We start from the raw sequence: 56,478 nt of genomic DNA, 5'->3' as shown, positions 1-56,478 counted from the left end.
TTATACTCTTCCACCGTAACTCTGTCCGGATGGCTTAAATTCCACATAATGTAAATGGTATCCGGATCCCTTCTGTCCGGATAATATGCTTCCGGTCCCCGCAATGCAACTACAACATCCGCTGCACCTTCGTTTTCCCATTCATCTCTGGATTCTATAACTGTATATACGCCTGCTCTGTTCAGATATTTTTTTAATGTACAGGCAAAAAAATAGTCAGACCAGTTCTTCTTCGATGCATTATTCGGGAATCCGGCTTTGATGACCCATATTTCTTTTCCGTTTGCCAGTTTTCTTCTATCTTCCATATCTGATTTACCGCTTTCTCCTCTGGATTCTTATTTTAGACACAGTATCTCCATTTTCTATATCTTATTAATTATAGAGAACATTTTCCGGACCGTCTAATTGATTTTTTTTATTATAGGCATTATCTATATGTTGTATTCTTCACATAACTGTTCACAATACTCTTCATCTTCCGTTACTCGCTTTGCGTCATCATACTGTTTCTTTTCTAATAGTAATTTTATCAATTCTACTTGTCTTCGTCCTTCCTCTCTTCCCTCTTCTCTTCCCTCTTCTCTTCCTTTCTCCCTAATCAGTCTTTCGCGTTCCTCTGCTTTCATAAAACTCGCCTCCATCTCATCGCTGGCTTTTATTTGTTGAATTTTATGATGCAAGTCCTTCAGCCGATGGTCACTGTTTTCACGCAATCCTGTATCATTGCTTTCTGTAATATAATGCAAAAAATCCACTAGCTCCGGCTCTACTTCTTCGGCATTTGTTCCGTTCGTGTTAAGGAATATTTTTCTCCAACAAAGTCCATACGGATTCCTCGTTTTCCCGGCAGATTATGTATTACTTTCTGTCCTTCTTTCCAGCGCAGGCTTTTTAATCTTTTTCCTGTTGCAAACTCAATAATTGTCTTACATGTTTCCAAATCTTCTGTTGCAACATCAAACAGGAAATCGTCCATCAAGTTAAGATCTTTCAATGTACGACCTTTCTTCCCACCCTGATTCTTCTGAAGCATTGCATCATTTTCCATATTTATTTTTTCGTTTTTAATCATATGTTTCCTCCTTAAGTATAACGGATTAGTGAAAAATCGTCTACATCTACACAGTCCGCCCTTTTCTATTAATATGCTAGAAAGTAAATTTAGTTTGGATTCTCCTGTTCGACTCGAACCTTTTGAATATGTTTTGATATTCTTTTGATAATGGTTTTTGATTTTTTTGAAATTAAGTACTCTTAGATTTTTATGAATCAACATATGTTGTAGATGTATTTTATCACAGCGGTGCGAAAAAAGCTACAGAAAAATCCGGTGCTTCTCCATAACGCACCGGACTTTTCTGTTTATAATTGAGTAAGGGATCTATTCCATTCATTTATGTAGTTTTTCAGCTCTTATTTATACAGCGGATATTTTTCACAGATTTTGTTAACTTCTGCACGGATCTCATCTGCTTTTGTATCGAAATCTGTAACTGTCATCTTGATCAGTTTTGCAATTGTCTTCATATCTTCTTCTTTCAGTCCACGAGTTGTAACTGCAGGTGTTCCGATACGAACTCCGCTTGTTACAAACGGGCTTGCAGGATCATTCGGTACTGCATTTTTATTAACAGTAATATATACTTCATCCAGACGATTCTGTAATTCTTTTCCTGTAATGTTCATATTCTGAAGATCAACTAAGATCAGATGGTTATCTGTTCCACCACTTACAAGGTTAAATCCTTCTGCTACCATAGCATCTGCAAGTGCTTTTGCATTCTTAACAACCTGCTGCTGATACTCTTTGAATTCTGGTTTCAGAGCCTCTCCGAAGCATACAGCTTTTGCAGCGATGATGTGCTCAAGCGGTCCTCCCTGTGTTCCTGGGAAAATGGCTTTGTTAATTGCTTTTGCATGCTCTTCTTTGCAAAGGATCAGTCCACCTCTTGGTCCACGCAGTGTCTTATGTGTTGTTGTTGTTACAACATCTGCATACGGAACCGGGCTCTGGTGAAGTCCTGCTGCTACCAGTCCTGCAATGTGAGCCATATCAACCATCAGATATGCGCCAACTTCTTTTGCGATATCAGCGAAAACATCAAATTTGATCTCTCTTGGATAAGCAGATGCTCCTGCTACGATTAATTTGGGTTTGCATTCATGTGCAATCTTACGAATCTCGTCATAATCCAAAAATCCTTCATCATTTACATTGTAAGGTACAAAATTATATAAGAGTCCTGATAAGTTTACCGGTGAACCATGTGTCAGATGTCCGCCATGTGCCAGGTTCAGTCCCATAACTGTATCACCCGGTTTGATGAGTGCCTGATAAACTGCTGTATTAGCATTTGCTCCGCAATGTGGCTGTACATTTGCGTGCTCTGCGCCAAATAACTTCTTCGCACGTTCGATTGCAATGTTCTCCAGAATATCTACGTCTTCGCATCCACCATAGTAACGTTTTCCCGGATATCCTTCTGCATATTTGTTTGTTGGAACGGTTCCCATTGTGAGCATAACCGCAGGGCTTACGATATTCTCTGAAGCAATCAGTTCGAGATTTCTTCTCTGTCTTCCAAGTTCCAGCTCCAGTGCTTTTCCAACTTCGTCATCATACTCTTTGATATAATTTGTTACATCTTCAATTCTGTTCATCTTATTGTCCTCCTTCGATACGCCTGTTTCCCCCAATAAAAAACAGGCAAAAAACCTTTGCTTCATTTACTAAAGATCTTTTGTCTGCCTCTGTCCTTTTACCTGAAAGATTGCTGATCGTTTTTCCCCCATATAACTACCAGTTTACTTCTTCGGTACAATTAAAAATATTGTTCTCCAGAGTGTCGTCCGAATCCATTCCTTTTACCTGAGAGTTTCTGCCTACCCCTTCGGCTCCGTTTCGGATAAAGCCTAGCCCCTGTTCTTTATCCATACGGTATCTCACGAATTCATCTGCCGACTTATCAACTGCCCTTAGTATACACAATGCTTTTGTTTTCGTCAATAATTACAAAATAAGTTATTTTTTTATCATTTTTTTGTGTATTTATTATATCTATAGAGTTATCAATTTTATAGATAATCTATCTGAAAACTTCTTTGATACTGTCATAATGCAGGAAAATGCCTTCTCCGGCAAGATTTTCAATTTCTTTCTTTGTCGCGAAACGGTATCCCGCTGTTTCTTCTTCCTGTAAATGTATATCACTCTCGTCAATATCCAGAACAAAGCGATAAACATCTACAAAGTAATTATCTCCTTCTCCCGGGTTTTCTCTGTGATATGTGAAACAATATCCACCTTCCGCATTCCTTACATCCAGCCCTGTCTCTTCCTTCACTTCGCGTATAACAGCTTCTTCTGAAGTTTCTCCTGCCTGTGCTGCGCCTCCGGATACTTCCCACCATCCCGGTGCCCACGCTTTTGTCATTACACGTTTTGTGATAAGATACGTGTGATCTGATCTTGCAACTACTCCAAGTACTGTCAGATGATATTCATCATCCTTCAAGCACCAGTCATTTCTCTTCATCGTGCGACCGGTTGGATTTTTATCTTTGTCATAAATATCCCAAAGTTCCATTCTTCTGCCTCCTTTTTCTGTCTTGATATTTCTGTCTGCAGTTTATCTACCTCATTGCCCCTTGTTTATTATACTATAACTGTGCCTGAATTTTCTCTAACATTTCCCGCACTGTTTTTCCATATACCGGATGGCGTTTGTACGGTGCAATTTCGGCCAATGGTTCCAGTACAAAGCTTCTTTTGTGCATTTCAACATGTGGAATACAGAGATCATCTTCTTCCAGTACGATGTCATCATACAGCAGAATATCCAGATCCAGTGTTCTCGGTCCCCAGTGTATAATCCGCTCCCTGCCCGCTTCTTTCTCGATCCGGTTTAATTCTTTTAACAATTCTTCCGGATATAATAGCGTCCGCAGTTTCAGACATGCATTTAAAAAATCCGGCTGATCTGTCACTCCGTAAGGCTCTGTTACAAGATAAGAAGAAACTTTTTCAACTGTACAAGTAGGAATCTGTCCTATTTTTTCGACTGCTTCATTCAGATAAGTTTCACTGTCACCAATATTAGAGCCAAGTGCGATATATGTTGTATGCCATTTGCGCGAAATTTTCACACTGACTGTTTTCAACGGAAGTCCTACCGGTGCCCATGGCTTCTTGATCTCCAGATCGATCTTGCAAAGTCCCGATATGCTCTTAAGCATCTCTTCCGCAAGGGTTTCTGCCACCCGTTCTAGCAGATGGTAGGTATGTTCTTTCATATATTTTGTGATAAATGCACTGACTTCACCGTAATGGATAGATGCCGTCAGATCATCTGTCTTCCCGGCTTTTCTTGTATCTGTATAAAGCACTGCTGACACAAGAAATTTCTGTCCCAGTTTGTTTTCCTCCGGAAATACACCGTGATTGGCAAATACTTCCAGATCTGTAATTTTTATCTGGTCATAATCCTGACTTGTTTTTTTATTTATATATTTCATAATTATTATTCCTCACACCTGTCACTCTTTCTGCCAGTCTGCTTTCCTGTTTGCAAAACTTCATGAGTATTATTGTCCTAATCAGCTACCTGTTTCCCATATTTTACACTTCATGCTCACGCATAATTGCCTGCGTCATGCGGATTGCGCGAAGATTTTTCTGTACATCATGCACACGCACAAACGCACAACCCTTCTGTACACCATATACAGTTGTAACAAGCGTTCCTTCTTCTCTTTCTTCTACCGGAAGATCAAGAGTAAGTCCGATCACAGATTTGCGCGACGTACCGAGAAGTACCGGATAGCCGAGCTTATTCAGGCATTCCATTTTATCAATGATTTCCAGATTCATCTCATAAGTTTTTCCAAATCCTACACCCGGATCAAGAATAATCTTATCCTCTGAAATACCTGCTTTTTTTGCAAGTGTCACACACTCCTCCATATCTGTCATGAAATCCGTCAGAAAATCTGTATATTCTGCTTTTTCCCGGTTATGCATCAGGCAGCATGCCACATCATACTTTGCAATCACTCCTGCCATCTTCGGGTCGTATTTTAATCCCCAGATGTCATTCACCAGATCAGCACCCGCCTGAAGTGCCACTTCGGCAACTCTGCTCTTGTAAGTGTCGATGGAAACAGGAACAGCAAACTCCTGTTTCAGTCTTTCGATAACCGGTGTTACTCTTGCAATCTCTTCATCCTCCGTAATCTGTACATGCCCCGGTCTTGTCGATTCGCCCCCTACATCAATGATCGCAGCACCTTCGTCTATCATCTGTTTTGCATGTGCAAGTGCTCTATCCATACCGTTATATTTTCCTCCATCCGAAAATGAATCCGGCGTTACATTTAAAATTCCCATTACATACGTTTCATTTTTAATATCAAACTCTTTTTTCCCGATGATCATATCTGTATCTCCCTGTTTTTCTTTTCTTCACTCCAGTTACATTCTTTTTTCGCTGGGCAGGCAAAGCAATTTCTGGAACATTTATCACTTTCGTATAAAAGTCTTTCCAATTTTGTCATATCTTTTCGTTCCCTGCGATGCCCACGGATGGCTGTCAAAATTTCTTTTTTTTCTTCTTCCGTATAGGCGACTGCCTCTGGCAGTGAATCCAGAATTTTCTCTGCAATCTGCGCTCCGGCAATCTCGTGCGGAATTTTTTCTTTGTATTGCAATACTTTTCCGATATCATGTAAAATCGCTGTCGTATACAGCAATTCCTTCGAATATCCAAGATTGTTTTCTAAGTTCCGAATATATGCAATTCTTGCTACATCTAACAAATGTTCCATCTGATGACAGCAGAAGAGCCTGTCTCTTTCTTCTTCTCTCAGTTCTTCGTAATACTGCTGATATAACGGATGTCTGAGTACTGTATTTAGTCGTTCCATCTTCTGTTCTTTCTCTGCATGTTCCATTGACTTCATCTTCACCATTTCATCTATTTCCCAAGCATCCGGAAGAACCGCTCTTCCAGAGTCGGATCGGTTTCAAATACGCCTCTTCTTGCAATTGTCACGGTCTGACTTCCCGGCTTTTTAATGCCGCGCATTGTCATACACATATGCTCTGCTTCTACCATAACCATTGCGCCTTTCGGACACATATACTGCATCAGCGCATCGGCAATCTGTCCGGTCAGTTGTTCCTGTAACTGCAGCCTTCTTGCAAACACTTCTACTGTTCGTGCCAGTTTGCTAAGTCCTACAACTTTTCCGTCCGGAATATAAGCGATATGTGCTTTCCCATAAAATGGAAGCAGATGATGTTCACAGGTTGAATAAAATGTGATGTCTTTTTCGATAACCATCTCGCTGCTGTCTACGGTAAATGTTTTTGCCAGATGGACTCCTGCATCTTCGTCCATTCCGCCATAAATTTCCTCGTACATTCTGGCAATTCTGTCCGGTGTATCTTTAAGACCTTCCCTTGTTACATCCTCTCCCATACCTTCCAGTAATAAACGGACTGCCTGTTCTATTTTCTCATGATCGATCATGTTTCTCTCCCTCTATAGTTCTACTATCTGTTTTATTCTATCAAAAATGTTATTTTCTGCAAATATATCACTTTCATGCTTTATCCCATGTTTCCACAATCTGAATCACATCTCCCAGATAAGATAGAGAACCGCAGGCAATCACAACGGATTTCTGCTTCTCTTCTGTCTCTTTTTTTGCATTTCTATATGCAGTCTTCAATGCCTCTTCCAAATCACTATGTGCGTCTGCTTTTTCAAATGCAATTACGTTCTCACAATATTTCGCTGCGTCTTCCGCAAGCACTCCTGCCAATAATGTGCGTTCTTCATTCGGAAGATGAATCGCATATACACACTCTGCGTCCGGACACAACATTGCTGTGATCTTTTTATATTCTTTATCTTTAAAAACGCCCATGATCAGGTGGATCCTGTAATTCGGAAAATATCGTCTTATTGATATAGCGAGCTTTTTTGCTGCATCTTCATTGTGTGCGCCATCAACAATCAAAGGTGGATTCTCCCGCAGACTGGTAAATCTTCCCGGCCACTTTGTCTCTGCCACACCAATTTGCACAGCTTCTTCCGGTATTTTGTATCCTTCTTTTCGAAGCGCACAAACTATCTCCAGCGCTGTTGCCAGATTTTCTTTTTGATATTCACCTGTAAGTCCACTATGAAGATTTCCAAAATCCGGTGTTTCTACATCCATTCCTTTGTATGTTTCTTTTTGTATTATCAAAAGTTCCGGTTTTGCCTCCGTAAACGGACACCCTGTTCTTTCTGCCTTTTCTTCCAGTATCTTTTTCACTTGCGGCTTCTGTTTTGCAGACACAACTTTACATCCCGATTTAATAATCTCACATTTATCTGCTGCAATTTCTTCGATTGTATTTCCCAAAATCCCAATATGATCCATACTGATTGTTGCAAATGCCGCCAACACAGTTGTCTTTACAATATTCGTTGCATCCAGTCTTCCGCCGAGTCCGGATTCCAGCACAACCAGATCACAGCTTTTTTTCTTAAAATATAAAAAAGCCATTGCCGTCTCAACTTCAAACAGCGTCGGTATCGGTGCACCTGCTGTTTCTAATCCGGCAATCGCTTCTTTTATCTCTTCCGTCAACTCTGTAAGTTCGTTTTCGGAGATCCATTCTCCATCCACCTGAATCTTCTCACGATAGGAGAGCACTGTCGGTGAAACATATCGTCCTGTCCTGTATCCTGCTTTACTTAATATTGTTGAAGTATACGCAAGCACAGATCCTTTTCCGTTTGTTCCGGCAATATGAATGAACTTTAAATCCTCCTGTGGATTCCCCAGTTCCTCAAGCAGTCCCCGAATCGTATCCAAGCCAAGTACACTTCCGTATCTGGACATCGCATCCAGATATACCCTTGCTTCTTTATAAGTCACGTTTCTATTTCCTTTCTGAAATTGTTCTAACCTCTTCATAATAGCACTAACCTTTCATTCTCTCAAGAAAAATCATTGCCCTATAGTATCTTTTTTATTAATAAGCACTTTCTCTTTTATCTATAATTCATATATTTTATCCCGTTCCTGTCAGGAATAATCTTAAAAGTTAAGAGGTACAGCAACCATTTTTCATTGTTGCTGTACCTCTTAATATCTCTATGTTATATGTCTGCCTTAGCCCCAATTCATTCCTTTTCCTGCTTCCAAGTATATCCTTTTCTGAAATGATACCGTCCTTTATCGGAATCAATAAATCTCCGGTCTCAGAAAGCGCCGCCTCTTTGGAATCGCAGATGATTTTAGATGCTCTTGGAAGGATATCGTTGATGAGCGACAGGAGATGTTCTGCGCTCCGATACTGTGAAACCCTTTTTAACACGATCCCTGAACGAATACTTCGGCAGCAACTTAAAGATTTCTCCATTTGTCCGCACACCACTTTCATCCGGGAAACAGATCTCCCAGTGCGTGTAGGCATTTTCCGCACTGGATGCGTTCATAATCTTTAAGATCTCCTGCTGGTTCTTCTGATGCTCCGGGAGCAGATCTCTTAAAAATGCTATGGCAGTCTGAATATTTATCTATAGTTAGAGTCAGTATACCCTGTCAGACGCCGGTTCGCAAGAAGGCTTTATACTTTATCATTCACCTTTTCTTCCGTGCGCATTGCCTTTAAAACAGCATCTTTGATGCACTGCGCATAAGCTTCTGCCCCTTTCGGAAGCAAATGTGTATCGTCCTGGTCAAAATATTCCGGATGATCTGCACTTGCCGTATACCAGTCGATCAGATAGGTATGCTCGTGTTCTTTGACAAACTTGCGGATTTCTTCATTATTAGAACTCTCAAAATCTTCCTTCGGAGCATGGACAGTGGTCAGGAACAGTGGTTTGTCTCCGACTTTCTGTCTTATTCGTCCAAGTGTATCGTACATTGGACCATTTGTTCCAAGTGCAAAGATCACGCCATCGCCGTCCCATTTCTTCTGTGTCTGGTATTCGTCAAATACTTTCACTCCTGTCAGGGTAGAACGTCCGATCTTCGTATCGCTGATACTGTTTGGAAGTACTTTGTAAAAATAATCTGTTACATCTACAGTAATGGAATCACCGATCAGCAGCATCTGTACATTTTTCAGCAGTTCTTCATCCGTCATTGTACTCTTGCTGGTCTTTGCTGTCTTTTTTGCTTTCGCTTTCTGTTCTTTTAATTTCTGATTCGTCAGCTTTGTTACTTCGGTTGCTTTCTTTTCACGCTTTGCTACCGTATCCAGTGTTGTCTTCTTCGGAACAAATGCAATACATAAGCTTAATGCAAGTCCTGTGGCTAATACAGCTGCCATCGCCTTAAGACTTCTCCGTGCCACCTGGATCTGTCTGTGACGTTCTCTTCTGTTATGCGGTTTGCTGTTGATGATTCCGATATATTCTCCGATGATCCCATGACGGACCGGTGTCTCAATAAAACGATAGGAAAGTTCTGCAAACCCCACACTTAAGACTACTTCTAAAATCACAATCCACCATGCCGCTCTCTTTCCGCCGCTCATCAGCACAATAATCGGATAGTGCCACAGATAAATACTGTAAGAGCGGTCTCCGATCCATTTCAGTATGCTGGAGCCTAATATTATATTTAAAAGGCTTCTGCTTACTGTCACTGCATATACGACAAATGCCGCCAGGACAGATACGATTGCCTGACCTCCATAATATAAGAAACTGCTGTAGGAGCTGATGAGCATCATCATTCCGATCAGGATCAATACAGAAATACTTCCGATCACTGCCCATAGTTTTCCCCGCAGCTTTACCTTTATAATATGATATTCCTTCTGGATCGCAGCCAACGCTCCGATCAGAAGAGAAAATGCTCTTGTATCTGTTCCATAATATACGCGGCTCGGATCTCCGTCCGGGCTGTAGAGTACGCCCATCAATACTACTGAGATCATCGCAAGCACTGCTGTGACTGCCGCAAATACTTTTCCTCTGTTTCTTGCCTTCGATAACAGAATCAAAAGGATTGGATAAATCAAATAAAACTGTGTCTCAATCGCCAATGACCAGCAGTGGGTAAATGGAGAAGGCGCTCCTGCATTTTCAAAATAAGATACTTTTCTGAAAATCTGCCACCAGTTGTTATACCCAAACACTGCGGATAACAAATCATTACAACCTTTCGTAAATACAACTCGGTTCACGACTGCGCTGACGAAGATCATCACAACTGCCATGGAGAGTACTGCCGGCAGCAGTCTTCGGATTCGCCGCAGCCAGAAGTTTTTCAGATCTATGCCGCCGCTTTCTTCTATCTCATTTATTAGAATTCCTGTGATCAAGTAGCCGGATATTACAAAAAATACGGTTACTCCCAATAACCCGCTCTTCGCAAATGGCATCTTCAGATGATATGCCAGAACCATGATTACAGCAAGTGCCCTTAATCCGTCAATTTCTTTGATATACTTTCTCTTTTTCTGTATTTTCTTTTCCATTTTCTTTTCCTCATTCGTATGCTGTCTTTCGTATGTTGTCGTTTTATCTATTGATTATAACATATGCTCCTTCCTCTGCGCTTTCTTAAATAGTTAATATTTCTTTAAGTTTTCTTATTATAATACTTCTATTTCTCCGAATGCTTTCAGAAACTGTTTCTTGCCATATCCCGGAAATTCCATTTCTATCGTCATATCATCTTCTGATGTGATGATGCCTTCACCGTACTTTGAATGTCTGCCTCTCCGTACAACCCGCTCTTCTGTATTTTTCTGTCTTTCTTCTTGTTTTACAGACTCTGTATTTTTCTGTCTTTCTTCTTGTTTTACAGGCTCTGTTTCTGCCATATTTTTCTCCGCAGATTTTCTCCTTATCGTTTCTACTGCCTGCCGTCTTAAACTCTGTAAATTTGCTTTTCGCTCTTCGCTTCCCGGTTTTTCTTCCCAGTCAAGCAGATGCTCCGGCAAACGCTTCAGATATCTGCTCGGTGCTTCAAACACACCGGGAATTGTCGGATTCGTGTAATAAGATAATTCCAGATTCTTTCTCGCACGGGTAAGCCCTACGAAAAACAGACGCATCTCCTCTTCTTCCTGCTCCATACCGGTGCACCGAAGGGGAATCAGTCCCTGATTCAATCCGACAATAAATACATAATCGAATTCCAGACCTTTTGATGCATGCAACGTCATAAAGTGAATTACTTCTCCTTCTTTTCCGACATTGGAAAATGTAACTGGCAATTCCGCTCTTTCAAATACCTTTTCCAGAATCTCCGCCTGCTTCTGCACACGGTAAAAGACTGCGATCTGGCTGTATGGCAGACCATCTTCGTGAAGTTTCCGGATTCGTTCTGTCAGATATTCTGCCTCTATAAACGGATCATAATGATTCTTTATCAGAATCTTATCACCTTTCACACCGCTGCCCTCAATCTTTCCTCCGAATTGCAGAAAACGGTTCGCAGCTTCCAGGATCACATCACTTGAACGATAATTGACCGGCAGGGAAAGTTCTTTTGCTTCAAACCGGTGCTTGATCATGAAGAACATATTCGGTGCGGTTCCTCTCCAGCTGTAGATCACCTGATTCGGATCTCCTACTGCGAAAAACCGGGTCTGTGCATCTTTCAGTGCTTCGATAAAATCCAGTTGCTTCTGGTCGCTATCCTGCACTTCATCTACAATAATCCACTGAAGTCCCAACTCTTTTCTGTGTTCCTCTGCACATTTCGTTCCCTCACGGATAAGATCTGCGAAAGACATCTTGTTCTCCTGACGTTTCTTTCGATCAAGAAGCGGAAATACCCGGAACAGATCATCCTTATATTTTCCCTTTGGTTTTCCCTGCAGATATGCTTCATAGTCATTCTCCAGCCTCGCCTGCAGACGGTTCTTATACTTGATCTTATATCCGTTCGTATCTGCAAGATCAAGCAGCATCTGCAGCTCTTCTTCCGGTTCTATCACTTCAAATTCACGATTCCAGTCGGTTGTCTCATTCTGATTCACTACTCTATCTGTACCTTCGACTGTACATTTTTCAGGAAGATACTTACAGAGAAGCTGTCTTGCTACACTGTGGAATGTGCCGAATCCCCACATAGATTTTTCAATACCCAGCCGATCCGCGATCTCGTCCGCTGCCTTATTCGTAAATGTAAGCACCATCATTTTCTCATAAGGAACAAGTCTCTCCTCATGCAGATAGCGTACTTTTTCCGTCAATACTGTCGTCTTGCCACTCCCGACATTCGCATTCACAAGACATGCCGGGCTTTCATCTAATACGGCTTCTTTCTGGTAACTATTCAGTCTTTTTCTTTCCAAGCTGTTCATCATATTTCCTTTGCAGGCGGGCTTTCTTTCGTTCCTGCTCTTTCTCTTCCTTCTCTCCCTGTCTGTTTTCAAGAATAACTTCTATCTTCATATCACCCGGACAGATTGCATAGTATCTGAGAATATTCTCCAGGCTCTTCCGATTCTCTGCTTCCTGTATCCATCCGGCATAAAATGCATTCTCCACAGTAAGAATCAGTTTGTGCTCTTCTACACACACTGCTTTTACTGTTTTAAGGAAACGACCGCCGCTTTCCCCGTTTTTCAGAACTGCCGCACAGAAACTCTGCCATTTCTCCGGCAATTCAAAAAAGGAAAATTCTTTCGTTATTGCAGGATATGTCTCTTTTATGTTCTTACGCACATACTCCGGTGCTTCTGTCTCTTCCAGAAGATTCTCAAGTCCCCAAAGTATCATTCCTTTATCCAGCGTGTAATCGCCCACGCATGCTGGGCAGCCGTCTTCACATGGACAACCTTTCACCATCCTGATCGCATTGTACAGGATCTCCGGCACCAGTCCATAGATCTTCTCCGAATACCCAAGACCGCCTTCGTATTTATCATAAATAAAAAGAGAGACTTTTTCATGATAATAATCATCCGGGATCGTCGCATTGTTCGACACCGCAACATCTATATCATCACGCTCTGTCATCGTAATCATCATAGATGCGTTCTTTATCGCATATTTCATTCCTTCAAAATGGTCATTAAGTATATACTGCCCCTGACGGTTCGGAACCAGCAGACTCCGGTAAGCACGCACTACATTCTCCGGCAGTGTGATCCATGCACTTTCTGTGTCGTAGTCTTTCTTTAAAGGCTGAGTCAGTGTTACATAGCCAAGATTCTGGTGATTGTGAAACTGTAATTTCTGGAACATGGAAATCACTTCATTGACATTCACATCCCCAAAATGAAGTTCTGTCCTCTTATATTCCTCTTCTTCAAAGCATCGTAAAATGCGCGTCTCTTTTGTTCCTGACGGGACTGTGTAATAATTCCCATCAAAATCAACTGCCTCTGCGGTTCTTCCGACCAGATCCATCTTCACAACTTCATACAGTGTTCCCTCATGCATATAAACTGCACCTGGGTGGATCTCATGATACGCCTGCAATTCATCCATCTCCGTGATCTCATGTCCGTCTTTCTTCGCAAGAAGTTTGAACCTCGTCTTGTCCATATTGCGGAGGCTGTAGTCACCTGCCGGATATGCCGGTCCTGCCCATATGAACCGTCCTCCAAGGCTCTTCACTTCTCCTGCACTTAAAAGAACCGGAATCATCTCTCCCAGATCCGGGAACAGTGCAATATCATCCAGCGACAATGGTAGTTCTGCTGCCGCCGCACGCAGATGCGCCAGCTCAATGAGAAGATTGTCCGGATCAACGATTGCATTCTCACTCTCATTTGAGAAAAGCCATTCCGGATCAATCGCAATATACTGGTCAAAGGGGCGGTTCTCCAAAAGAAGGTAGTTGACGCAGGAGACACCACTTCTTCCGGCACGTCCGCTCTGCTGCCAGAACGAAGCTCTTGTTCCCGGATAGCCAACGATCACGGTCGTATCCAGCTTACCGATGTCAATTCCAAGTTCCAGCGCATTGGTGGATACCAGCCCCGCCAGTTCTCCATGTGTCATCTTTCGTTCAATCTCTCTTCTCTCAAGTGGCGTATAACCACTCCGGTATCCGGCAATCAACTCCTCCGGCTGTTTTCCAGCTCTTCCGAATGCGCCAAGAAATCCTGCAGCACTCATCTTATCTCTGGCTTCTTTTAAAATGACTTCCACATTCCTTCTGGAACGTCCGAATGCAATGAAGTGTCTGTCTTCTGCCACAAGATTCGGGATTAATTTTGCCGCTACTGCCGATGCCGCGATTCGTCCATATACTTTATCATTCTTTCCTTTGATCTCCGGCGGCTGGACAATCTGATAGATTTTATCCGGTGCCGGAGCACCGTTCCGGTCGATCAGCGAAAACGGTACACCACAGATCTTCTCTGCAAGCTCTATCGGATTAGCAATCGTCGCAGAGCTGCAGAGAAACCGCGGTTCTGAGCGGTAATATGTGCAGATCCGGTGAAGTCTCCGGAAAATATTCGACAAATGCGCTCCAAACGCTCCGCGGTAAGAATGTAATTCATCAATGACAATATATTTAAGATTTGCGAAAATCGTATCAAACCCGTAATTGCTGTGATTTGGCAAAAAAGCTCCATTTAACATCTCCGGGTTCGTCAGGATAATATTTGCGCTCTGTCTGATTCTCGTACGCTCTGCCGGTTTCGTATCTCCATCGTATACCCCGGCAGATATCTTCCCGTCGCCGAAAAACTCAATCGCCGGCTGCAGGGCACGATACTGGTCGCTTGCCAGTGCCTTCGTCGGGTAAACAAAAATCGCTCTCGCCAGCGGATTCTCAAGAATCTCCTGCAAAACCGGAAGCAGAAATGCCAGCGTCTTACCACTCGCCGTTGAAGTTGTGATCACGACATTCTTTCCCGCTTCCGCAGTTTTGAACATCTCCACCTGATGCGAATAAAGCTGCTGATATCCGTTCTCTTTAAGATAATCTCTCAGCTCATCCTTAAGCGATTCTGGATATGCTTCACAAACCGCCTCTTTTGCCGGTATCTTTCTTGTATGAATAATATAATCTCTGAATTCTTCTGTCATGTATTTCCAGCCCTCTGTCCTCGAACATATATTCGCATTTAAGTATAGCACAGAACTGTTGTTCTCGCCACATTATTTTCTTCCATTAATGCGCAGAGTAAATGCCGCACACCTAAAAGCACTGTAATCCCATCGGAATTCCCACAATCGTAATGCACCAGATGCAGCTGATGGCAAGCCATAAAAGCCCCATTAAAATGCCACCTAATAATAATCATAAAATATTTCCTAATTTCTTCAATTCGTTCGAGAAAATCTCTGTGTCTTCCGTCTCTTCTTATGAAATGATCCATTCACCTGATTCATTTCCCATGCGTGTTCCTTTCTTTGTGGTTTTAATATCCTACTATTTCTTATGATTGACAATATATATTCCGGTGCAGACCAAAAGTAAAGCCACCAGACTTCCAATATTAAATGCCTGACGTACCTCTCCTAATATCAGCGCAGATAATATCACACTGCATAATGGATTCACAAACCCGAAAATCGCAACTTTTGAGACATCATTCCATGCAAGAAGCACCGACCAGAGCGTATATGCAACCGCCGAAACCATTGCAAGATAGAAAATAATTACTACACCGCCAATCGTGACATTTCCAAGGTGTCCGCCCATTCCGGTGCCGATCAATGTCAGCACGATTCCGCCCATTGTAAACTGTGTTCCGCTTAATATTACCGGAGAAACTTTTCTTGAAAATATATTGATCAATACGGTAGAAATTCCATAGGAAAGCTGTGCGATCAGAATAAACCCTTCACCAGTCAGCTTAAATCCCATGTCCAGAGAATTTCCCATGATGTTGATCACAACAACTCCTGCAAATCCCAGTATGCAGCCTGCTGATTTTCGTACTGTCATACGTTCATTTCTAAATACCAGACAGGATAGCAAAATTGCAATAAAATTGCCAAGTCCGGTAATAATACCACCTTTCACACCTGATGTATTTGCAACACCTATGTAGAAGAAAAAATACTGTCCGACTGTCTGCGCCAGGCAAACCGGTATCGCGTATTTCAGGACTTCTTTATCAGGAAACATCACCTTTTTCTCTCTTATTGATGTAAATGTCAGAACCAGCAGTCCCGCCAGCGTAAACCGTATTCCGGCAAAGACAATCTGGCTTGCCGTATCTGCTGAATCCATCTGCATAAGGTGATATCCTGTTTTTATCATTGGTATTGCACTGCCCCATAAAATGCAGCAAACGCAGGCAAGAAGCGCCACGATGCCGGTTCTGGTTAATGTACTTTGTTTTTGCGTCATTAGTTTATACTCTCTTTCCTGTTGTATGATATAAATTGTTATTTTCTGTTATTCACTATTATAAACTTCTATCGCTTCCAAAGAAAACATTTTGTAAAAACATTTCCTAACAAAAAACTGATACCCCATAAATATGAAGTATCAGTTTTCTTATTCATAAGAGTTCTGAATAGTTATTATTTATAATATCTTACTCAAAAATTCTTTCAGTCTCTCATCTTTTGGATTACTGAAAAATTCCTCCGGTTCTGCCTGTTCTTTGATCTTGCCTTCATCGATGAACACAACTCGTGTTCCGACTTCTCTGGCAAATCCCATCTCATGTGTGACAACGACCATTGTCATTCCTTCTCTCGCGAGCTGCTTCATGAGATCCAGAACTTCTCCAACCATCTCCGGATCAAGTGCGGAAGTCGGTTCATCGAAAAGCATCACTTCCGGATCCATCGCCAGTGATCTTACAATGGCAATTCGCTGTTTCTGTCCACCGGATAACTGCTCCGGGTAAGCATTTGCTTTGTCAGCAAGTCCTACTCGTTCCAGTAACTCATCCGCTCTTTTATCAGCTTCTTCTTTTGTCATTTTTTTCAGTGTGACCGGAGCCAGCGTAATATTTTCACGGATCGTCTTGTGTGGAAACAGATTAAAATGCTGGAATACCATTCCCATCTTCTGTCTGTGCAGGTCGATATTGGTCTTCGGATCTGTAATCTCATCTCCGTCAAAAATGATCGAACCGCTTGTTGGCTGCTCCAGAAGATTTAAAGAACGGAGAAATGTAGATTTACCGGAACCGGATGGTCCGATAACTACAACCACTTCACCTTTTTTAATATCTGTTGAGATACCGTTGAGTACATTATTTTTTCCAAATGATTTATGCAGGTCTTTGACCTGGATCATTGTATCCTTATTATCGCTCACTGTTTCTCAACCTCCTTTCCAGCTTATTCATAAAGAATGTCAGCAGCATAACAAGTGCCAGATAAATGACTGCTGCCGCCAGAAGAGGCATAAATGCATCGAATGTACGGCTCTGAATGATCATTGCCGCCTTTGTCAAATCCTGCTCCCCGATATAACCGATGATCGCTGTCTCTTTGATCAGCACGATCATCTCATTTACCAGCGCCGGAAGCACATTTTTAAATGCCTGCGGAACAATGATCAGACGCATTGTCTGTGCATAATTAAGTCCCAGGCTTCGTCCTGCTTCTGTCTGTCCGATTGGAATAGACATAATACCGGAACGCACAATCTCTGCAACATATGCACCGGAATTAATACCAAAGGCAATACCACCGATGATAATGGAATCCAGTGAAGAAGAGCCGAACACAACCAGATACATGATCAAGATCTGGATCATCGTCGGTGTTCCACGAATCACTGTCAGGTACACTTTACAGATTGCATTTAATATCTTTAATTTGTTTGTCTTATCATGGTAAGAACGAATGATCGCTACAATAAAACCAATGATAACACCTAAAAGCAAAGCCTCTAAGGTGACAATAATTGTCACCTTGAGACCGCTCACAAGACCGAGCCAACGGTCATCCTTTATAAAGTTCGCATAAAACTTTGCTGAAAAATCTGCCATGATTACTCCTATTTCTTAACGATCACTACCTGTGAAGCGTTAGCATATGTATCTGTGAAATCGGCATTTTCTTTTCTCTCATCTGTTACTGTCATACCTGCTGCACCGAAATCAGCTTTTCCTGCTGCAACTGCCGGGAGAATAGAATCAAATTCCATATCTTCTACTTTTAATTTGTATCCTATCTTATCGCAGATTGCCTGTGACATATCAACATCGATACCTACAATAGCATCTCCTTCGTGATATTCATATGGTTCAAACTCAGCATTTGTTGCCATTACAAGTGTTCCTTTGGAAGTATCTGTTCCTTCCGGAGTTTTGTACTGATATTTACCTGCATCATCACCAATGTAGTTACCGATGATCTTATCAACTGTTCCGTCTTTTTTCAGTTCTTCTAATGCTATATTCATTTCTTTTAACAGTTTGGAATTACCTTTTTTCACGCAGATTGCATACTGCTCATCATCAAAGATACCGTCAATGATCTTCAGATTGTCATTCTTCTCAACAAACTTCTTAGCCGGCTGAGCATCGATAACAACACAGTCTAATTTTCCGGATTCCAGAGCCTGTACTGCTGCTGCACCCTTTGGATAACGTTTCATCTGTGTATCTTTCTTTACGATCTTAGAACTTTCCAGATCTCCGGTTGTTCCCTGCTGAACACCAATTGTAAGATCTTTCAGATCTTCTGCTTTTGTTACTTCTACTTTTTTGTCTTCGCTTTTCTTGTCACTTCCGCATGCTGCAAGTGAAAATACACAGGCAGCTACTAAAACAACACTTACTAACTTCTTGAACTTCATATTTCTTCCTCCTAAAATGATCTTTCTCATTCATACAACTTGTATCGTATTAAACAAGATTCTGTATAATCATACAGCTATAACCTTCATTTTACCATGTTTCAAATAAAAGGCAAGTATTTTTATGCAAGAAATGCTTTTACAACCGTCATAATTATGATGATTGCACCGAGAATGATACGGTAATATCCAAATACTTTGAAGTCATTTTTCTTAATATAATTCATTAAGAACTTGATCGCTACGATGGACAGTCCGAAGGATACGATACATCCGAGCATCAGATAGCCAAACTCAGCTCCTGTAAATGCAAATCCAAATTTGACAAGCTTCAGTAAACTTGCTCCGAACATAACCGGAATTGCAAGGAAAAATGTAAATTCTGCTGCCACTTCTCTGGACACACCGATTAGCAATGCTCCGACGATTGTTGCACCGGATCTGGATGTCCCCGGAATCAGTGCAAGCATCTGGAAGGCACCGATCCAGAGCAACATACGGATATCCAGTTCTGAAATCTTCGTAACCTCTGGTTTTCTGTTTTTATTACGATTTTCAACAACAATAAACAGAATACCATAGACGATCAGCATGATTGAAACCGGAAGTGGTTTATAAAATACAGAATCCAGCCAGTCATTTAACAAAATACCAACAACTGCTGCCGGTACACATGCAATGGCTACTTTGATCCACATCTGCCATGTCAGCAATTTCTGCTTATGAGTCTTCTTCGGTGAAAATGGGTTCAATTTGTGGAAATATAATACAACGACCGCCATAATCGCTCCAAGCTGGATCACGACATTAAACATTTCCATAAAATCATGACTTAAATTCGGTGACAATACATCACCTACCAGAATCAGATGTCCGGTACTGCTGACCGGAAGCCACTCGGTAATTCCTTCTACAATTCCGAGAATAATAACTTTTAATGCGTCTAACATAGTTTCTTCCCTTTCTACTATAATATATAGTAATGTCTGGTGGGAAAGCTCCAAACTTTGCCACCTGTTAATTTCTTCGTGTTTTACAATATGTATTTTTCAATAAATGTTGCGACACCGTCTTCGTCGTTCGTTCCGGTAATATAATCGGAAACTGCTTTTACCTGATCGGTCGCATTTGCCATTGCAACTCCAATCCCTGCTTTCTTAAGCAGCTGGATATCATTATTGCCATCGCCGAAACCGGCCACTTCCTCATGCGGGATTCCCAGATGATCTGCAAACCACAAAATTGCGTTGCCTTTATCTACGCCGGCAGCATTTACTTCTATATTATTGGAAAGTGCTCCGGTCACTTCTATACCTTCTACTGCTTCCAGACGCTTGCGTGCTTCTGTCCGCTCTTCATCTATCTTAAATACTCCCTGTACTTTGTCTGTGTCCTGCCCTTTTTCACGAATCAGTTGTAAAATATCCGGCACCGGTGTTCTAGTCGCACGTACATATACCGCCATCTGCGGAGAACGCATATATTCTCCGACTCTGGAAAATTCTTCTGCTTCTGCATATCCTTTTCCACCATAATAAACTTCGCGCAGTGCGTCATAGTCACTGAAAATCTCCATGATCTGCTCAGCTGTCTTCACAGGTACAAGCCGTTCATAGAGGCATCCACCTGTCTGTGTCTCCATGATCCTTGCGCCGTTCGCTGTAATCGCATACTGGACTCCCGGAAATTCTACGACTTCTTTTGGCAGTCCGCCAAGTGGTCTTCCTGTGACCGGCAGAATCCAGATTCCCTGTTCGACTGCTCTTGTCAGTACTTCTCTTGTATGCTCTGCGATATGCTTCTCGCTGTTCAGCAATGTCCCATCCAGATCAAATCCGATAATCCTGCACTTAATTTTCATAGGTTGTCAGTTCCTTTCTCTCTTTTGAAAAGAAATACGGCTGCAGACTGATCTTATCGCCTTCTGCTTCATAGGCTCCTTTTGCATGATCGCGAAGCTGCTCTACAACCTTCTGCTGGCTCGCCGGTGCAAAGATTACGGTATCTTTGTGCGGCACATAGATAACCAGATCGTCTTTTAATTTGTCAGCACACACCTGCCAGATATGGCGAAAGCACACAGAACTTGCCTCATGTACGCCATCCGCAATAATTCCAAATCCGCCGTACCATGTATTTCCAATGACAAATTCTACGTCACGCACCAGATTCTCGCATGCTGTGTGATACAGCTCCTCCACTGCGATCTCCGGTGGGAGCATAGCATCTTTTAATACTTCGTAGCTTTCTTCGCCTCTCTTAATTACAAAAATGATCTTCAGATCTCCGACAAACCCAATCACCGGTGTATCTTTCTCTGAGAAATTCTTACCATTAAGTGCCTGCTGATCTGTCAGCTCATTTTTCACCCATGGATAAATCTTATCTTTGATCTTATCATATTGATAGTGTTCTTCTTCATATTTGCGCATCTCATGAATCCCTTTCTTCTTTATACAAATATAGTTTATCTCTTAATTTGGAATATTTTCTTTAGATTAGTTAAATAATATATAAATTTCCATTATCTTTTATTTTACCAAAGTTTCTTATAGAAAGCAATTACATCCGCCTTTTCCTCTTCTCAATGCCTTGACGCTTCCTCTGTGTTACGGTATAATATACTGACACTTGCACAAGAACAGAAAGGATATGTATATAATGAATAATAGAAAGAAACGAGTTTTACTGGCAGCTACAGGGCTTCTGTGTGCCGTATCCATTGCTTCTGCCCAGACTTTCGTATATGCTGCCCCTTCTACAAAAGATCTTGAAAAAAAGACATCGGATCTCAAGGATGATCTGCATAGCATGAACAGTGATCTTGCTTCACTTAGCAAGAAGCTGGATAAAACATCTGGTAAGATTGAGAAGATGTCCGAACAGGTCGAGAAAGCCAAACTTGATCTGGCCGCTGCGAAGCTAAACGAAGAGGCACAGTTCAAGTCTATGAAAGAACGTATCAAATTTATGTATGAAGGTGGGAGTGTATCTCTGTTCGAGATTCTGCTGACTTCTGAGAATATGGCGGATTTTCTGAACAAGGCAGAGTACGTTTCTAACATCAGTGACTATGACCGCAACATGCTGGATAAGTTCCAGACTGCGCGCGAAGAAGTTGCAAAAAAGGAATCCGGATTGAAAAAACAGCAGGCTGATCTGGCTTCTATGCAGAGTTCTCTGAACGAACAGAAAAGTAACTTAAGTGATAAGATTTCCAATACTTCCAATAAACTGTCTGATTATAATGCACAGCTTAAGAAGGCAAAGGCTGCCGAAGAAGCGATGCGTACTGCCCGCAACAACGATGTATCCGGCAACACCGGTAAGCAGAGTTCCGGCAATGGCGGCGGTACTTCCAATTCCGGCAAGAAGTTCAATGCGAACACTTCCGATGTTGCGCTCCTCGCCGGTATTCTGGAATGTGAAGCCGGTGCTACTTATGAAGGCATGCTTGCAGTTGGAACAGTCATTATGAACCGTGTGGAGAGTTCCCGTTTTCCAAATACGATTTCCGGTGTTGTTTATCAATCCGGTCAGTTTGCACCGACATGGAATGGTGCATTGAACCGTGTACTTGGACGTGGACCTTCCTCTTCCGCTTATTCTGCTGCCAAAGCAGTGCTCGGCGGAGCCAGACATAACAAAGTCCGGAATTGTTATTTCTTCTGGGCTGCCTTTACCGGACATGCCGGGATTAATGTAGGTGGCAATGTATTCTGGTAGATTTAATACTATATATTCAATAATCTAATTATAAAAAAAGAAATGAGCAGGCATTCATTTTGCCTGCTCATTTCTTATATATTGCAAATTACAGATATCGAAATTACATTAATTTTCTAAAGAGGTCTTTCAACTCTTCTACATTTGTATCTTTCGGGTTACCCGGACAGCATGCATCTTCTCCGGTGTAGATTTTCTATATCCCAATACCCACTGCGTTGTCATATACACGGAGTCCTGGCAATACATTTCCAGCAGAAATTTAAGTTTTTCATTAAGTTTCTGACCGGTTCTGGATTCTATCTGTCACCTCACTATTACCTCTGCTCCACCTGATGAGCTACGGAATCATCTCCCGGTAGCGCAAATGTCTCTATATCCACCATCCGATTCAGTCTTCCTTCTCTCCATATCATCAGGTACACATGAAATTCAATACTGTCTCTTGCTGTAATAAAAGGCTCTTCCCGGAGAATCACCGTTTCTCTTCCTTCTCTTTTTAATTCCATTTTGCGCTTTCTTGCTGCATCCATGATGAGCTTATATTTTTCCATCGACGCTTCATCGTATTTACGTTTTGGATAAACAGCGCCTGCATGACGGAACTTCCGCATCAAGATATCAATTGTCTTGGCGTGGCTTTTGCGGTGCAGTTTCACAGCGATCCATTTTGCCATCACGCGTGCAAGAACCGGATTCGATACACATTCGGATGCATATTTCCGGTAAGTCTTAAGACTGTGCACGAGGCTCATATCCTCTGCCTCTGCCGCAATCTCTTCCAGAACTTTGATTCCTTCTTCGTCCGGAACCCACAAATGCTCTTTCGGAACAATATATTTCTTCGGCGCTGAAGGATAACAGCCATAACTAAGCGGTGGAAATCCGGCAAGTTTCACAAGCCACTGCTCCCTTTCTGTGCAGTAGGTATCACCCAGGTATTTCCATTTGTCCTGTAAAATAGCAATTTTATATTCCAACTGTCTGAGATATTCATAGCCTCTCACCCAGAAATGCCCGATTTCTCCGTAATCATACAGCATATATTCAAATTCCAGCCGCTGAAAAAATATCGTTACCATTGAATCGCCGCAAAGTACCGCCAGAATATAACGGTCCTTGTCCCGCTTCAAGGTTGCATCAACCGAACCTTCATAACCTTCTTCATAAAATCCGGTCATCTTTGCTTCTTTGAATACAAGAAAGCTCTCGACTGCATCATTCATCAGATAAACAAGTCGAATTTCTTTTTTCTCTTCATTCGGAGGCAACAGCTCAAACTGGTTCTGTGCCAGTAATTCCTCCAACATATCAAATGTATTTAATAACCCCATTTCGACATCCGCTTTCGTAATATTTTTTGATCTTAATATCATTCTAACAAATCATGCCGGAAAATCCAATGAAAAAAACGCACCAGACAGATTTCCTGCCTGATGCGTTCAGTTAGTTTTTTAGGAGTTTTATAAATGAGTTTATAATTAATTCTATCTTTCCATACTTGCGATGTGGTCTGTGTGAAGCAGCATATGTGCTTTGTGAGAATTTGGTTTCTCAAAATATTCTTCATACATCTTAAGTACATCTTTGTTCTCATGTGAGAAACGGATATCTGCATTCTTATCTAGATAATACAGATTCTTTCCTCGCTCAAACGCAAGCTCTTCTCCATCGTGGATCGGCTGTCCGCCACCACCTACGCATCCGCCCGGGCAAGCCATAACTTCTACGAAATCGTAATGGACATCTCCGCGCTCGATCTTCTCAAGCAAGGCTCTTGTATTTGCAAGTCCACTGACAACTGCCGTCTTTACAGTGATATCGTCAATGGCAAAATCAGCTTCTACAACACCGTCGTTCTCCTGGAATCCCTGGCTTCTGACAACTTTGAATGCGTCAGCTTCCGGATTCTCATTCTTAAGCAGGTAGTAAGCGCTGCGAAGTGCAGCCTCCATAACTCCACCGGTTGCTCCGAAGATCACACCTGCTCCGGAACCTTCCTGCATCGGTCTGTCACTTGCAATATCTTCTAATGTATCCGGACTGATATGAGCAGAACGGATCATTCTTACCAGCTCTCTTGTTGTAATAACTGCGTCAATATCATGTCCTGCATACTCTTCATAATACAGTTCCATCTCACGCTCGCCCTTCTTAGCCACGCACGGCATTACGGACAGTGTGTAGATCTTCTCCGGCTCTACACCCAGTTTTTCTGCGAAATACGTCTTCATAGCAGCACCGAACATCTGCTGTGGTGATTTTGCAGTTGAGAGCTGTTTTACCAGATGTGGGAACTGTGACTTAATGAAACGAATCCAGCCCGGACAGCAGGATGTAAACATCGGACGTTCTTTTAACTCTCCGGATGTGAAACGTTTCAGGAACTCCGTTCCTTCTTCCATGATCGTAAGATCTGCTGAGAATGTGGTATCAAATACATAATCAACGCCCATTCTCTTCAAAGCATCCAGAATCTTTCCAACTTTGGCATCTTCCGGTGCAAGACCTAACTCTTCACCCCATGCTGTACGAACAGCCGGTGCAACTTGAGCTACTACGATCTTGTCTTTATCCTCAATTGCTTTCCATACTTTCTCTGTATCGTCACGCTCACGAAGCGCTCCTACCGGACAATGTGTAATACACTGACCGCAAAGTGCACAGTCTGCTTCATCAATACTTCTGTGACCTGCAACATTGATCGTTGTTCTGGAACCGGTACCTTCTACATCCCAGATTCCAAGTCCCTGGATCTTATCACAAACCTGTACGCAACGCATGCACTTGATACATTTGGAAGAATCGCGGATCAACGGGAAATGTTTGTCCCATGGCTGTTTCTCCAGCTGCATCTTGAACGGAATATCAAAAATATTCAGATCATTCGCCACTGTCTGTAAACTACAGTTGCCACTTCTTGAGCATGTCACACACTCGCAATCATGCTGAGATAAGATCAGTTCCACTGTTGTTCTTCTATGTCTACGTACCTTCGGGCTGTTTGTATAGATCACCATGCCTTCCTTTACAACATTGTTACAGGATGTGATGAGTTTTTCTTTTCCTTCTAATTCAACAACACAAACACGACAGGCTGCAATCTCATTAATTCCTTTGAGATAACAGAGTTTTGGAATCGGAATTCCATTTGATGCGGCAGCCTCCATAATTGTGGTATTCTCTTCTACTGAGATCTTTTTTCCATCTATTGTAAGATTTACCATAATGTCTCTCTGCCTCCTTTAAATATTCCGTATCCAAAGTGATCGCAGCGAAGGCATCTGCTTGCCTCCTGTTTTGCTTCCTTCTCTGTCATACAGTTTTCTACGCCTTCAAAATCACAGACTCTCTCACATGCTTCACGCTCTGTCAGATTGACTCTTCCACATGGAGTTCTGTCACGAAGGGCTGCTTCCGGAATCTCAACATCACAGGAAATCTCGTGATGGTATCCCAGATATTCATCAATATTGGCAGCAACAACTTTTGCAGCAGCAATTGCTTTAATAACAGATGCCGGACCACTTGCACAGTCTCCACCGGCAAATACACCTGGCATATTCTCAAATGTTCCTGTACTCTTTGTAACGATCTTACCACGCTCAACCGGGATACCTGCTTCTTCAAAATGACGCGTCTCGATATTCTGTCCGATTGCTACGATCAGTACATCACATGGGATATAAATGTCGTCTTCTCCGGTCGGTTTGATGCTTGCTCTTCCATCTTTGATAGAACTGATCATCTGCGGAGTTACATAAATTCCCTTAATATGGTGCTTCTCATCAATATCGAGTGAAGCAGGTGCTTTGAGTGTCTGTAATTCGATACCTTCTGCTACAGCGCCTTCTATTTCCCCCGGAAGAGCTGTCATATCTGCTACTCGTCTACGATATACAATACTTACCTTCTTAGCGCCCAGTCTCTTAGCTGTACGAACTGCATCCATGGATACGTTACCGCCACCGATGACAGCAACTTCTTTTCCGGTCAAATCCATGATCTCGTTCTTTCCTACATTACGTAAGAACTGCACTGCGGATAAGATTCCATCTGCGTCTTCCCCGTCAAGGCCCAGTTTCTTATCTGTACTAGCTCCGATTGTAATCAGCACTGCATCGTACTGTTCTCTTAATTCCTGAATATTGATATCCTGACCAATCTTCAGACCGTATTTGACTTCTACTCCGGTCTTCAGGATTGCGTTAATGTCATCTTCGAGTCTCTCTTTCGGCAGACGATAGTTTGGAATACCATAACGTAACATTCCTCCCAGTTTCGGAAGCATCTCATATACAGTTGTCTGATGCCCCATTAACTGAAGATAATATGCTGCACTTAATCCTCCCGGTCCTCCACCGAGTACTGCGATCTTCTTACCTGTGCTCTTTGCACACTTCGGCGGCTCTACTTCTCCTGCGAAATCAGCCGCAACACGTTTCAGTCCGCGGATATTTACAGAATCATCTACCATGTTTCTGCGGCATCTTGCCTCACAAGGATGCTCACAGATAAATCCACATGTCGTCGGGAATGGATTATCCTTACGGATCAGGCGGATTGCATCCGCATATCTTCCTTCTCCTACTAATGCAACATATCCCGGAATATCAACATGTGCCGGACATAAAGACACACAAGGTACCGGCTGATTATATGTACAGGTACAACGTCCTCTCTGAATATGCTCTATATAATCATCGCGATATCCGATCAGTCCTTTGTATACCATGTTCGCAGCTTCGTAACCAATCGCACAGTCTGCTGATTCCATAATAGACAATGCTGTCTGCTCCATAGTGTCTAATGTCTCCATTGTTGCTTTACCATCCAGTACATCTTTGATGAACTGGTTTAACTGTCCCAATCCAATACGGCATGGTACACACTTTCCACATGTCTGTGCGTGACATAACTCCAAAAATGCTCTTGCCATATCAACCGGACATAAGCCCGGAGGGCTTGATTCGATTCTTCTCTCCAGATCTTTGTAAAGGCCTTCCATAACGATTTTCGCCTTTTTTGGAGAGGCAATTTCTAACCTACTCATTTCATACGTCCCTTCTTTGTATTATTATTGATGCAGTTTTCTTATTATAGCATTTTTTTTCTTATTTGTAATCATGCACAGCAAAAGTAGATAATTTAACGATTTATTGATGATTTTGTCACAATTTATTTATTTCATCTATACTTACTTGTACAGTTTTCTTTAACTTTTTCTAAATTAATCTTCGAATAAGTAACATCTCATAACTATCTCTTCTTTCAAAATATTTCATTAAACTTTTTACATATTTTCTTTTCACTTTTTCATACAAAAAAAGACTATGAAACAAATCTGCTTCATAGTCTTCCGATATTCTTTCAACAATCTGATAATTAAACCAGTTCGATCAGAACTTCCATTGCTGCATCACCTTTACGCTGTCCGATCTTGATGATTCTTGTGTAACCACCGTTACGATCAGCGTATTTTGGTGCGATCTGATCAAAGAGTTTTGCAACAAGGTCAACATCTTTTGTATTTTTCTTTCTTCCAGCCTGTGCTGTCGGAACTTCTTTTACAGGATAGAGAACTTTTAACATCTGACGACGTGCGTGAAGTCTGCTAGGCATATCTTTCTTGATTGTCTTGTCAACTTCATCGTATACTGTAACTTTCTTACCGTCTACAACTTCTTTTACACGTTTTCCGTCTTTGTCTTTGCGAGCAACTTTAGCTTTAACAGTTACTTCTTCAAAGTTGTCTTTTTCTCTGACAGCCATAGCGATCAGACCTTCAGCGATCTTGCGGATCTCTTTAGCTTTAGCTTCTGTAGTCTTGATCTTACCATTGTTAAGTAATGCTGTTACCTGGTTTCTTAATAAAGCTTTTCTCTGGCTTGATGTTCTGCCGAGTTTTCTATACTTTGCCATTATTCATATCCTCCATATTTACACTTGGTTATACTCTTCGGGCTTACTAGCCAAATGCTCTGCTGTGCACTTTCAGACTTATCAGCAGAAGGCACTTTTAGGAAAAACCGTGAAAACCCGATTTATTCCTCTCCTTTGCTTAAGCTTAATCCTAATTCATCAAGCTTAGCAAGTACTTCTTCTAAGGACTTACGTCCAAGGTTACGAACTTTCATCATGTCTTCCGGTGTTCTGTTTGTCAGTTCTTCAACCGTGTTAATACCAGCCCTCTTCAGACAATTGTAAGAACGTACAGATAACTCTAATTCGTCAATGCTCATCTCAAGCACTTTCTCTTTCTCGTCATCTTCTTTTTCGATCATTACTTCTGCAGCCTGAGCTACTTCTGACAGATCAATGAACAGTTTCAGGTGCTCGCTGAGTACCTTAGCTGCCAAACTTACTGCTTCATCCGGGAGCAGTGTTCCGTTTGTGTATACATCTAATGTTAATTTGTCAAAATCTGTAATCTGACCAACACGAGTATTTTCAACGGTAAGATTTACACGTTCAACCGGTGTGTAGATAGAATCAATCGGAATTACCGCAATCGGCAAATCGTCGTTCTTATTTTTATCAGAGCTTACATATCCTCTTCCTTTCGTGATGGTTAATTCCATGTAAAGCTTGCTGTCTGCACCGCCGTTCAGTGTAGCGATTACTGTCTCAGGATTCATGATCTCGATGTCCTGATCCACCTGAATGTCTGCTGCTGTTACAACACCTTCACCCTCGAACTCGATATAAGCTGTCTTAGGCTCATCTGTCTCGGATGTATTCTTGATAGCCAGTGATTTCAAGTTCATGATAATCTCTGTAACATCCTCTTTCACCCCTGGAATGGAGCTGAACTCATGAAGTACCCCATCAATCTTCACCTGGCTGATTGCAGCACCCGGTAAAGATGAAAGCATGATTCTTCTAAGGGAGTTACCTAATGTTGTACCATATCCTCTTTCGAGTGGTTCTACAACAAATCTTCCATATTTCTTATCTTCTGAAATCTCAGTTATTTCAATATTGGGTTTATTAAAATCAAACACTAAGTCCACCTCCTGTGGTGTTACGGGTTATTATTTAGAATATAACTCGACGATTAACATCTCGTCTACTGGAACATCGATTGCTTCACGGTTTGGAAGTTCTTTAACTGTTCCTTTCAGAGCTTCAGCGTCAACTTCTAACCAATCCGGAACCATACGTCCGCCTGTAACTTCTACGATCTCTTTATATCTTGTTGAGCTCTTCTTAGCTTCTTTGATTTCGATCACATCCCCAGCTTTGATAAGGTAAGATGGGATGTTTACCTGTTTACCATTAACAAGTACATGTTTGTGGTCAACGATCTGTCTTGCTTCACGTCTTGTTCTTGCAAGTCCCATACGGAATACTACGTTGTCCAGTCTGGACTCAAGAAGAACCATCAGGTTTTCACCAGTCATACCTGACATCTGTTTAGCTTTCTTGTAGTAGTTTCTGAAAGGTTTCTCTAATACACCATAGATGAATTTAGCTTTCTGTTTTTCACGTAACTGAAGACCATACTCGCTCATTTTTCTATTGGATCTTTTTAACTGTCTGTTGGACTTTTTATCAATTCCTAAATATACCGGATCCATTCCGAGAGAACGGCATCTTTTAAGAACCGGAACTCTATTTACTGCCATGTTTTATTTCCTCCTAATTTCAATCAGTTTACGGTAAGCGTATAATAAATCTAAAATAAGTATTACACTCTTCTGCGTTTCGGCGGACGGCAGCCATTGTGTGGTACCGGAGTAACATCCTTGATACTTGTTACGTCAATTCCGCATGCCTGCAGGGCACGAATTGCTGCTTCTCTACCTGAACCTGGTCCTTTAACCATAACGTCAACTGATTTCAAACCATGTACTAATGCTGCTTTAGCTGCTGTTTCAGCTGCCATCTGAGCTGCATAAGGGGTAGATTTTCTTGAACCTCTAAATCCAAGACCGCCTGCACTTGCCCATGAAAGAGCATTTCCCTGAGCATCTGTTAATGTAACGATTGTGTTATTAAAAGATGACTGGATGTGAGCCTGTCCATGTTCAACGTTTTTCTTGACACGTCTCTTTGTCACTTTTTTTGTAACTTTCTTTGCCATAATAAAACTAACCTACACTTTCCTTTTTAATTATTTCTTTTTGTTTGCTACTGTTCTCTTAGGACCTTTTCTTGTTCTTGCATTTGTCTTAGTCTTCTGACCACGAACCGGAAGTCCTTTTCTGTGACGGATACCTCTGTAGCATCCGATCTCCTGAAGTCTCTTAATGTTCAGAGCGATCTCTCTACGAAGATCACCTTCTACTGTCTGTGTCTCATCGATTACTGCACTGATCTTCTTAACGTCTTCGTCTGTCAGATCTCTGCAGCGGATATCAGCATCAACGCCTGCTTCTGCTAAAATACGTGTTGCACTTGCTCTGCCGATTCCATAGATATAAGTTAATCCGATCTCGACACGTTTGTCTCTTGGTAAGTCTACACCTGCTATACGAGCCATGTGATTGTTCCTCCATTTTCTTTTTACTTAGTTTTCATTGTCTTTAATAGGGGATTCTCTTAATGAAATCCCAGGTGTGTCGGTATCCACACCCTTTCCGGCCACCGCTTCATAAAACGGTAATGACGAGCCGGCATTAGAAGCAATATACGAGGATAGTCACCGGCTACAGGTGTTTCCTTGTATATTTCAAATAGTCTACACACCTCCTGGTGTGTCGTCTATCAGCCGCCTTAATTAACCCTGTCTCTGTTTATGCTTCGGGTTCTCGCAGATAATGCGAACGCTTCCTTTTCTTTTGATTACTTTGCATTTTTCGCAAATTGGTTTTACTGATGATCTAACCTTCACGGGGATCCTCCTTTCATCCATTGCTCTGCCTTTTGTATCTTGCGCTTTTTCGCTGTAAAAACCGCAACTCATTCGTCTTTACACATAGAAATGCCCGAAAACGCGCTTATATAGTATAGCATCATTTGTCCAGCAAAGTCAATAGACTTTTTATAATTTATTTATCTCTCCAGATAATTCTTCCTTTTGAAAGATCATATGGAGATAATTCTAAAGTTACTTTGTCACCTGGCAAAATCTTGATAAAGTTCATTCTGAGCTTTCCACTGATATGTGCAAGTACCTGGTGACCATTTTCCAGTTCTACCTGAAACATTGCGTTAGGTAATTTTTCTACTACAGTTCCTTCAATTTCAATTACGTCAGCTTTTGACATCTCTAATCCTCCTGATTTTCTTCTTTCTTATTCCATTCCTTTATGATCCGCCTGATCTTTACATCGTCTGCATCCTGTATATCATATTGCTGCAATATGATCTGCACATGTTTCTTCTTTTTCTTTTTTGGTTTCTGCAACGTGCGAAGTCTTCCATCAGCCAGATATACATATGCATCTTCTGTTCCGGTTATGACAAAGATCTCTCCCGTATCATGTCCGGCTTTCGATCTGACAAGCATTCCTTTTTCAAATCTGTCCATACTATATGCCCTCAGTTAAAGAAAGAAGTTTCGGTTCGTTTTCTGTGATCAATACCGTATTCTCATAATGTGCAGATAACGAATGGTCTCTTGTTACTACAGTCCAGTCATCATCCATCCAGTCAACTTCCCATCCACCGATGTTAATCATAGGTTCAATAGCAAGTGTCATTCCGGCTTTTAACAGTACACCTTTACGCTTCATCTCATAATTCGGTATCTCCGGTGCCTCATGAAGTGCTGTTCCTATGCCATGGCCGCACAGGTCACGCACAACGCCGTATCCTCTCTCTTCAGCGTATCTTCCGATTGCCCCGGATATATCAAATAAATGATTGCCTTCTTTCGCGTATTTTATACCTTCGAAGAAACACTCTCTTGTCACACGGACCAGATCCTGTGCCTCTTTGGATACTTCTCCAACGCAATGTGTACGTGCTGCATCCGAGTGATATCCTTTATAAATTACTCCTGCATCCAGACTGACAATGTCGCCTTCTCTGATGATCCTGTGTTCACTCGGAATTCCGTGAACCACTTCATCGTTCACTGACACACAGATCGATGCCGGATATCCATTGTAATCCAGAAATGACGGGATACATCCATAGCTGCGGATGATCTCTTCACCAAGGCGGTCGATTGCCTTGGTCGTCATTCCCGGATGAAGTGCTTTTTCTAATTCCTTATGAACAATTTCCAATATACGTCCGGCTTCTGTCATTAATTCAATTTCTCTGGACGATTTTACTGTAATTGGCATGTTCCTATTCTCCTAAAATCTTTACGATTGTCTGGAATACATCCTCAATATCAATCGTTCCATCGACTGCAGTCAGTATTCCGGCTTTTGTATAATAGTCAATCAACGGCTGTGTCTGCTCATGATATACACCAAGACGTTTCTTTACGGTCTCTGGCTTGTCATCATCTCTTAAGATCAGTTCTTTTCCGCATGTATCGCAGATACCTTCTACTTTGGTCGGAGCATATTCCACATGATATGTAGCACCACAACCTACGCATGCACGGCGGCCACCCATACGATGAACTATGTTCTCATCCGGAACATCTACATCAATTGCATAATCTATTTTCTGTCCCAGTTTTTCAAGTGCAACATCCAATGCTTCTGCCTGCGGGATTGTTCTCGGAAATCCGTCCAGAACATATCCTTCTTTACAATCTTCCTGGTTCACGCGGTCTACAACGAGATCTACAACCAGTTCATCCGGAACAAGAAGTCCCTGATCCATGTACGTTTTCGCTTTTTTACCCAATTCCGTACCATTTTTAATGTTTGCTCTAAAGATGTCTCCGGTTGAAATATGAGGAATGTTATATTTTGCGGCAATTTTCTTTGCCTGAGTTCCCTTGCCCGCTCCAGGGGCTCCTAACATAATAATTTTCATATGAGTTCCTCCTTATAGCATTTTAACCCGCGGATAAAATCCGCGAGTCAAATTGCTTATATGCTTAACTGTTCAAAAATCCTTTGTAGTTACGTACTAATAACTGTGACTCAATCTGTTTGAGTGTTTCAAGTACGACGCTGACAATAATGATCAGTGATGTACCACCAAAGGATACTTTTGCACCTAACCATCCATTAAAGAAAATCGGAATAACCTGTACAATGACAAGTCCGCATGCTCCGATAAAGATGATATAGTTAAGCCTCTTTGTCAAATATTCTACGGTTGGTTTACCAGGACGGATACCCGGGATAAATCCACCGCTTTTTTTCATATTATTTGCAATCTCTAATGGATTGAATGTAATGGATGTATAGAAGTAAGCAAAGAATACTGTCAGTATAATGTATACGACTAATCCCCAGCTGTACTGGATCTGATCTGGATTCAACCAGTTACCCTGATTCATTCCCTTTAAGATCTGACTTCCAATTCCGTTACCGTTTCCCTTGCCTGCCAGTGAAGCAATGACAATCGGAAACTGCATCAGAGATGATGCAAAGATGATCGGAATAACACCTGCGGTGTTTACTTTCAACGGGATGTGTGTTGTCTGTCCACCGTATGTTCTTCTTCCTGTCACCTTCTGTGAATACTGTACCGCGATTCTGCGTTCAGCATCCTGAAGCAATGTAGTAAATACTACAAGTGCAAGAATGATTGCAAGAATAATTACTGCCGCGAGTCCGCCTTTGGCAATGCTCTTGCCTTTTACGAACTGACTGTAAAGTGTTGTCATATCATTCGGTACACGGGAAAGAATATTAATTACCAGAACGATGGAAATACCATTTCCTACGCCCTTCTCTGTAATCTGTTCACCTGCCCACATCAAGAATGCAGAGCCGGCTGTCAGTGTTAATACTACGATTGCAGCATTTACAAAGTTGTATTCTTTCAGAAGTCCCTGACGTCCAAAACCAACTGACATCGCAATTGATTCGATCAGAGCAAGTACAACTGTAAGATAACGGGTAATTTTTGTAAGTTTCTTTCTTCCGTCTTCACCATCTTTCTGCATCTCTTCCAACTGCGGAATCGCAATTGTAAGAAGCTGGATAATGATGGATGATGTAATGTATGGTGTAATACTCAGAGCAAATACGGACATCTGCTCAAAAGATCCACCGGTGAAAGCGTTAAATAAATTAAACGCTTCACCTGTGTTCTGTGCAAAAAACTCTTTGATATAGCTTGGGTTAACTCCCGGTGTCGGCAGTTCTGAACCGAGTCTAATCACGATTAACATTAAAAATGTATATCCGATTCTTCTCCGGAGATCCTTAATTTTAAATGCTCTTCGCAATGTATCAAACATTAGATCACCTCTGCTTTTCCACCTAAAGCCTCAATCTTAGCAATTGCCCCTTTGCTGAATGCATTAGCCTGTACTGTAAGCTTTTTAGTTAACTCTCCATTTCCAAGAATCTTAACTCCATCTCTAGGATTTTTAACGATTCCCTGTTCGATCAGTGTCTCTACAGAAACAACTGCATCATTCTCGAATACTTCAAGAGCATCTACGTTAATTCCAACAATTGTCTTAGAATTTCTGTTTGTAAATCCTCTCTTCGGAATTCTTCTGTATAACGGCATCTGTCCACCTTCGAAACCTGGTCTTGTGCCTCCTGAACGAGCTTTCTGACCTTTGTGTCCCTTACCGGCTGTTTTACCATTTCCAGATCCGTGTCCACGTCCTTTTCTGAAATTATCACTCTGTTTTGATCCATCAGCTGGTCTTAAGTTAGATAAATCCATTGTAACACCTCCTTATCTGATATCTAAATTCTTACGCTTCTTCAACTTTTACCAGGTGTTGTACCTGTTTTACCATACCTCTGGTAGCTGCATTGTCCGGAAGTTCAACTGTTTTGTTGACTTTCTTCAGTCCAAGTGCTTCTACAGTTTTCTTATGCTTCGGTACAGCACCAATTGTAGATTTTACTAATGTAACTTTTAAATTTGCCATTTGGTTCTCCCTCCTTAGCCTAAGATCTCTTCAACAGATTTACCGCGAAGCTTAGCTACTGCTTCCGGAGTCTTAACCTGACGTAATCCTTCGATTGTAGCAAGAACAACATTCTGTTTGTTGTTAGAACCAAGAGATTTTGTACGGATGTTCTTGATTCCTGCCATCTCGATTACGGCACGCGCCGGACCACCGGCGATAACTCCAGTACCTTCCGGAGCTTTCTTAAGTAATACGGAAGCTCCTCCGAATTTACCGATAAAATCGTGTGTAATACTTTCATTTTCATCTAATGCTACATTGATAAGATTCTTTGCTGCATCTTCTTTTCCTTTACGGATTGCTTCCGGAATCTCTGTAGCTTTTCCTAAGCCTGCACCAACATGACCATTTCCGTCTCCGACAACTACTAAAGCTGTGAATCTCATGTTACGGCCACCTTTAACAACTTTGGTTACACGCTTGATTGATACCACTTTTTCATTTAACTCTAACTGACTAGCATCAATACGTTCCTGTCTCATGTGTGCTCCTCCTTATTAGAAATTCAATCCAGCTTCTCTAGCTGCATCTGCTAATGCCTGTACTTTACCCTGGTAAATAAATCCACCTCTGTCGAAAACTACTTCTTTGATTCCTTTTTCAAGAGCTTTCTCAGCGATTACTTTTCCAAGATATGCTGCTGCATCAACGTTGTTTGTTTTCTCTAAGTTTGCCTTCACATCTTTCTGAAGAGTGGATGCGGAAACCAGAGTTGTCTGTGCTACGTCATCGATGATCTGTGCATACATATGATTGTTACTTCTGAACACTGCCAGACGTGGGCACTGTGCTGTACCACTTAAACGGTTACGTAACTTTCTGTGTTTGTTTACACGTACTTCACTTCTAGATTTTTTGCTAACCATTTTCACACTCTCCTTTCTTATTTCTTACCAGTCTTACCGACTTTACGTCTAATTACTTCATCAGCATATTTGATTCCCTTGCCCTTATATGGCTCCGGTCTTCTCTTATCTCTGATCTCAGCTGCATACTGGCCTACTTTTTCTTTATCAATACCTTTAACAGTGATCTTGTTCTGACCTTCAACAACAGTCTCAACACCTTCTGGATCTTCCATCTCTACCGGATGAGAATATCCAAGGTTCAGTGTTAATTTGTTTCCGGATTTAGCTGCTCTGTAACCAACTCCGTTTACTTCCAGAACTTTCTCATATCCTGCTGTAACACCTACTACCATGTTGTTGATCAGTGTTCTTGTAAGACCATGTAAAGATTTCATTTTCTTTAAGTCATTCGGTCTTGTTACGACGATTTCGTCGCCTTCCTGTTTGATTTCCATCTCTACAGGGAGAGCTTTTTCAAGTGTTCCTTTTGGACCTTTAACGGTCACATAGTTATTCTCTGCAATTGTTACTTCAACGCCTGCAGGAATAGCAACTGGATGTCTTCCGATACGTGACATATCCTGTTCCTCCTTAACTTAGATTCTCGGAGTGAGCTTACGCCCACTCTGTTTTCAGTTTGCAGTTACTACCAAACGTAGCAGAGTACTTCTCCACCTACGCCAAGTTTTCTAGCTTCTTTATCTGTGATCACGCCTTTGTTAGTAGAGATGATCGCTGTTCCAAGTCCGCCCATTACTTTCGGAATGTCTGCGCTGTTAGCGTAAACACGAAGACCTGGCTTAGAAATTCTCTTAAGACCTGTGATTACCTTTTCATTCTTGTCTGCACCGTATTTCAGTGTAATATGAATTGTCTTGAAGATTCCGTCTTCGATGACATCATATTTTGTGATATATCCTTCATCTAACAGGATGTTTGCAATCGCAAGTTTCATTTTAGATGCCGGTACATCAACTGTATCGTGTTTCGCAGTATTTGCATTACGAATTCTTGTAAGCATATCTGCAATTGGATCGCTCATAGTCATGAATTGTTTCCTCCTTTACCAACTTGCTTTCTTAACGCCTGGGATCTGTCCTTTGTATGCCAATTCGCGGAAGCAAACACGGCAGATTCCATATTTTCTCAAATATGCATGTGGACGACCACAGATTTTGCAACGATTATATTCTCTTGTGGAGAATTTCTGCTTACGCTGCTGTTTTACTTTCATTGCTGTCTTAGCCATAATTTACCTCCTTATTTTGTGAACGGCATGTTGAACTGTGTTAACAATTCACGAGCCTCTTCATCAGTCTTTGCTGTTGTAACAAAGATGATGTCCATTCCTCTTACTTTATCTACTTTATCGTACTCGATTTCAGGGAAGATGAGCTGCTCTTTAATTCCGAGTGCGTAGTTTCCTCTTCCGTCAAATGCGTTTGGATTAACACCTCTGAAGTCACGTACACGAGGAAGTGCAAGGTTGATCAGACGATCAACGAACTCATACATCTTTTCTCCTCTTAAAGTAACTTTACATCCGATAGCCATTCCTTCTCTTAATTTGAAGTTCGCTACAGATTTTTTAGCACGGCAGATAACTGCTTTCTGTCCTGTAATCTTCTCCATATCAGCGATTGCAGAATCTAACAGTTTTGCATTGTCTTTTGCTTCACCTACACCCATGTTGATAACAACTTTATCGAGCTTCGGTACTTCCATAATATTCTTATATCCGAACTTTTTCGTTAATGCATCAACGATCTCGTTCTGATACTGTTCTTTCAGTCTACTCAAAGTGTATACCCTCCTTTCCAGAATTAATCGATCACTTCGCCTGTTGATTTAGCGAAACGTACTTTTTTGTCTCCGTCCATCTTGATTCCAACTCTTGTAGCTTTTCCTTTGTGGATGTACATTACGTTAGAAATGTCGATAGCAGCTTCCTGCTGGATGATTCCACCAGCCTGGTTTGTTGCACTAGGTTTTGTGTGCTTAGTAACCATGTTTACGCCTTCAACAACAACTCTTGCGTTTTTCTGATCTACGGAAAGAACTTTTCCTTCTTTGTCTTTATCTTTACCAGCGATAACTTTAACTGTATCGCCTTTTTTAATCTTTAACATTGACATCTTCGTTCGCACCTCCTTACAGTACTTCCGGAGCCAAGGAAACAATTCTCATGAACTGTTTGTCACGAAGCTCTCTTGCTACAGGCCCAAAGATACGGGTTCCTCTTGGTGTCTTGTCATCTTTTATAATAACTGCAGCGTTCTCATCAAAACGAATGTAAGAACCATCTTTACGACGAGTGCTGTTTACAGTACGAACAACAACAGCCTTTACAACGTCACCTTTTTTAACAACGCCGCCTGGTGTTGCATCTTTAACAGTAGCAACGATCACGTCTCCGATACTTGCATATCTTCTTGTAGATCCACCAAGTACACGGATACACAGTAACTCTTTCGCACCTGTATTGTCTGCTACTTTCAGTCTGCTTTCTTGCTGTATCATGCAGGTTTCCCTCCTTATACTATTTTGCTTTTTCCATAATTTCAACAAGTCTCCATCTCTTATCTTTAGATAATGGTCTTGTTTCCATAACTTTTACTTTGTCACCAATGTTGCATTCATTTGCTTCATCATGTGCTTTTAATTTGTATGTTCTCTTTACGATCTTCTTATAAAGAGGATGCTTTACATGATCTTCAACTGCAACTACTATGGTCTTATCCATTTTATTGCTGATAACCTTACCAACTCTGGTTTTTCTAAGATTTCTTTCCACAGTCTCTGCTCCTTTCTTTTATTGGATGCTTATTGAGCTGCCTTTTCAGTAATTACTGTCTGAATTCTGGCAATGTTTCTTCTTACTTCTTTGATTCTGCTTGTATTATCTAACTGATTTGTTGCGTTCTGGAATCTTAAGTTGAAAAGTTCCTTTTTAGCAGCTACTAATTCTTCATTCAGCTCTGCAGCTGATTTTGTTTTTAAATCTTCTACAAATGCATTAATTTTCACTGTTATCACCGCCTTCTAAGTCTGCGCGAGAAACTACTTTACATTTACAAGGAAGCTTGTGTGTTGCCAGACGAAGAGCTTCTCTTGCAACTTCTTCTGATACACCGGCGATCTCGAACATTACGCGTCCCGGTTTTACAACAGCTACCCAGTACTCTAAGGTTCCTTTACCAGAACCCATACGTGTTTCAGCTGGTTTTGTAGTTACAGGTTTATCTGGGAATATTTTGATCCAAACTTTACCACCACGCTTGATGTAACGTGTCATAGCGATACGGGCTGCTTCGATCTGGTTGGAACGGATCCAGCATGGTTCCATTGCAACAATACCATATTCACCGTTTGTAATCTTATTTCCGCGAAGTGCTTTACCTTTCATGGTACCACGGAACTGTTTACGACGTTTTACTCTTTTTGGCATTAACATGATTTATTTCTCTCCTTCCTTATGTGCTTTTTCCGGAAGAACCTCGCCTTTGTAAATCCATACTTTAACACCAACTTTTCCGTAAGTTGTGTTTGCCTCGGCGAATCCGTAGTCGATGTCTGCTCTAAGTGTCTGAAGAGGAATTGTTCCCTCGCTGTAGAACTCTGTACGAGCCATATCAGCTCCACCAAGACGTCCAGAAACAGATGTCTTAACTCCGAGAGCTCCTGATTTCATAGTTCTTGACATGCAGGATTTCATAGCACGTCTGAAAGAAATACGGTTCTCAAGCTGAAGAGCGATATTTTCTGCTACTAACTGAGCATCTTTATCCGGTCTCTTAACCTCTTTGATGTCTACGATTAACTTCTTGTCAGTAAACTGTGTAAGTTCACCTTTTACTTTTTCAATCTCTGCTCCACCTTTACCGATTACTACTCCAGGTTTTGCTGTATAAATAATAATTTTAACGCGGTCAGATGCTCTTTCGATCTCGATCTTAGAAACACCGGCGCTGTATAATCTTTTCTTAAGATACGTTCTGATTTCATGGTCTTCTACTAAGTAGTCTGCGAAATCTTTTTCTGCATACCATCTTGAGTCCCAGTCTTTGATAACACCGACTCTCAAGCCATGAGGATTAACTTTCTGTCCCATGTTTGCCCTCCTTATCTTTCATCAAGCACAAGTGTAATGTGGCTCATTCTCTTCTCGATTCTGTAAGCTCTGCCCTGTGCTCTCGGTCTGATTCTCTTCATTGTTGGTCCTTTGTTTGCATAAGCCTCTGCAATATACAGGTTCTCAGCATTCATGCCGTTATTGTTCTCAGCATTAGCAATTGCAGACTCTAATAATTTCTTTATTAAACTAGAAGCATATCTTGGATTGTATGTCAAAATACCAAGTGCTGTTGTTACATCCTTACCTCTGATGGCATCTAATACGAAGCATGCTTTCTGAACAGAAACTCTTGCGTAAGATAACTTAGCAGAAGGTCTTGTATCTTTGTTAGCATTTCTTTCTCTCTTAATCTGGGATCTATGTCCTTTAGCCATGGATGAACCCTCCTTTCACAATCTAATTATCTAACTTTTGATTTCTTTTCGTCTTTTCCATGTCCTCTATAAGTTCTGGTAGCTACGAACTCACCGAGTTTGTGTCCTACCATATCCTCTGTTACATATACAGGTACATGTTTTCTTCCGTCATGAACGGCAATTGTATGTCCAACCATGCTTGGGAAGATTGTAGAACGGCGAGACCATGTTTTAACAACAGATTTTTCTCCCGCAGCGTTCATTGCGTCGATCTTCTTAAGCAGGCTTGCGTCTGCGAATGGTCCTTTTTTAATTGAACGTGCCATAGGTTCTAACCTCCTTAATTATTTGATTGCTTTACCATCTCTTCTTCTTACGATCATCTTGTTAGAAGATTTATTTTTCTTTCTTGTCTTAAGACCAAGTGCTGGTTTACCCCAAGGTGTACACGGACCCGGACGACCGATTCCTGTCTTACCTTCACCACCACCATGCGGATGGTCATTCGGGTTCATTACAGAACCACGAACTGTTGGTCTGATACCCATGTGACGTTTACGTCCTGCTTTACCAATGTTGATCAGGTTGTGATCTCCATTACCTACAACTCCGATAGAAGCTCTGCAAATGATCGGAACCATTCTCATCTCTCCTGACGGAAGTCTCAGTGTAGCATACTTTCCTTCTTTAGCCATTAACTGTGCGCTGTTTCCTGCGGAACGAACAAGCTGTCCGCCTTTTCCAGGATAAAGCTCGATATTGTGGATCTGAGTACCTACCGGAATCTCAGAAAGTGGCAGGCAGTTACCGATCTTAACTTCGGCTTCCGGTCCGTTCATAACTTTCATTCCGTCTTTCAGTCCTTCCGGTGCAAGGATGTATGCCTTCTCACCATCTTCATAACAGATCAGTGCAATGTTAGCTGTTCTGTTCGGATCGTACTCGATACCAATTACAGTTGCGTGAACATTATCTTTTCTTCTCTTGAAGTCGATAATTCTATATTTCTTCTTAGCTCCGCCTCCGCGGTGTCTAACAGTGATTTTTCCTTGATTGTTACGTCCTGCCTGTCTGCTCTTTGAAGCAAGTAAAGACTTCTCTGGTGTTGTCTTTGTGATTTCTGAGAAATCAGAACCAGTCATCTGTCTTCTGGAAGGCGTATATGGGCGGTATGTTTTAATTCCCATGATTGTTCTCCTTTCGATTGTTTATTGTCACGGTTTCTGTCCGTATGCTTTGTGCGTCTTACAGCCACGTCTCATCCGGCATGCACACCCTCGTTAATTTTAGAGACCTTCGAAGATCTCGATATCAGCGCTGTCCTCTGTAAGCTGAACAACTGCTTTTTTAGTTTTAGCTGTCATACCAAACTGCATAGTTCCACGAACTCTTTTCTTCTTACCTTCGCAGTTCATTGTGTTGACTTTAGCAACCTTTGTTCCTTCGAACATTTTCTCAGCAGCTTCTTTGATCTGAGATTTGTTAGCTTCCGGATGTACAAGGAATGTATATTTCTTCTCTCCCATAAGCTCCATACTCTTCTCAGTTACTACCGGTTTAAGGATTACATCATAATACTGAACGTTTGCCATTATGCGTACACCTCCTCAATTTTTGCAACAGCAGCTTTCGTAGCGATTACTGTGTTGTATTTCAAGACATCGTACACATTAATTGTATTGATAGCAGCAGTCTTAACATCTGCAATGTTCTTGGCAGAGATTACTGCGTTGTCATTTCCATCTTCTAATACTACTAATGCTTTGGATACTTCCAGGTTCTTTAAAATGTTTGCGAAATTCTTAGTCTTGATTTCGTCGAATTTGATCTCGTCAACTACTACAAATTTCTTCTCTTCAACCTTAGCTGTAAGCGCAGATTTCAGAGCAGCTCTCTTTTCTTTCTTATTCATCTTGAAAGAATAATCTCTCGGTACTGGAGCGAATACTACTCCACCGCCTGTCCACTGCGGAGCTCTTGTAGATCCCTGTCTTGCATGACCGGTACCTTTCTGTCTCCACGGTTTTCTTCCGCCACCAGAAACTTCAGAACGTGTCTTTGCTTTCTGTGTTCCCTGACGATTATTTGCAAGCTGGTTAACAACTGCCATGTGTACCAGGTGTTCGTTAATTTCAACACCAAATACCGCATCGTTTAAGTCGATTGTTCCAACTTCTTTACCTTCGATATTATAAACAGATACGTTTGCCATCTTAAGTCCTCCTTCCTCGTCTAAGCCTAGTTAGCTTTTACTGCTTCTTTAATAGTTACTAAAGATTTCTTCGGTCCCGGCACAGAACCTTTTACTAAGAGCAGATTGTTCTCAGCATCTACGCGGACAACTTCAAGATTCTGAATTGTGATCTTCTTGCTTCCCATGTGTCCCGGCATCTTCTTTCCTTTGAATACCTTGCTCGGATCAGATGCAGCTCCGTTAGAACCGGCATGACGGTGGAACTTAGAACCGTGTGTCATAGGTCCTCTGTGCTGATTATGTCTCTTAATCGCACCCTGGAATCCTTTACCTTTTGAAATTGCAGTAGCGTCAATCTTGTCGCCTGCTTCAAAAATATCAACTTTAATCTCCTGTGCAAGTGTATATTCGCTTGCATTCTCAAGTTTGAATTCTTTTACAAATCTCTTTCCGGATACTCCAGCTTTTGCAAAATGTCCCTGCTCAGCCTTTGTTACACCGTGACGATGAACGATCTCTTTCTTACCGCTCTTGTCTTTGTTGATGATCTTGTCTTTCTTATCAACGAATCCAACCTGAACAGCTTCATAACCGTCATTCTCAACTGTCTTGATCTGTGTTACTACACAAGGACCAGCCTGAAGAACTGTAACCGGTGTCAGTGTTCCGTCTTCGCTGAAGATCTGTGTCATTCCGACTTTTGTAGCTAAAATAGCTTTCTTCATTATAATTACCTCCTGTGATTTACAGCGGAACGCTTACGCGTTCATCCTAAATATAGGAATTACTGTGTCGTTATTGTGTCGATGAAGTCTTATTTGTTCTTCATCTTGATGTCGATATAAACACCAGCCGGCATCTCTAATCTTGATAATGCATCAACAGTTTTCTGTGTTGGTGTTACGATATCGATCAGTCTCTTATGAGTTCTCTGTTCGAACTGTTCTCTGGAATCTTTGTATTTGTGAACCGCTCTTAAGATTGTTACTACTTCCTTCTTAGTCGGAAGCGGTACCGGTCCGCTCACCTTTGCTCCATTTTTCTTTACAGTTTCGATGATTTTCTTAGCGGATGCATCTACTAACTGATGATCATACGCTTTCAAAGTGATTCTCATTACTTGACTTGCCATAAAAAAAGTCGCCTCCTTTTCGTACTTTTAACTTCAGTACGACAAGCGGTGACTGTACACTCTCCCGTGTGTGTCGTGAGAAACTCACACGTTGTTTCATACCTTTTACCAGTTGGTAAGCAGTAATCAGTTTTGATTCGTACAGTGACTTGTCGCCAGTTTCCTAACTTGACATTCGCTCCACGGAAAACCTGCCACATTGTGGCAGCAACCTCGCGCTTCTTTGCTATCATGTCACAGCTCTCTTAGTATACAAGATGTTTATATGTTTTGCAAGCTCTTTTTCTATTTTATTGTATTTTTTCGCATACAATTTATTTTATATCTTTTACACGCTTAATCTGTGGTTCAAATACTTTCATGCTCAGCTTTTCCAACGGGCCAAGAAGCAGCATTCCCATCACAGTACCTTCTCTTACTTTAAGGGACACGCCACCGAGGAACGACAGCATCAGAGAAGCTGCGATACATACTCCATCCAGCCCAATCCGAACCTTTGCATAATCCACTTTTGCATATCCGCTGATCACATTACACATTGCTTCACTCGGAATAGTGATCAAATTAAGCAGCAGCATAGGTCCAAGGAACAGCCCCAGTCCCAGATAAGACGTGATCACAAGTAAGACTTTTGCCGCATAAGCATGTACTTCAAATGTAAGTACATTATAATAGAAGAAATTCAACAACATTCCAAATACAATTACATAAGGAAGCTGGAGAATCTTTCTCTTCTCAAAATCCTTTCTCTGAATCAGAAACTGTACCAGTACACAGACTGCATGTAGGCACATGCTGACCGTTCCGACCTTAATTCCCAATATCTGGTAAACATTCAATCCCACCGCATCCCAGCATGCGCAGACACCAATATTCGCTTTCAACGCCAGCGTCTGTGAAAATGCTGTTCCTGCCGTGCAGATACCAAGTAGCACAAACTGTACAACCATGCTCTTCTTTGTCGCTATATTTTTTCTCTTTTCCACTTTCTCTCATCCTTTTCTTCCTTATATTAATACATTCATAGTATATTCACTCTCTCATGCACTCTGCTCCGTCTTTTTTTCCTTATAAATAAAAGCAAACAGATTCGCACTATTATATAAAAATACCCGCTGAGCGTTCCCTGTTTCACACAGGCTTACGCACTTTAATTCTTTCTATATTATTCTATATTATATATAGGCATCTTCTATCTCAGCAACCTTTTCTTTGACATATCATGTTTTTCCTATGTTTTTTCCTCATTGCACTTGTATTCCCCACTCTTTTGCTTTAGTATTAGAAATATAAATACTTACATAACGTTTTTTAATGCAGAAATGAGGAATGACTATATGGATATAAAAAGATGGAAAGTTATGCTTGCAGTGGATGACTACGGAAGTTTCACGCGCGCAGGCGAAGAATTGGGGTATACACAGTCTGGCATTACACAGATGATGAAATCCTTGGAAAAAGAAGTCGGATTTTCTCTGTTTGTCAAAGACAATCACGGAATGACTCTGACCGCAGATGCCAAATCACTGATTCCTTCCATTCGTGCACTGCTCAATGCAGATGAAGTGATCAATCAGGAAATTGCTTCTTTGAAAGGCGCACAGGTTGGTACTATTAAAATAGGAACCTATTTGAGCTGTTCTATTCACTGGATCCCGAAGATCATCCGGGAATTCCAGCATGAACATCCGGATATTCATTTTAAAATAGTAGAAGGAGTCGAGGGTGAACTTGCCGACTGGATCCAGGAGCGGCGTGTAGACATTGGCTTTATCAGCTATCAGAAGGGACATAATTATCAATTTCTCCCGATAATGGACGATGAACTCTTTGCAGTCATTCCAAAGAACCATCCTTTTGCTGAATGTGATGCTGTGCCAATCGAAGCTTTTGAAGGGCAGCCATTTATCATTACAGAATATACTCCGGGAAGTGATGTTCACCGGATTCTGAAACAAGCGAAAGTCAAACCGGATATCCGTTATATCACTATCAATGAGTTTTCTATCATTTCCATGGTAGAACATGAACTTGGTCTTTCTATTCTTCCAGGACTGCTTCTGCGTGGTCAGGTCGGCGATTTTATAACACGCCCGATCAAGCCAACGGTATCACGCCAGCTCGGACTCGCATACACTTCCAAAGAAGAACTCTCTCCGGCATCGAAGATCTTTCTTGAATATGCGAAGGACTTTTTACTGGATGATGAGTAAGTATTTGTCATCAAATGCATTCGCGCAAACGCGTGCACTTTCCTTGTCGCCATAACAAAAAACAAGGAGCAACCTTTACTGCGAGGAAAGTTGCTCCTTGTTTTTATATAACATTTCTTTATTATTCACTTGATTTTTCTGAAAATTCGCTTTTTAGAAAATGATTATTTATGCATTTCATCCTGTGCTACAGTTACTACTCCGTAAAGCGCTACTGCTCCAACGATTGTCCATCCGATCATTTCTTACACCTCCCACATAACCAAGAATGTTTTATTTCTTTATCTGCCTTGAGTATAGCCCTTTTTTCACTGTTTGTGAAACGAGTATTCTTTATATTCCTATTACAGTTTCTTATACCTTCCCGTTTTTATGATTGTGCTTTCTTTCCTATACATGTTGTCCGTTTTCCAATCATTGATTTAGATTTTATACAGCATTATTCATATTATTAGCATAAATATTTCTAATGTAGGTATAAGCATTTGTAATATTTGTATTGACTTTCTATTCTCCTGTGGTTACAATAAAAGAGAGGATTGAGATAGGCAAAGGTGCTCTCGCATACATGCAGAGTACCTTTTTTTATATCCATGACACCCAAAAAGAAGATCCGGATCCCGGTTGTCATGTGAAATCTCAGCAGAAACTTCAGGACAATTTAGATGATCGTCCAGTAATTAATAAAGATAGGAGCGTGAAATTATGAGTAACAATACAAATCAAGCACCTCAACAATGGAACTCCCGCTTTGGCTATATTATGGTTGCTGCCGGAGCTGCAATCGGCCTCGGAAACATCTGGAAATTTCCGTATCTTGCTTACCAAGGCGGCGGTGGAATCTTCCTGATCGTTTACATAATTGTTATTGCATTGATGGCACACCCGATGGTCGAGATGGAAACCGCAATCGGTCGCCACAGCGCTTCTGACACCGTCACCTGTTTTGAACGGATCAACAAGAAATGGGGTTTCGTCGGCTGGATTGCCAACATCTGTACATGGATGATTAATATGTACTATGTTGTTGTCGGTGGCTGGGTATTAAAATATGCTGTACAGTATATCATCAGCGGTGACTTCGGTGAAGACAAACAGGCGTACTTCAACAATTTTACATCTTCTACTGTTGAACCAATCATCTGGGCACTGGTTATATTAGTATTCGTATCCATAATGCTTTTATTTGGAATTACAAATATTGTTGAAAAGCTTACCAAGTTCATCATGCCACTGTTGTTTGTATTTCTAATCGTCTGTGGTATATGGGCATTATTTGTAACCGATAATGCGATGGAAGGATTAAAATTCTACCTTCTTCCAGACTTTAGCAAATTCAGTTTTTCCGTATTTGCCAAAGCTGCTACACAGGTGCTCTTTTCTGTTGGTATTGGCTGGGGTATATATGAAACTTTAGGAGCTAACATTCCGAAAGAGAATAACTTAAAAAGCGACGCAATCCTCGTATCCATCTGCGATACCGGAGCCGCTATTTTAGCTGGATTCGTTATTATTCCTTCTGCATTTGCAGGCGGCGTTGACGTGCAGAGCGGTCCGGGACTTGTGTTCCTTGTTATGACTGGCATCTTCGGCAAACTTCCAGGCGGACGTATTATTGGATGTTGTTTCTTCCTTGCCCTGATATTTGCTGTTATTTCTTCTTTATTTACATTCTTCGAGATTTCTACAAGAACATTCGAAGACAACTGTAAAATGGGACGTAAGAAAGCAACTGTTGTAACTGCACTGATTATCGGTATCGGCAATATCATCGTATCTCTCGGCTTTGGTGTGTTAAGCGGTGTGAAGCTTCCATGGATCGACGCAACCGGCATTTCACATCTTGGTCTTTACGACTGGCTGGATACATTCACAGGATATATCTTACTACCACTTGGGTGCTGGTTGGTTTGTGTTTTTGTAGCTAAAATTTGGGGATTTAAAAATTACGAAAAAGAATTAACAAATGATGGAAAATATGGTAAACTATCATTATATGATAAGATATTAACAATTGTAGTTGTACCTGCTTTTATGGTAATTGTCATTTTGAATGTCTTTGGATTTATCCAATAGATATATATTTTTCCAAAAAGGGGGATTCTTATGAACGTAGCAACAATCTTACTCGTCGTTATGTGGGTATACGCAGCAGTTTATTTTATCTTTCTGCTTAAAGATGTTATCGCACACAAGGACGAAATCAACAACGACAAACTGGCACACAACATTATCATCAGTCTGGTAGCAAACTTCTTCGACACGCTGGGGATCGGAAGTTATGCAATTGCAACTTCTGCCTGGAAGTTCACCAAATCTAATAGCGATGACCTGATTCCAGGATCCTTGAATGTAAGCTTTGCCATTCCGATCTGTGTGGAGGCAACTATTTTCATTAAGAAAGTGCAAGCCGACTCTCTGACACTGGTCCTTATGATTGCTGCATCTGTTGTCGGCGCAGTCATTGGTGCTAAGATGGTATCCAAGCTCGACATTACAAAGATCCGTACAGTTATGGGTGTTGCACTGATTCTGGTAGCAATCATCACTTTATGCAAGATCAATGCTTTTGGTCCTTTTGGTATCATCGGGACAGCACGAGGACTTACCGGTACAAAACTTGTGATCGGTATCGTAGCGAACTTCATTCTTGGCATTCTGATGACTGTAGGTATCGGACTGTACGCACCTTGTATGGCTGTTGTCCTGTTATTGGGTATGAGTACAGATGTAGCTTTCCCGATTATGATGGGATCTTGTGCTTATCTGTGTCCTGCTTCCGGTTTTGAATTTATCAAGAGTGGTAAATATCACCGCGGAGCTGCAATCCCGATGGTTATTAGTGGATCTATCGGTGTATTGATTGCAGGACTCATCGTTACTAGCCTGCCACTTACCGTACTTACTTATTTGGTATGTGTAGTTATGGTAGTTTGTGCATGTATGTTCTTCCATGATGCAAGAAAAGCAGCGAAATAATTCTAAACGATAAGATTTTTGATACAATTGAACAGGGGAATCATTCAAAGAAGTGCATGAAAATGCGCTTCTTTGCGTTTACCGGAAACCATCCCTATTATTTAGCATATCTTTATTTGCAAGTTTTGTTCTTGAAAATTGCACAATATCTCTTTTCATTTTAATAGTTATTCGTTACAATTCATAAAAATGTTATTAATTCTTGACGTTAATACACAAAAATGGTATATTAAAAACAACTTAAAAGAACATCACTTGATAACCAATGGCGGTTTCCTATAACGAAGAAGATGGGGACTGCTATTTTAGAATCAAGTACTTTTAAGTTTGATAACCATTATGGTTGTTATTGCAGTTATGTCGATGCCGATTGTTTCCCCCAAGAACAATCCTGCAGAGATAAACTCCAATTAATATATACCTTCCGGAAGGAAGGAGCATTCCCCAGCTTTGTATATTAACAAAACTGCAATGCAACGAGGAAAACCTCTCAATGACATACCAAAAAGAAAAAACACAGCGCATCGGTGCTGTGTTTTTTCTTTGCCATATTCTGTCGGTTGTTTTGTTATTTTTTTCATACTTTTCTATCCCATTGATTGACTTTTAACAAATTAACTGATAAACTAGTGAAAAGAGGCATTTTACGGAATATGAATTGTAATACAAATCGGGGTGTGTTCAATTCAACTGGAGGGACGTATTATGTCTGTAGTACATTTACAATTTAATATTATTTTATAATCTGAAGGAGGAGTAATATGTTATTAGCTATCCAAATTTTACTCGGTGTCTTATTCGCAGGTACAGGTGTCGGACTCGTTGTTGACGTTGCCAAGAATCGAATGGACAAAATCAAAGATGCGACTGGTAAACAGTGGGCTTCTGCTTTCGTAGTAGGTATCATTGCCAACTTCCTTGATACGTTAGGATGTGGTTCTTATGCACCATCTACATTCATGTATAAGTTATTCAACCAGATTGATGATATCGATATTCCTGGTACACTGAATGTTGGAGATACTTTCCCTGTTATTTTCGAGGCATTCATCTTCACAACATCAGTTACTTGTGATCCTATGTTTCTGATCATAATGTTTGTTTGTGCTGCAGTTGGTTCGTTTGGTTTTGCGTCTATTGTTACCAAATGGCCTCGTAACAAAATCAGAATCGCTCTTGGTACAGTTATGATTCCACTTGCTGCTGTTATGCTCTGCAAGAATACAGGTGTTGGACCTTTCGGTCTCGTAGGAACTTTAACAGGTCTTACAGGCTGGAAATTAATCGTAGCCGCAGTTCTTAATGTTCTGTGGGGTGCTCTGATGGATATCGGATTTGGTCTGTATGCTCCGTGTATGGCTACTTGTCTTCTGCTCGGAGTTGATGCGCAGACTTGCTTCCCTGTATTCATGGGATCTTGTGCATGTCTGATGCCAGCTTGCTCTATCGAGTTTATTAAGACAAAGAGATACGATGTTCCACATACAATCGGTAACGCTCTCGGCGGATGTATCGGTGTATTTATTGCCTGGAAAGTGGTTACAGGACTTCCGATGTTCTGGCTGATCAACCTGATCTGTGTTGTTCTTCTGTGGACATCTTACACACTGTTAAGCTCAGCTAGAAAAGACGCTAAAGCAGGTGTTGCTTAAACAATAATTGAATATTAATTACAACAATAATATAAGGCGGTTCTTAAATTAAGAACTGCCTTATATATTTTAGCAATATTTTTTTATAAATCTTATTGCTTAAACTTCTTTAAAAATACAATAATAAAACTACGGAGATTATTTACATGTTTATTAATGAGTATACAATGACTCGCAAGCGTTATGACAAATGGTCTGTTCCAAAGTTCTGGAAATCAGGTCCTATGTTTTTCATTTGGTGTTTTATTTTTATCATCGGAACTCTGAGTTGGATTTACTTCAATACAATAACCGTACCGCTCAGATGGAAAACCGTATGTGCATTCCTTGTCTTTATATCCGTTTACCGCGGTGTATTTTTCAAATGGATGCACGCTGATAAAACATTTCGCGTAACACGCGGCCAATACTTTAACGGAAAAGACTGGACCTGCAAAGTAATTATCGGCGAGAAGAATATCACCCTTTATATCAACAATAAGCTGAACAACAAAGTGGACTGGAAAGATATTAACAGATTTGAAGAGGCAAAATCCTATTACAAACTTGCTTCCGGAGATCAAAACGAAGGTGTTATGCTAGACAAGGATTCTTTCACAGAAGGTGATTCTGAACAGTTTAAAACCTGGATGCAGGAACATCATCCGGATATTCCTTACGGACCAATTCATCCGGCATATGACAAATAGATATTTTTTGCAATTTTATGCGATATTTTACAAGAGTGAAAAAGACCTGAAACATTTATATTATGATTCAGGTCTTTTCTTATCACAGTTCTAATATTTTTCTAATACATACAAATTCTAACCGAAAATTCTATTTTTCATTATTCCTAAAACATCCAAGGAACAAGCTCTGCAGATTATTCGTTTTTTTCCGGCTGCTTATTCATCTGGCGTCTGACCATTCTTGCTTTATAAATATTTTTCCATTTCATTGGCATCCATATATATTTCGCATTACTTTTCTCTATGATAAATAATTTAAACGCCTCTGCTTCCCCAGTCAGAAATCCATTTTTGGGAAGTATGACCAGTTCATCGTTTTCAATTCCAAGATAAAATGTCTTCTCATCTTCCCACAAACTATATACATTCTTATAATATCCTACACGTTCTTCGGAATGTTCTTTCTTTGCACGGATATCCTCATTTCCAAATAAATAATTAATTTCTTCATTTAAAGCAATATCCGGATTTCTCTTCATCAAAGCTATCGTTATATATTGTCTTCCTATTCCCAAAAACGTCAGAAATGCCCCAATAAGGGCGCTGACAGCAACCCCTGAGTTTCCTATATCCTTCTTTATCTCCGGTCTCACAAATGGCAATAGAATGAATGTAATACCTATCAGAATCAAGCCCGGTGTTACCGTTGGATGTTCTACTCGATTTTTAAAATTGATGAATCTCTTTATTAGTTTCGTATCACGTCTTGTCTGCACCTCATAATGCACTCGCCTGCGATCCTGTGATGTCTTCTTTTCCATCTTGTCACCTCTCATAACATTAAAAAAGGGGATACAGATTCTTAATCCGGAAACTGCATCCCTCCATTATATACTTATGAAATACCAGTAGATAAATTAAAATCACTCATTTTATACATCTTTTGTCCGAACGGCATTCCATATATATATCTACTCCCGGCGCTGCTCTTTCTGGCGCATCTTCAATTTCAGCAAAGCTTTCGCTTTCAGGCAGTCCAGTTTGACCATATTATTCTCGCCTACAACGTCTGTCTCTGTACCATCCGCACTCTTATTGATATCCACGATACCATCCAGATAGTCATTAACAACAACAAACTGTGCTACAGTTCCGCTGAAATTCAGTCCGGTAACCGGAATATCACGGATGCCTAACTGCTCACATGTATTTGTAAAGTCTACATCACTGTTGCCCCATCCATCAGATGAAATAATTACGCCATCTGCCCGCATCATCTCTGCCATAGCAGCAGCTCTTGTACCCACACGGATCTTGTCTTTGTTATCATCCGGTGTACCTACAATAATAAGTCCCATCAGGTCCAAATCTGTATCTTCAGCCACTACTTCCAATAACGGATCTCTGAAGTGATGTAACGATGTTTCCTTTGTTGACGGTCCAATTCCCATACTAACACCTCCTACTGCATAGAGCGAATAATACCATCACGATACTCATTCGGAGTGATCATGACCGGCATATTGCCCATTTCAATGATTGATTTACCACCTTCAACCCCTGACGGTTCATCCGGAAACAGATGCGTATCGTACATTGCTCCCTGGCCTGCTACTTGACGAATAATCACCACTCTCTTCTTTCCAGGTCTTACTTTATCATGATATTCATGTCTTTCTGTGCATTTCTCACCTTTAAACTTTTTCAGTTTTTCACGATAGGTCTGAATAAATTTATCGCAAAGTCTGTGTGCAGTAAATGGTCCATGTCTTTCTTGCCCCATACCTGATGCAAATGTAACGTCAAAGGAAATAATATAATCATCATCTCCCGGTGTACCAGCTCGATTCAAATATAACTGATCTTTCAGATTACCCTCTGACGATCCGAATTCATGACATTGCTTGCCATCCACATCTACACCTGTCAACATTACATATACACCTGTTACCGTATGTGTAATACCTTCTCCCAACTTTCCAAGAACCTTTGTAGAAATCGGGATAATATCCATAATCGTGTTCGTCCAGCGATCATGATCTCCCGGTTTGATAATCTGGATATCAATCTTCTCAATGCAATCATCTTCTGCTGTCAACTGTTCCAGCATCCCCTTGCTGACAGTCATATGGCCATCCGTTGTAATATTGTTTTCATCGCCCCATTCAACATCCGTCATATGAAAGGCTTTGATAACAAGGCGACGTAAATTAATCTCTTTTTCAGCCATCTTCGTTACCTCCATATTTTTCTCGTCAATGTTTTCACATTATATATTTATTATACAATAAATTCTACGAACTTCCAACAAATTATCATGCAATTATTTTTTCTTTTTTAATCTATTCTTTATATTTTTATAAAAGCAAATGTGTCTTTATAAAAAAGGCAGATGCGCTAAACGCATCTGCCCCTTTTAGCTTAAATTAGATTTTAGCTACATACTCGTATGGCAACGGAACAATAGTTCCAGGTGTCTGGATTTTCTCTAACTGCTCCAGAGTTGCTTTTACAATCTGTGTCTGCTGTTCTACATTGTGCGGTCCACCAGCATTAGCACCCATAGGTACCAGCGGAGCTACTGCACGAGGAGTACCAGTCTGACGAACAACTGGTGGAAGAGCTGCAATAATAATTGTAGGAATTCCAGCTTCTTCAATCGCTCTCTGCACCAATACTGCAGAGCGGTGGCAAGTACCTCAACCAGCTGTGAGGATTACTGCATCAACATCCTCATTTTTGAACATTTCAGCGACAGCCGGACCAGTTTCATGTTTAAATTTCTCCTGGTTTCCGCCACCACCCATGAATCCAGCATGTACCGGAGCACAAGCTCTGATAAATCCTTCTGCTGCTAATTCATGAATTCTGTCAATCGGGAACATACAGTTGATGTCTTTGTTAACATCACTGTTATCATATCCACCATGGGATACCATCAGATCGCTTGATGGTGTAGTGTTCTCTATCTTTCTCCAAGTGAAGTCACCTGCAAGGTTGAATCTCTCCTGACTCTTCTTATGAACACCTGCTGCTGTAGCAAGAGCGATAGACATATCTTTCAGCTCTTTTGTTACAGGAGCCCATACAGCCGGTGGAGTAATAGGAACGAATATTTCAGACTGTAAGCCTTTAACAACCGTTAAACTCATTTTTAATCCTCCTTATTATCATCCAAACGTGCGCGCATTTCTTCTTGTTTGCGTCGTTCTTTTTCTATGTTACTGACATATTTATCATTTACTTCAGGTCCTAATTGTTCCGGAAAACTCATGTTCCATCCGAATTCCTGACCAACTTTTGGCTCGGTATCACAGATAAACATTCTCTTCGGAGCTTTGAAGAATCCCAAACGACCTTTCAGGTCTATGCTGATGCTGCAATCATCAACGTCAACTACAACACCCTCCATATAAATGATTCTGTCTCCATAATTCAAACGCTCATTATTCATTCACGGTCACCCGGAATTAATCGTATTTTTCTTTACGTTTCTGGCTCATCGGAAGTGCCTGCTCATTGTCAACAAGATCAACTTTCTTGCCATAAGCTTCTTCAATCAGCTCAACGTTTGTAGATTTAACGTTTGGATTCCATTTCTTCTCAGCAGCTTTTACTTCTTCACCAGCCATTGCTGTCTTCAGCATAGCAAGTGCACGGATTGCATCTTCCTGGCAAAGAGTATTGCAACCAAGTACTTCGTTCTCAATACCGGACTCAGATTTGTTGTTATCAACCATGTACTGCATGTGTTTATTACCAACAACAAGTGCTCCCTGTACTGCACAGTAAGACATACCTACTGTCGGAACACCTCTCATACCGATCTGCTCGATATGACTTGCGAAGTCAATGTGGTTATTTCCGAAACCTTCTGTTGTAACGAAAGCACCATCCGCATCCATCATCTCTACTGTATGACCTACACGACGAGATACATAGAACTTCTCAGCATTGATCTGAGGAGATCCTACAAATACAACTCCGCAAAGGTCAACTTCCGGATCATGAAGTGCTTCCAGTACAAGAGGCTCTCTCCAATAATGTCTGGACATCTCTTTAGATGCAGGTCCGATACATGTTAATGCATGGATACATCCATCCAGTACTTCCAGCGGAGATACGCAGATCGGAACGTTTCCTAAGTCTACGTTAGCTCTTGCGCCAAGGATACCAACAGGTTCTACAGGAAGGATGAAGTTATCATGCATAGCTCCCTGTCCCATGATTTCCTTAACAATTACAACTTTTTTCTTTCCAGGACGACGGATAGATTTCAATTCCTCTGTATCTGCTACAAGGCTTTCATCTAACTCTTTCATTACTTCACGGATTTCCTGTGTAACGATGTCAAATGCTGTATGAGCAGCCATAGGTCCACGACGCTCCATGTTTGTCTTCTCCTGGATTACGATGTTACCTTTGATAAAGATCTCTCCTTTATCTGGGCAACCCGGACGTCCCCACATGATGTTCTCATCAAGGTATCCTTCTGAAGAACCGAACTCACCAATCTGAACTCCGCCTTCATCTGTACCAGTCAGCATCATAACAACGCCATCAAGTACTCTTGTAACACCTTCACCGATGATTGAATCGCCTTCTTTTGTAGCGATTGGCTGAACATCCATGATAGTTTCTGAATATGTGTGATATTTATCAGGAGTGATAATTTCCAGATGGAAATCTTTAACTAATTCCTGATTAGCAATAACGTCTGCTTCAATTCCTTCACGGATGTAAAGAGTTGTTCCTTCGATCTTTGTCTCCGGTCCTCTCTTAACTTCTGTGATCTTGAAATGTTTTCTTGTTAATTCACCAGCAACTTTTTCTACGTCAGCGTCTGCTGCAGCTGCTGTGTCTGCTGTAGCTGCTCCTGCTGGAACTTCTGCTACCGCTGCTC

General features: G+C 41.2%; 69 protein-coding genes, 1 pseudogene and 1 riboswitch (2 of these 71 running past the window's edge). Of the genes and pseudogenes, 6 read left to right on the top strand and 64 right to left on the bottom strand.

Annotated features, from left to right (window positions below; translation table 11 throughout):
* The 22 genes and pseudogenes from DW152_RS08325 to DW152_RS08225 all read right to left on the bottom strand — a co-directional run.
* Positions 1–308 carry the 5' portion of a glycosyltransferase family protein gene (locus DW152_RS08325; protein ID WP_118288390.1) on the bottom strand. The gene continues 1,243 nt to the left of window position 1, outside the view, so only the first 308 of its 1,551 coding nucleotides appear in the window; its start codon is at positions 306–308; the stop codon falls past the left edge of the window.
* Between the two features lie 126 nt (positions 309–434).
* Positions 435–629, bottom strand: a complete 195-nt coding sequence (locus DW152_RS13485; protein WP_021860915.1) for a hypothetical protein — start codon at positions 627–629, stop codon at positions 435–437.
* A gap of 140 nt (positions 630–769) precedes the next feature.
* Entirely contained in the window at positions 770–1,075 is a 306-nt protein-coding gene (locus tag DW152_RS13480; protein ID WP_243059874.1) for a hypothetical protein, read from the bottom strand.
* 341 nt (positions 1,076–1,416) lie between these two features.
* On the bottom strand, positions 1,417–2,664 hold the full coding sequence (gene glyA, locus DW152_RS08315; RefSeq protein ID WP_118288389.1) for a serine hydroxymethyltransferase: 1,248 nt from the start codon (positions 2,662–2,664) through the stop codon (positions 1,417–1,419).
* Positions 2,665–2,744: 80 nt separating this feature from the next.
* Positions 2,745–2,855: riboswitch (glycine riboswitch) on the bottom strand.
* Positions 2,856–3,089: 234 nt separating this feature from the next.
* Positions 3,090–3,590, bottom strand: coding sequence for an NUDIX hydrolase (locus DW152_RS08310; protein ID WP_118288388.1), 501 nt, complete (start codon positions 3,588–3,590; stop codon positions 3,090–3,092).
* A gap of 73 nt (positions 3,591–3,663) precedes the next feature.
* Entirely contained in the window at positions 3,664–4,518 is an 855-nt protein-coding gene (folK, locus tag DW152_RS08305) for a 2-amino-4-hydroxy-6-hydroxymethyldihydropteridine diphosphokinase (protein WP_118288387.1), read from the bottom strand.
* A gap of 103 nt (positions 4,519–4,621) precedes the next feature.
* Positions 4,622–5,437: a dihydropteroate synthase gene (gene folP, locus DW152_RS08300; protein ID WP_118288386.1), complete on the bottom strand. Its 816-nt coding sequence runs from the start codon at positions 5,435–5,437 to the stop codon at positions 4,622–4,624.
* Positions 5,434–5,925, bottom strand: coding sequence for an HD domain-containing protein (locus tag DW152_RS08295; RefSeq protein ID WP_118288437.1), 492 nt, complete (start codon positions 5,923–5,925; stop codon positions 5,434–5,436). The genes folP and DW152_RS08295 overlap by 4 nt, the downstream gene beginning before the upstream one ends.
* 50 nt (positions 5,926–5,975) lie before the next feature.
* Positions 5,976–6,533 (bottom strand): GTP cyclohydrolase I FolE, encoded by a 558-nt coding sequence (folE, locus tag DW152_RS08290; RefSeq protein WP_021860923.1) that lies wholly within the window; start codon positions 6,531–6,533, stop codon positions 5,976–5,978.
* A gap of 73 nt (positions 6,534–6,606) precedes the next feature.
* The gene (locus tag DW152_RS08285) at positions 6,607–7,935 is read right to left on the bottom strand and encodes a bifunctional folylpolyglutamate synthase/dihydrofolate synthase (protein ID WP_243059872.1); all 1,329 of its coding nucleotides are present in this window, start codon (positions 7,933–7,935) and stop codon (positions 6,607–6,609) included.
* 169 nt (positions 7,936–8,104) lie between these two features.
* Positions 8,105–8,422: a hypothetical protein gene (locus DW152_RS13340; RefSeq protein WP_199663831.1), complete on the bottom strand. Its 318-nt coding sequence runs from the start codon at positions 8,420–8,422 to the stop codon at positions 8,105–8,107.
* A 207-nt stretch (positions 8,423–8,629) separates the two neighbouring features.
* On the bottom strand, positions 8,630–10,495 hold the full coding sequence (locus DW152_RS08275) for an acyltransferase family protein (RefSeq protein ID WP_243059870.1): 1,866 nt from the start codon (positions 10,493–10,495) through the stop codon (positions 8,630–8,632).
* 117 nt (positions 10,496–10,612) lie between these two features.
* A complete protein-coding gene (locus DW152_RS08270; RefSeq protein ID WP_243059867.1) occupies positions 10,613–12,334 on the bottom strand; it encodes an ATP-dependent helicase in 1,722 nt (573 codons plus the stop codon).
* Entirely contained in the window at positions 12,303–15,020 is a 2,718-nt protein-coding gene (locus DW152_RS08265) for a DEAD/DEAH box helicase (protein ID WP_118288384.1), read from the bottom strand. Before DW152_RS08265 ends, DW152_RS08270 begins: the two co-directional genes overlap by 32 nt.
* 115 nt (positions 15,021–15,135) lie before the next feature.
* A pseudogene (locus tag DW152_RS13755) lies at positions 15,136–15,219 on the bottom strand (YccF domain-containing protein); the annotation flags it as partial.
* Positions 15,220–15,366: 147 nt separating this feature from the next.
* Positions 15,367–16,293: a DMT family transporter gene (locus tag DW152_RS08255; protein ID WP_118288383.1), complete on the bottom strand. Its 927-nt coding sequence runs from the start codon at positions 16,291–16,293 to the stop codon at positions 15,367–15,369.
* Positions 16,294–16,473: 180 nt separating this feature from the next.
* Positions 16,474–17,196 (bottom strand): amino acid ABC transporter ATP-binding protein, encoded by a 723-nt coding sequence (locus DW152_RS08250; protein WP_147323698.1) that lies wholly within the window; start codon positions 17,194–17,196, stop codon positions 16,474–16,476.
* A 10-nt stretch (positions 17,197–17,206) separates the two neighbouring features.
* Positions 17,207–17,896: an amino acid ABC transporter permease gene (locus tag DW152_RS08245; RefSeq protein WP_021860943.1), complete on the bottom strand. Its 690-nt coding sequence runs from the start codon at positions 17,894–17,896 to the stop codon at positions 17,207–17,209.
* 8 nt (positions 17,897–17,904) lie between these two features.
* Positions 17,905–18,708 carry a transporter substrate-binding domain-containing protein gene (locus DW152_RS08240; protein ID WP_118288382.1) on the bottom strand — a complete coding sequence of 268 codons (804 nt, stop codon included), beginning with the start codon at positions 18,706–18,708 and terminating at the stop codon, positions 17,905–17,907.
* A 122-nt stretch (positions 18,709–18,830) separates the two neighbouring features.
* The gene (locus DW152_RS08235; protein ID WP_118288381.1) at positions 18,831–19,658 is read right to left on the bottom strand and encodes an undecaprenyl-diphosphate phosphatase; all 828 of its coding nucleotides are present in this window, start codon (positions 19,656–19,658) and stop codon (positions 18,831–18,833) included.
* Positions 19,659–19,741: 83 nt separating this feature from the next.
* Positions 19,742–20,569 carry an HAD family hydrolase gene (locus DW152_RS08230; RefSeq protein WP_021860946.1) on the bottom strand — a complete coding sequence of 276 codons (828 nt, stop codon included), beginning with the start codon at positions 20,567–20,569 and terminating at the stop codon, positions 19,742–19,744.
* Positions 20,559–21,140, bottom strand: a complete 582-nt coding sequence (locus DW152_RS08225; protein ID WP_021860947.1) for a DUF1444 family protein — start codon at positions 21,138–21,140, stop codon at positions 20,559–20,561. The genes DW152_RS08230 and DW152_RS08225 overlap by 11 nt, the downstream gene beginning before the upstream one ends.
* Positions 21,141–21,369: 229 nt before the next feature.
* On the opposite strand from DW152_RS08225, the gene DW152_RS08220 reads away from it, so the two are divergent.
* The gene (locus DW152_RS08220) at positions 21,370–22,434 is read left to right on the top strand and encodes a coiled-coil domain-containing protein (protein ID WP_243059865.1); all 1,065 of its coding nucleotides are present in this window, start codon (positions 21,370–21,372) and stop codon (positions 22,432–22,434) included.
* Between the two features lie 317 nt (positions 22,435–22,751).
* On the opposite strand, the gene DW152_RS08215 is transcribed toward DW152_RS08220, so the two are convergent.
* From DW152_RS08215 to DW152_RS08035, 36 genes are all read right to left on the bottom strand, one after another.
* Entirely contained in the window at positions 22,752–23,768 is a 1,017-nt protein-coding gene (locus DW152_RS08215) for a DUF3878 family protein (RefSeq protein ID WP_117537870.1), read from the bottom strand.
* Between the two features lie 153 nt (positions 23,769–23,921).
* Positions 23,922–25,661 (bottom strand): [FeFe] hydrogenase, group A, encoded by a 1,740-nt coding sequence (locus tag DW152_RS08210; RefSeq protein WP_021860950.1) that lies wholly within the window; start codon positions 25,659–25,661, stop codon positions 23,922–23,924.
* Complete coding sequence (locus DW152_RS08205) at positions 25,655–27,487, bottom strand: NAD(P)-binding protein (protein ID WP_118288380.1); 1,833 nt, start codon at positions 27,485–27,487, stop codon at positions 25,655–25,657. Before DW152_RS08205 ends, DW152_RS08210 begins: the two co-directional genes overlap by 7 nt.
* A 332-nt stretch (positions 27,488–27,819) precedes the next feature.
* Entirely contained in the window at positions 27,820–28,356 is a 537-nt protein-coding gene (locus tag DW152_RS08200) for a bL17 family ribosomal protein (RefSeq protein WP_118288379.1), read from the bottom strand.
* Between the two features lie 122 nt (positions 28,357–28,478).
* Positions 28,479–29,438, bottom strand: a complete 960-nt coding sequence (locus DW152_RS08195; RefSeq protein WP_021860953.1) for a DNA-directed RNA polymerase subunit alpha — start codon at positions 29,436–29,438, stop codon at positions 28,479–28,481.
* Positions 29,439–29,468: 30 nt separating this feature from the next.
* Positions 29,469–30,062, bottom strand: coding sequence for a 30S ribosomal protein S4 (gene rpsD, locus DW152_RS08190; protein WP_021860258.1), 594 nt, complete (start codon positions 30,060–30,062; stop codon positions 29,469–29,471).
* Between the two features lie 62 nt (positions 30,063–30,124).
* On the bottom strand, positions 30,125–30,520 hold the full coding sequence (gene rpsK, locus DW152_RS08185; protein ID WP_117537799.1) for a 30S ribosomal protein S11: 396 nt from the start codon (positions 30,518–30,520) through the stop codon (positions 30,125–30,127).
* A 30-nt stretch (positions 30,521–30,550) separates the two neighbouring features.
* Positions 30,551–30,919, bottom strand: coding sequence for a 30S ribosomal protein S13 (gene rpsM, locus DW152_RS08180; RefSeq protein ID WP_117537798.1), 369 nt, complete (start codon positions 30,917–30,919; stop codon positions 30,551–30,553).
* Positions 30,920–31,156: 237 nt separating this feature from the next.
* Positions 31,157–31,270 carry a 50S ribosomal protein L36 gene (rpmJ, locus tag DW152_RS08175; protein WP_005339020.1) on the bottom strand — a complete coding sequence of 38 codons (114 nt, stop codon included), beginning with the start codon at positions 31,268–31,270 and terminating at the stop codon, positions 31,157–31,159.
* A gap of 157 nt (positions 31,271–31,427) precedes the next feature.
* On the bottom strand, positions 31,428–31,646 hold the full coding sequence (gene infA / locus DW152_RS08170) for a translation initiation factor IF-1 (protein ID WP_004607275.1): 219 nt from the start codon (positions 31,644–31,646) through the stop codon (positions 31,428–31,430).
* 2 nt (positions 31,647–31,648) lie between these two features.
* Entirely contained in the window at positions 31,649–31,909 is a 261-nt protein-coding gene (locus DW152_RS08165) for a KOW domain-containing RNA-binding protein (protein ID WP_118288378.1), read from the bottom strand.
* Between the two features lies 1 nt (position 31,910).
* Positions 31,911–32,672, bottom strand: coding sequence for a type I methionyl aminopeptidase (gene map, locus DW152_RS08160; protein ID WP_021859533.1), 762 nt, complete (start codon positions 32,670–32,672; stop codon positions 31,911–31,913).
* 4 nt (positions 32,673–32,676) lie between these two features.
* Positions 32,677–33,321 carry an adenylate kinase gene (locus DW152_RS08155; RefSeq protein ID WP_118288377.1) on the bottom strand — a complete coding sequence of 215 codons (645 nt, stop codon included), beginning with the start codon at positions 33,319–33,321 and terminating at the stop codon, positions 32,677–32,679.
* A 64-nt stretch (positions 33,322–33,385) separates the two neighbouring features.
* Positions 33,386–34,702: a preprotein translocase subunit SecY gene (gene secY / locus DW152_RS08150; RefSeq protein WP_021859531.1), complete on the bottom strand. Its 1,317-nt coding sequence runs from the start codon at positions 34,700–34,702 to the stop codon at positions 33,386–33,388.
* A complete protein-coding gene (gene rplO, locus DW152_RS08145; protein ID WP_021859530.1) occupies positions 34,702–35,142 on the bottom strand; it encodes a 50S ribosomal protein L15 in 441 nt (146 codons plus the stop codon). Before rplO ends, secY begins: the two co-directional genes overlap by 1 nt.
* Positions 35,143–35,173: 31 nt before the next feature.
* A complete protein-coding gene (gene rpmD, locus DW152_RS08140) occupies positions 35,174–35,353 on the bottom strand; it encodes a 50S ribosomal protein L30 (RefSeq protein ID WP_021859529.1) in 180 nt (59 codons plus the stop codon).
* A 14-nt stretch (positions 35,354–35,367) separates the two neighbouring features.
* Positions 35,368–35,877 carry a 30S ribosomal protein S5 gene (rpsE, locus tag DW152_RS08135; RefSeq protein ID WP_021859528.1) on the bottom strand — a complete coding sequence of 170 codons (510 nt, stop codon included), beginning with the start codon at positions 35,875–35,877 and terminating at the stop codon, positions 35,368–35,370.
* 15 nt (positions 35,878–35,892) lie between these two features.
* Positions 35,893–36,261: a 50S ribosomal protein L18 gene (gene rplR, locus DW152_RS08130; protein ID WP_021859527.1), complete on the bottom strand. Its 369-nt coding sequence runs from the start codon at positions 36,259–36,261 to the stop codon at positions 35,893–35,895.
* A gap of 17 nt (positions 36,262–36,278) precedes the next feature.
* A complete protein-coding gene (rplF, locus tag DW152_RS08125) occupies positions 36,279–36,821 on the bottom strand; it encodes a 50S ribosomal protein L6 (RefSeq protein ID WP_021859526.1) in 543 nt (180 codons plus the stop codon).
* A 68-nt stretch (positions 36,822–36,889) separates the two neighbouring features.
* Entirely contained in the window at positions 36,890–37,291 is a 402-nt protein-coding gene (gene rpsH, locus DW152_RS08120; RefSeq protein ID WP_118288376.1) for a 30S ribosomal protein S8, read from the bottom strand.
* A gap of 15 nt (positions 37,292–37,306) precedes the next feature.
* Complete coding sequence (locus DW152_RS08115) at positions 37,307–37,492, bottom strand: type Z 30S ribosomal protein S14 (protein ID WP_021859524.1); 186 nt, start codon at positions 37,490–37,492, stop codon at positions 37,307–37,309.
* Positions 37,493–37,503: 11 nt separating this feature from the next.
* A complete protein-coding gene (gene rplE / locus DW152_RS08110) occupies positions 37,504–38,043 on the bottom strand; it encodes a 50S ribosomal protein L5 (RefSeq protein WP_117537797.1) in 540 nt (179 codons plus the stop codon).
* A 23-nt stretch (positions 38,044–38,066) separates the two neighbouring features.
* Complete coding sequence (gene rplX, locus DW152_RS08105; RefSeq protein WP_118288375.1) at positions 38,067–38,378, bottom strand: 50S ribosomal protein L24; 312 nt, start codon at positions 38,376–38,378, stop codon at positions 38,067–38,069.
* Positions 38,379–38,394: 16 nt separating this feature from the next.
* Positions 38,395–38,763, bottom strand: coding sequence for a 50S ribosomal protein L14 (rplN, locus tag DW152_RS08100; RefSeq protein WP_006427393.1), 369 nt, complete (start codon positions 38,761–38,763; stop codon positions 38,395–38,397).
* Positions 38,764–38,782: 19 nt separating this feature from the next.
* Positions 38,783–39,037 carry a 30S ribosomal protein S17 gene (gene rpsQ / locus DW152_RS08095; RefSeq protein WP_021860016.1) on the bottom strand — a complete coding sequence of 85 codons (255 nt, stop codon included), beginning with the start codon at positions 39,035–39,037 and terminating at the stop codon, positions 38,783–38,785.
* 29 nt (positions 39,038–39,066) lie between these two features.
* The gene (gene rpmC / locus DW152_RS08090) at positions 39,067–39,270 is read right to left on the bottom strand and encodes a 50S ribosomal protein L29 (RefSeq protein WP_021860015.1); all 204 of its coding nucleotides are present in this window, start codon (positions 39,268–39,270) and stop codon (positions 39,067–39,069) included.
* A complete protein-coding gene (rplP, locus tag DW152_RS08085) occupies positions 39,260–39,697 on the bottom strand; it encodes a 50S ribosomal protein L16 (protein ID WP_117537796.1) in 438 nt (145 codons plus the stop codon). The genes rpmC and rplP overlap by 11 nt, the downstream gene beginning before the upstream one ends.
* A gap of 3 nt (positions 39,698–39,700) precedes the next feature.
* Positions 39,701–40,354, bottom strand: a complete 654-nt coding sequence (gene rpsC, locus DW152_RS08080; RefSeq protein ID WP_021860586.1) for a 30S ribosomal protein S3 — start codon at positions 40,352–40,354, stop codon at positions 39,701–39,703.
* Between the two features lie 11 nt (positions 40,355–40,365).
* Entirely contained in the window at positions 40,366–40,752 is a 387-nt protein-coding gene (gene rplV, locus DW152_RS08075; protein ID WP_004607294.1) for a 50S ribosomal protein L22, read from the bottom strand.
* 26 nt (positions 40,753–40,778) lie between these two features.
* Positions 40,779–41,060: a 30S ribosomal protein S19 gene (gene rpsS, locus DW152_RS08070; RefSeq protein WP_021860954.1), complete on the bottom strand. Its 282-nt coding sequence runs from the start codon at positions 41,058–41,060 to the stop codon at positions 40,779–40,781.
* Positions 41,061–41,078: 18 nt separating this feature from the next.
* Positions 41,079–41,921 carry a 50S ribosomal protein L2 gene (rplB, locus tag DW152_RS08065; protein ID WP_117537795.1) on the bottom strand — a complete coding sequence of 281 codons (843 nt, stop codon included), beginning with the start codon at positions 41,919–41,921 and terminating at the stop codon, positions 41,079–41,081.
* A gap of 99 nt (positions 41,922–42,020) precedes the next feature.
* Entirely contained in the window at positions 42,021–42,326 is a 306-nt protein-coding gene (gene rplW / locus DW152_RS08060; RefSeq protein ID WP_118288374.1) for a 50S ribosomal protein L23, read from the bottom strand.
* Positions 42,326–42,946 (bottom strand): 50S ribosomal protein L4, encoded by a 621-nt coding sequence (gene rplD, locus DW152_RS08055; protein ID WP_117537794.1) that lies wholly within the window; start codon positions 42,944–42,946, stop codon positions 42,326–42,328. The genes rplW and rplD overlap by 1 nt, the downstream gene beginning before the upstream one ends.
* A gap of 26 nt (positions 42,947–42,972) precedes the next feature.
* Complete coding sequence (gene rplC, locus DW152_RS08050; protein ID WP_021859839.1) at positions 42,973–43,653, bottom strand: 50S ribosomal protein L3; 681 nt, start codon at positions 43,651–43,653, stop codon at positions 42,973–42,975.
* Positions 43,654–43,742: 89 nt separating this feature from the next.
* The gene (gene rpsJ, locus DW152_RS08045; RefSeq protein ID WP_117537792.1) at positions 43,743–44,060 is read right to left on the bottom strand and encodes a 30S ribosomal protein S10; all 318 of its coding nucleotides are present in this window, start codon (positions 44,058–44,060) and stop codon (positions 43,743–43,745) included.
* Positions 44,061–44,374: 314 nt separating this feature from the next.
* Positions 44,375–45,046, bottom strand: coding sequence for a YczE/YyaS/YitT family protein (locus tag DW152_RS08035; RefSeq protein WP_118288373.1), 672 nt, complete (start codon positions 45,044–45,046; stop codon positions 44,375–44,377).
* Between the two features lie 351 nt (positions 45,047–45,397).
* On the opposite strand from DW152_RS08035, the gene DW152_RS08030 reads away from it, so the two are divergent.
* The 5 genes from DW152_RS08030 (at position 45,398) to DW152_RS08010 (ending at position 51,593) form a co-directional block, all read left to right on the top strand.
* Positions 45,398–46,273 (top strand): LysR family transcriptional regulator, encoded by an 876-nt coding sequence (locus DW152_RS08030; protein WP_118288372.1) that lies wholly within the window; start codon positions 45,398–45,400, stop codon positions 46,271–46,273.
* 705 nt (positions 46,274–46,978) lie between these two features.
* Positions 46,979–48,349 (top strand): sodium-dependent transporter, encoded by a 1,371-nt coding sequence (locus tag DW152_RS08025; protein ID WP_118288371.1) that lies wholly within the window; start codon positions 46,979–46,981, stop codon positions 48,347–48,349.
* 30 nt (positions 48,350–48,379) lie between these two features.
* The gene (locus tag DW152_RS08020; protein WP_118288370.1) at positions 48,380–49,252 is read left to right on the top strand and encodes a sulfite exporter TauE/SafE family protein; all 873 of its coding nucleotides are present in this window, start codon (positions 48,380–48,382) and stop codon (positions 49,250–49,252) included.
* A gap of 761 nt (positions 49,253–50,013) precedes the next feature.
* Positions 50,014–50,904 (top strand): permease, encoded by an 891-nt coding sequence (locus tag DW152_RS08015; protein WP_118288369.1) that lies wholly within the window; start codon positions 50,014–50,016, stop codon positions 50,902–50,904.
* Positions 50,905–51,050: 146 nt separating this feature from the next.
* A complete protein-coding gene (locus tag DW152_RS08010; protein ID WP_021859776.1) occupies positions 51,051–51,593 on the top strand; it encodes a YcxB family protein in 543 nt (180 codons plus the stop codon).
* A gap of 176 nt (positions 51,594–51,769) precedes the next feature.
* On the opposite strand, the gene DW152_RS08005 is transcribed toward DW152_RS08010, so the two are convergent.
* The 6 genes from DW152_RS08005 to prdA all read right to left on the bottom strand — a co-directional run.
* Positions 51,770–52,396, bottom strand: a complete 627-nt coding sequence (locus DW152_RS08005; protein ID WP_021859777.1) for a YcxB family protein — start codon at positions 52,394–52,396, stop codon at positions 51,770–51,772.
* A gap of 150 nt (positions 52,397–52,546) precedes the next feature.
* The gene (locus DW152_RS08000; RefSeq protein WP_021859778.1) at positions 52,547–53,026 is read right to left on the bottom strand and encodes a glycine/sarcosine/betaine reductase component B subunit; all 480 of its coding nucleotides are present in this window, start codon (positions 53,024–53,026) and stop codon (positions 52,547–52,549) included.
* An 11-nt stretch (positions 53,027–53,037) separates the two neighbouring features.
* Positions 53,038–53,805 carry a proline reductase cluster protein PrdD gene (gene prdD / locus DW152_RS07995; RefSeq protein ID WP_021859779.1) on the bottom strand — a complete coding sequence of 256 codons (768 nt, stop codon included), beginning with the start codon at positions 53,803–53,805 and terminating at the stop codon, positions 53,038–53,040.
* Positions 53,806–54,001: 196 nt separating this feature from the next.
* Entirely contained in the window at positions 54,002–54,727 is a 726-nt protein-coding gene (prdB, locus tag DW152_RS07990; RefSeq protein WP_118288367.1) for a D-proline reductase (dithiol) protein PrdB, read from the bottom strand.
* A gap of 2 nt (positions 54,728–54,729) precedes the next feature.
* Entirely contained in the window at positions 54,730–55,029 is a 300-nt protein-coding gene (locus DW152_RS07985; protein WP_021859781.1) for a CBO2463/CBO2479 domain-containing protein, read from the bottom strand.
* A gap of 16 nt (positions 55,030–55,045) precedes the next feature.
* Positions 55,046–56,478: the 3' portion of a D-proline reductase (dithiol) proprotein PrdA gene (gene prdA / locus DW152_RS07980; protein ID WP_118288366.1), read on the bottom strand. 412 nt of this gene lie beyond the right edge of the window; only the last 1,433 of its 1,845 coding nucleotides appear in the window; its start codon lies beyond the right edge, outside the window — the gene reads right to left on this strand; the stop codon is at positions 55,046–55,048.

The sequence above is a fragment of the Dorea sp. AM13-35 genome, assembly GCF_003473885.1.
GTDB classification, from domain to species: domain Bacteria; phylum Bacillota; class Clostridia; order Lachnospirales; family Lachnospiraceae; genus Dorea_D; species Dorea_D hominis.
Note: the sequence above shows the minus strand (reverse complement) of the source record. Positions and strands in the feature narration are given on the sequence as shown.

Bases quoted from the DNA above. Each gene is read 5' to 3' on its own strand.
- DW152_RS13485 (WP_021860915.1), bottom strand. From the start codon at position 629: ATGAAAGCAGAGGAACGCGAAAGACTGATTAGGGAGAAAGGAAGAGAA.
- DW152_RS13480 (WP_243059874.1), bottom strand. From the start codon at position 1,075: ATGATTAAAAACGAAAAAATAAATATGGAAAATGATGCAATGCTTCAG.
- glyA (WP_118288389.1), bottom strand. From the start codon at position 2,664: ATGAACAGAATTGAAGATGTAACAAATTATATCAAAGAGTATGATGAC.
- DW152_RS08310 (WP_118288388.1), bottom strand. From the start codon at position 3,590: ATGGAACTTTGGGATATTTATGACAAAGATAAAAATCCAACCGGTCGC.
- folK (WP_118288387.1), bottom strand. From the start codon at position 4,518: ATGAAATATATAAATAAAAAAACAAGTCAGGATTATGACCAGATAAAA.
- folP (WP_118288386.1), bottom strand. From the start codon at position 5,437: ATGATCATCGGGAAAAAAGAGTTTGATATTAAAAATGAAACGTATGTA.
- DW152_RS08295 (WP_118288437.1), bottom strand. From the start codon at position 5,925: ATGGAACGACTAAATACAGTACTCAGACATCCGTTATATCAGCAGTAT.
- folE (WP_021860923.1), bottom strand. From the start codon at position 6,533: ATGATCGATCATGAGAAAATAGAACAGGCAGTCCGTTTATTACTGGAA.
- DW152_RS13340 (WP_199663831.1), bottom strand. From the start codon at position 8,422: ATGGAGAAATCTTTAAGTTGCTGCCGAAGTATTCGTTCAGGGATCGTG.
- DW152_RS08275 (WP_243059870.1), bottom strand. From the start codon at position 10,495: ATGGAAAAGAAAATACAGAAAAAGAGAAAGTATATCAAAGAAATTGAC.
- DW152_RS08270 (WP_243059867.1), bottom strand. From the start codon at position 12,334: ATGAACAGCTTGGAAAGAAAAAGACTGAATAGTTACCAGAAAGAAGCC.
- DW152_RS08265 (WP_118288384.1), bottom strand. From the start codon at position 15,020: ATGACAGAAGAATTCAGAGATTATATTATTCATACAAGAAAGATACCG.
- DW152_RS08255 (WP_118288383.1), bottom strand. From the start codon at position 16,293: ATGACGCAAAAACAAAGTACATTAACCAGAACCGGCATCGTGGCGCTT.
- DW152_RS08250 (WP_147323698.1), bottom strand. From the start codon at position 17,196: ATGATCCAGGTCAAAGACCTGCATAAATCATTTGGAAAAAATAATGTA.
- DW152_RS08245 (WP_021860943.1), bottom strand. From the start codon at position 17,896: ATGGCAGATTTTTCAGCAAAGTTTTATGCGAACTTTATAAAGGATGAC.
- DW152_RS08240 (WP_118288382.1), bottom strand. From the start codon at position 18,708: ATGAAGTTCAAGAAGTTAGTAAGTGTTGTTTTAGTAGCTGCCTGTGTA.
- DW152_RS08235 (WP_118288381.1), bottom strand. From the start codon at position 19,658: ATGTTAGACGCATTAAAAGTTATTATTCTCGGAATTGTAGAAGGAATT.
- DW152_RS08230 (WP_021860946.1), bottom strand. From the start codon at position 20,569: ATGAAAATTAAGTGCAGGATTATCGGATTTGATCTGGATGGGACATTG.
- DW152_RS08225 (WP_021860947.1), bottom strand. From the start codon at position 21,140: ATGCGCAAATATGAAGAAGAACACTATCAATATGATAAGATCAAAGAT.
- DW152_RS08220 (WP_243059865.1), top strand. From the start codon at position 21,370: ATGAATAATAGAAAGAAACGAGTTTTACTGGCAGCTACAGGGCTTCTG.
- DW152_RS08215 (WP_117537870.1), bottom strand. From the start codon at position 23,768: ATGGGGTTATTAAATACATTTGATATGTTGGAGGAATTACTGGCACAG.
- DW152_RS08210 (WP_021860950.1), bottom strand. From the start codon at position 25,661: ATGGTAAATCTTACAATAGATGGAAAAAAGATCTCAGTAGAAGAGAAT.
- DW152_RS08205 (WP_118288380.1), bottom strand. From the start codon at position 27,487: ATGAGTAGGTTAGAAATTGCCTCTCCAAAAAAGGCGAAAATCGTTATG.
- DW152_RS08200 (WP_118288379.1), bottom strand. From the start codon at position 28,356: ATGGCAAAGTATAGAAAACTCGGCAGAACATCAAGCCAGAGAAAAGCT.
- rpsD (WP_021860258.1), bottom strand. From the start codon at position 30,062: ATGGCAGTAAATAGAGTTCCGGTTCTTAAAAGATGCCGTTCTCTCGGA.
- rpsK (WP_117537799.1), bottom strand. From the start codon at position 30,520: ATGGCAAAGAAAGTTACAAAAAAAGTGACAAAGAGACGTGTCAAGAAA.
- rpsM (WP_117537798.1), bottom strand. From the start codon at position 30,919: ATGGCTCGTATAGCAGGTGTAGACTTACCAAGAGACAAACGTGTCGAG.
- infA (WP_004607275.1), bottom strand. From the start codon at position 31,646: ATGTCAAAAGCTGACGTAATTGAAATTGAAGGAACTGTAGTAGAAAAA.
- DW152_RS08165 (WP_118288378.1), bottom strand. From the start codon at position 31,909: ATGGACAGATTTGAAAAAGGAATGCTTGTCAGATCGAAAGCCGGACAT.
- map (WP_021859533.1), bottom strand. From the start codon at position 32,672: ATGCCAATTACAGTAAAATCGTCCAGAGAAATTGAATTAATGACAGAA.
- DW152_RS08155 (WP_118288377.1), bottom strand. From the start codon at position 33,321: ATGAAAATTATTATGTTAGGAGCCCCTGGAGCGGGCAAGGGAACTCAG.
- secY (WP_021859531.1), bottom strand. From the start codon at position 34,702: ATGTTTGATACATTGCGAAGAGCATTTAAAATTAAGGATCTCCGGAGA.
- rplO (WP_021859530.1), bottom strand. From the start codon at position 35,142: ATGGATTTATCTAACTTAAGACCAGCTGATGGATCAAAACAGAGTGAT.
- rpmD (WP_021859529.1), bottom strand. From the start codon at position 35,353: ATGGCAAATTTAAAAGTTACATTAGTAAAATCTACAATTGGTGCTGTA.
- rpsE (WP_021859528.1), bottom strand. From the start codon at position 35,877: ATGAGACAGGAACGTATTGATGCTAGTCAGTTAGAGTTAAATGAAAAA.
- rplR (WP_021859527.1), bottom strand. From the start codon at position 36,261: ATGGTTAGCAAAAAATCTAGAAGTGAAGTACGTGTAAACAAACACAGA.
- rplF (WP_021859526.1), bottom strand. From the start codon at position 36,821: ATGTCACGTATCGGAAGACATCCAGTTGCTATTCCTGCAGGCGTTGAA.
- rpsH (WP_118288376.1), bottom strand. From the start codon at position 37,291: ATGACTATGAGCGATCCAATTGCAGATATGCTTACAAGAATTCGTAAT.
- DW152_RS08115 (WP_021859524.1), bottom strand. From the start codon at position 37,492: ATGGCTAAGACAGCAATGAAAGTAAAACAGCAGCGTAAGCAGAAATTC.
- rplX (WP_118288375.1), bottom strand. From the start codon at position 38,378: ATGTCAATGTTAAAGATTAAAAAAGGCGATACAGTTAAAGTTATCGCT.
- rplN (WP_006427393.1), bottom strand. From the start codon at position 38,763: ATGATACAGCAAGAAAGCAGACTGAAAGTAGCAGACAATACAGGTGCG.
- rplP (WP_117537796.1), bottom strand. From the start codon at position 39,697: ATGTTAATGCCAAAAAGAGTAAAACGTCGTAAACAGTTCCGTGGTACC.
- rpsC (WP_021860586.1), bottom strand. From the start codon at position 40,354: ATGGGACAGAAAGTTAATCCTCATGGCTTGAGAGTCGGTGTTATCAAA.
- rplV (WP_004607294.1), bottom strand. From the start codon at position 40,752: ATGGCTAAAGGACATAGATCCCAGATTAAGAGAGAAAGAAATGCTAAC.
- rpsS (WP_021860954.1), bottom strand. From the start codon at position 41,060: ATGGCACGTTCAATTAAAAAAGGACCATTCGCAGACGCAAGCCTGCTT.
- rplB (WP_117537795.1), bottom strand. From the start codon at position 41,921: ATGGGAATTAAAACATACCGCCCATATACGCCTTCCAGAAGACAGATG.
- rplW (WP_118288374.1), bottom strand. From the start codon at position 42,326: ATGGCAAACGTTCAGTATTATGATGTAATCCTTAAACCGGTAGTAACT.
- rplD (WP_117537794.1), bottom strand. From the start codon at position 42,946: ATGGCAAACGTATCTGTTTATAATATCGAAGGTAAAGAAGTTGGAACA.
- rplC (WP_021859839.1), bottom strand. From the start codon at position 43,653: ATGAAGAAAGCTATTTTAGCTACAAAAGTCGGAATGACACAGATCTTC.
- rpsJ (WP_117537792.1), bottom strand. From the start codon at position 44,060: ATGGCAAGTCAAGTAATGAGAATCACTTTGAAAGCGTATGATCATCAG.
- DW152_RS08030 (WP_118288372.1), top strand. From the start codon at position 45,398: ATGGATATAAAAAGATGGAAAGTTATGCTTGCAGTGGATGACTACGGA.
- DW152_RS08025 (WP_118288371.1), top strand. From the start codon at position 46,979: ATGAGTAACAATACAAATCAAGCACCTCAACAATGGAACTCCCGCTTT.
- DW152_RS08020 (WP_118288370.1), top strand. From the start codon at position 48,380: ATGAACGTAGCAACAATCTTACTCGTCGTTATGTGGGTATACGCAGCA.
- DW152_RS08015 (WP_118288369.1), top strand. From the start codon at position 50,014: ATGTTATTAGCTATCCAAATTTTACTCGGTGTCTTATTCGCAGGTACA.
- DW152_RS08010 (WP_021859776.1), top strand. From the start codon at position 51,051: ATGTTTATTAATGAGTATACAATGACTCGCAAGCGTTATGACAAATGG.
- DW152_RS08005 (WP_021859777.1), bottom strand. From the start codon at position 52,396: ATGGAAAAGAAGACATCACAGGATCGCAGGCGAGTGCATTATGAGGTG.
- DW152_RS08000 (WP_021859778.1), bottom strand. From the start codon at position 53,026: ATGGGAATTGGACCGTCAACAAAGGAAACATCGTTACATCACTTCAGA.
- prdD (WP_021859779.1), bottom strand. From the start codon at position 53,805: ATGGCTGAAAAAGAGATTAATTTACGTCGCCTTGTTATCAAAGCCTTT.
- DW152_RS07985 (WP_021859781.1), bottom strand. From the start codon at position 55,029: ATGAATAATGAGCGTTTGAATTATGGAGACAGAATCATTTATATGGAG.